Origin of the sequence: Nonomuraea sp. NPDC049480 (genome assembly GCF_044465905.1) — a bacterium.
GTDB lineage: Bacteria > Actinomycetota > Actinomycetes > Streptosporangiales > Streptosporangiaceae > Nonomuraea.
The window spans coordinates 1-56831 of the sequence record NZ_JBITMD010000011.1 but is presented as its reverse complement, the minus strand read 5'-3'; the positions used below and the strand labels follow the sequence as shown (position 1 = coordinate 56831).

General features: G+C 66.8%; 53 protein-coding genes and 2 pseudogenes. 25 read left to right on the top strand and 30 right to left on the bottom strand.

Annotated elements, in window-relative coordinates:
* Positions 1-604: 604 nt before the first annotated feature.
* The 5 genes from ACIBX3_RS29800 to ACIBX3_RS29780 form a co-directional block, all read right to left on the bottom strand.
* Positions 605-772 carry a hypothetical protein gene (locus ACIBX3_RS29800; protein WP_397122666.1) on the bottom strand — a complete coding sequence of 56 codons (168 nt, stop codon included), beginning with the start codon at positions 770-772 and terminating at the stop codon, positions 605-607.
* A gap of 21 nt (positions 773-793) precedes the next feature.
* Positions 794-1246, bottom strand: a complete 453-nt coding sequence (locus tag ACIBX3_RS29795) for a helix-turn-helix domain-containing protein (protein ID WP_397122664.1) — start codon at positions 1244-1246, stop codon at positions 794-796.
* 791 nt (positions 1247-2037) lie between these two features.
* Positions 2038-2442, bottom strand: a complete 405-nt coding sequence (locus tag ACIBX3_RS29790; protein WP_397122662.1) for a type II toxin-antitoxin system VapC family toxin — start codon at positions 2440-2442, stop codon at positions 2038-2040.
* 8 nt (positions 2443-2450) lie between these two features.
* On the bottom strand, positions 2451-2675 hold the full coding sequence (locus ACIBX3_RS29785) for a FitA-like ribbon-helix-helix domain-containing protein (RefSeq protein WP_397122660.1): 225 nt from the start codon (positions 2673-2675) through the stop codon (positions 2451-2453).
* 357 nt (positions 2676-3032) lie between these two features.
* Complete coding sequence (locus ACIBX3_RS29780; RefSeq protein ID WP_397122658.1) at positions 3033-3611, bottom strand: NUDIX hydrolase; 579 nt, start codon at positions 3609-3611, stop codon at positions 3033-3035.
* A gap of 291 nt (positions 3612-3902) precedes the next feature.
* Between ACIBX3_RS29780 and ACIBX3_RS29775 the strand changes: the two genes are divergently transcribed.
* Positions 3903-4157: a hypothetical protein gene (locus ACIBX3_RS29775; protein WP_397122656.1), complete on the top strand. Its 255-nt coding sequence runs from the start codon at positions 3903-3905 to the stop codon at positions 4155-4157.
* Positions 4154-4576 carry a hypothetical protein gene (locus ACIBX3_RS29770; RefSeq protein WP_397122654.1) on the top strand — a complete coding sequence of 141 codons (423 nt, stop codon included), beginning with the start codon at positions 4154-4156 and terminating at the stop codon, positions 4574-4576. The genes ACIBX3_RS29775 and ACIBX3_RS29770 overlap by 4 nt, the downstream gene beginning before the upstream one ends.
* A gap of 527 nt (positions 4577-5103) precedes the next feature.
* On the opposite strand, the gene ACIBX3_RS29765 is transcribed toward ACIBX3_RS29770, so the two are convergent.
* From ACIBX3_RS29765 to ACIBX3_RS29735, 7 genes are all read right to left on the bottom strand, one after another.
* Positions 5104-5292 (bottom strand): helix-turn-helix domain-containing protein, encoded by a 189-nt coding sequence (locus tag ACIBX3_RS29765; RefSeq protein ID WP_397122652.1) that lies wholly within the window; start codon positions 5290-5292, stop codon positions 5104-5106.
* The gene (locus ACIBX3_RS29760; protein ID WP_397122650.1) at positions 5271-5423 is read right to left on the bottom strand and encodes a hypothetical protein; all 153 of its coding nucleotides are present in this window, start codon (positions 5421-5423) and stop codon (positions 5271-5273) included. The genes ACIBX3_RS29765 and ACIBX3_RS29760 overlap by 22 nt, the downstream gene beginning before the upstream one ends.
* A 113-nt stretch (positions 5424-5536) precedes the next feature.
* The gene (locus tag ACIBX3_RS29755; RefSeq protein ID WP_397122648.1) at positions 5537-5878 is read right to left on the bottom strand and encodes a helix-turn-helix domain-containing protein; all 342 of its coding nucleotides are present in this window, start codon (positions 5876-5878) and stop codon (positions 5537-5539) included.
* Positions 5875-6258, bottom strand: a complete 384-nt coding sequence (locus ACIBX3_RS29750) for a type II toxin-antitoxin system RelE/ParE family toxin (RefSeq protein ID WP_397122646.1) — start codon at positions 6256-6258, stop codon at positions 5875-5877. Before ACIBX3_RS29750 ends, ACIBX3_RS29755 begins: the two co-directional genes overlap by 4 nt.
* Positions 6259-6777: 519 nt before the next feature.
* Positions 6778-7023 (bottom strand): hypothetical protein, encoded by a 246-nt coding sequence (locus tag ACIBX3_RS29745; RefSeq protein ID WP_397122644.1) that lies wholly within the window; start codon positions 7021-7023, stop codon positions 6778-6780.
* Between the two features lie 103 nt (positions 7024-7126).
* Complete coding sequence (locus tag ACIBX3_RS29740; protein ID WP_397122641.1) at positions 7127-7393, bottom strand: hypothetical protein; 267 nt, start codon at positions 7391-7393, stop codon at positions 7127-7129.
* Positions 7394-7498: 105 nt separating this feature from the next.
* Positions 7499-7993, bottom strand: coding sequence for an ATP-binding protein (locus ACIBX3_RS29735; protein ID WP_397122639.1), 495 nt, complete (start codon positions 7991-7993; stop codon positions 7499-7501).
* A gap of 262 nt (positions 7994-8255) precedes the next feature.
* Between ACIBX3_RS29735 and ACIBX3_RS29730 the strand changes: the two genes are divergently transcribed.
* Positions 8256-9824 carry a hypothetical protein gene (locus tag ACIBX3_RS29730; protein ID WP_397122637.1) on the top strand — a complete coding sequence of 523 codons (1569 nt, stop codon included), beginning with the start codon at positions 8256-8258 and terminating at the stop codon, positions 9822-9824.
* Between the two features lie 297 nt (positions 9825-10121).
* On the opposite strand, the gene ACIBX3_RS29725 is transcribed toward ACIBX3_RS29730, so the two are convergent.
* From ACIBX3_RS29725 to ACIBX3_RS29715, 3 genes and pseudogenes are all read right to left on the bottom strand, one after another.
* The gene (locus ACIBX3_RS29725; protein ID WP_397122635.1) at positions 10122-10964 is read right to left on the bottom strand and encodes a transposase; all 843 of its coding nucleotides are present in this window, start codon (positions 10962-10964) and stop codon (positions 10122-10124) included.
* Between the two features lie 112 nt (positions 10965-11076).
* Positions 11077-11295 (bottom strand): annotated as a pseudogene (locus tag ACIBX3_RS29720) (transposase family protein); the annotation flags it as partial.
* A 1726-nt stretch (positions 11296-13021) separates the two neighbouring features.
* On the bottom strand, positions 13022-20434 hold the full coding sequence (locus ACIBX3_RS29715; RefSeq protein ID WP_397122633.1) for an RHS repeat-associated core domain-containing protein: 7413 nt from the start codon (positions 20432-20434) through the stop codon (positions 13022-13024).
* A 730-nt stretch (positions 20435-21164) separates the two neighbouring features.
* Here ACIBX3_RS29715 and ACIBX3_RS29710 point away from each other — a divergent pair.
* From ACIBX3_RS29710 to ACIBX3_RS29695, 4 genes and pseudogenes are all read left to right on the top strand, one after another.
* Positions 21165-21266 (top strand): annotated as a pseudogene (locus tag ACIBX3_RS29710) (IS5/IS1182 family transposase); the annotation flags it as partial.
* 711 nt (positions 21267-21977) lie between these two features.
* Positions 21978-23513, top strand: a complete 1536-nt coding sequence (locus ACIBX3_RS29705; protein ID WP_397122631.1) for a trypsin-like serine peptidase — start codon at positions 21978-21980, stop codon at positions 23511-23513.
* Positions 23514-23946: 433 nt separating this feature from the next.
* Positions 23947-25503: a hypothetical protein gene (locus ACIBX3_RS29700; protein WP_397122629.1), complete on the top strand. Its 1557-nt coding sequence runs from the start codon at positions 23947-23949 to the stop codon at positions 25501-25503.
* A gap of 177 nt (positions 25504-25680) precedes the next feature.
* The gene (locus ACIBX3_RS29695; protein ID WP_397122627.1) at positions 25681-27168 is read left to right on the top strand and encodes a hypothetical protein; all 1488 of its coding nucleotides are present in this window, start codon (positions 25681-25683) and stop codon (positions 27166-27168) included.
* A 69-nt stretch (positions 27169-27237) separates the two neighbouring features.
* Here ACIBX3_RS29695 and ACIBX3_RS29690 read toward each other — a convergent pair whose 3' ends face one another.
* Positions 27238-28596, bottom strand: coding sequence for a hypothetical protein (locus ACIBX3_RS29690; RefSeq protein ID WP_397122625.1), 1359 nt, complete (start codon positions 28594-28596; stop codon positions 27238-27240).
* Positions 28597-28849: 253 nt separating this feature from the next.
* Positions 28850-30067, bottom strand: a complete 1218-nt coding sequence (locus ACIBX3_RS29685) for an NADP-dependent malic enzyme (protein ID WP_397122623.1) — start codon at positions 30065-30067, stop codon at positions 28850-28852.
* A 272-nt stretch (positions 30068-30339) separates the two neighbouring features.
* On the opposite strand from ACIBX3_RS29685, the gene ACIBX3_RS29680 reads away from it, so the two are divergent.
* From ACIBX3_RS29680 to ACIBX3_RS29665, 4 genes are all read left to right on the top strand, one after another.
* Entirely contained in the window at positions 30340-31188 is an 849-nt protein-coding gene (locus ACIBX3_RS29680; RefSeq protein ID WP_397122621.1) for an ABC transporter substrate-binding protein, read from the top strand.
* A 3-nt stretch (positions 31189-31191) separates the two neighbouring features.
* Positions 31192-32019 (top strand): amino acid ABC transporter permease, encoded by an 828-nt coding sequence (locus ACIBX3_RS29675; protein WP_397122619.1) that lies wholly within the window; start codon positions 31192-31194, stop codon positions 32017-32019.
* Entirely contained in the window at positions 32016-32759 is a 744-nt protein-coding gene (locus ACIBX3_RS29670) for an amino acid ABC transporter ATP-binding protein (RefSeq protein ID WP_397122617.1), read from the top strand. The genes ACIBX3_RS29675 and ACIBX3_RS29670 overlap by 4 nt, the downstream gene beginning before the upstream one ends.
* Positions 32760-32839: 80 nt before the next feature.
* Positions 32840-33265, top strand: coding sequence for a CGNR zinc finger domain-containing protein (locus ACIBX3_RS29665; RefSeq protein ID WP_397122615.1), 426 nt, complete (start codon positions 32840-32842; stop codon positions 33263-33265).
* On the opposite strand, the gene ACIBX3_RS29660 is transcribed toward ACIBX3_RS29665, so the two are convergent.
* On the bottom strand, positions 33262-33636 hold the full coding sequence (locus ACIBX3_RS29660) for a S24 family peptidase (RefSeq protein WP_397122613.1): 375 nt from the start codon (positions 33634-33636) through the stop codon (positions 33262-33264). The genes ACIBX3_RS29665 and ACIBX3_RS29660 overlap by 4 nt on opposite strands.
* 17 nt (positions 33637-33653) lie before the next feature.
* Between ACIBX3_RS29660 and sodN the strand changes: the two genes are divergently transcribed.
* The 3 genes from sodN to ACIBX3_RS29645 all read left to right on the top strand — a co-directional run bounded on the left by sodN (position 33654) and on the right by ACIBX3_RS29645 (position 35418).
* Complete coding sequence (gene sodN, locus ACIBX3_RS29655; RefSeq protein ID WP_366328640.1) at positions 33654-34055, top strand: superoxide dismutase, Ni; 402 nt, start codon at positions 33654-33656, stop codon at positions 34053-34055.
* 128 nt (positions 34056-34183) lie between these two features.
* Positions 34184-34621 (top strand): anti-sigma factor, encoded by a 438-nt coding sequence (locus ACIBX3_RS29650; RefSeq protein ID WP_397122610.1) that lies wholly within the window; start codon positions 34184-34186, stop codon positions 34619-34621.
* A 17-nt stretch (positions 34622-34638) separates the two neighbouring features.
* Positions 34639-35418: an RNA polymerase sigma factor SigF gene (locus ACIBX3_RS29645; protein WP_188197456.1), complete on the top strand. Its 780-nt coding sequence runs from the start codon at positions 34639-34641 to the stop codon at positions 35416-35418.
* Here ACIBX3_RS29645 and ACIBX3_RS29640 read toward each other — a convergent pair.
* Complete coding sequence (locus tag ACIBX3_RS29640) at positions 35415-35798, bottom strand: hypothetical protein (RefSeq protein WP_397122608.1); 384 nt, start codon at positions 35796-35798, stop codon at positions 35415-35417. The two genes, ACIBX3_RS29645 and ACIBX3_RS29640, sit on opposite strands and share 4 nt — an antisense overlap.
* A gap of 79 nt (positions 35799-35877) precedes the next feature.
* Here ACIBX3_RS29640 and ACIBX3_RS29635 point away from each other — a divergent pair, with 79 nt between their 5' ends.
* The gene (locus ACIBX3_RS29635) at positions 35878-36843 is read left to right on the top strand and encodes a diacylglycerol/lipid kinase family protein (RefSeq protein ID WP_397122606.1); all 966 of its coding nucleotides are present in this window, start codon (positions 35878-35880) and stop codon (positions 36841-36843) included.
* A gap of 272 nt (positions 36844-37115) precedes the next feature.
* Positions 37116-37370 carry a WhiB family transcriptional regulator gene (locus ACIBX3_RS29630; protein WP_138668094.1) on the top strand — a complete coding sequence of 85 codons (255 nt, stop codon included), beginning with the start codon at positions 37116-37118 and terminating at the stop codon, positions 37368-37370.
* A 4-nt stretch (positions 37371-37374) separates the two neighbouring features.
* Here ACIBX3_RS29630 and ACIBX3_RS29625 read toward each other — a convergent pair whose 3' ends face one another.
* Positions 37375-38844, bottom strand: a complete 1470-nt coding sequence (locus ACIBX3_RS29625; protein WP_397122604.1) for a histidine kinase N-terminal domain-containing protein — start codon at positions 38842-38844, stop codon at positions 37375-37377.
* A gap of 65 nt (positions 38845-38909) precedes the next feature.
* Here ACIBX3_RS29625 and ACIBX3_RS29620 point away from each other — a divergent pair, with 65 nt between their 5' ends.
* From ACIBX3_RS29620 to ACIBX3_RS29590, 7 genes are all read left to right on the top strand, one after another.
* On the top strand, positions 38910-39359 hold the full coding sequence (locus ACIBX3_RS29620) for a hypothetical protein (RefSeq protein ID WP_397122602.1): 450 nt from the start codon (positions 38910-38912) through the stop codon (positions 39357-39359).
* A gap of 10 nt (positions 39360-39369) precedes the next feature.
* A complete protein-coding gene (locus ACIBX3_RS29615) occupies positions 39370-40089 on the top strand; it encodes a GntR family transcriptional regulator (RefSeq protein ID WP_397122600.1) in 720 nt (239 codons plus the stop codon).
* A 113-nt stretch (positions 40090-40202) separates the two neighbouring features.
* A complete protein-coding gene (bioD, locus tag ACIBX3_RS29610; protein WP_397122598.1) occupies positions 40203-40916 on the top strand; it encodes a dethiobiotin synthase in 714 nt (237 codons plus the stop codon).
* Positions 40917-41018: 102 nt separating this feature from the next.
* Positions 41019-42179, top strand: coding sequence for a histidine kinase (locus tag ACIBX3_RS29605; protein ID WP_397122596.1), 1161 nt, complete (start codon positions 41019-41021; stop codon positions 42177-42179).
* Between the two features lie 25 nt (positions 42180-42204).
* Positions 42205-42861 (top strand): response regulator, encoded by a 657-nt coding sequence (locus ACIBX3_RS29600; RefSeq protein ID WP_397122594.1) that lies wholly within the window; start codon positions 42205-42207, stop codon positions 42859-42861.
* On the top strand, positions 42858-43634 hold the full coding sequence (locus ACIBX3_RS29595; RefSeq protein WP_397122592.1) for a DUF4097 family beta strand repeat-containing protein: 777 nt from the start codon (positions 42858-42860) through the stop codon (positions 43632-43634). Before ACIBX3_RS29600 ends, ACIBX3_RS29595 begins: the two co-directional genes overlap by 4 nt.
* Before the next feature lie 40 nt (positions 43635-43674).
* On the top strand, positions 43675-45321 hold the full coding sequence (locus ACIBX3_RS29590; RefSeq protein WP_397122590.1) for an acetolactate synthase: 1647 nt from the start codon (positions 43675-43677) through the stop codon (positions 45319-45321).
* A 2-nt stretch (positions 45322-45323) separates the two neighbouring features.
* Here the strand turns inward: ACIBX3_RS29590 and ACIBX3_RS29585 are convergent, their stop codons facing one another.
* Positions 45324-46910 (bottom strand): protein kinase, encoded by a 1587-nt coding sequence (locus ACIBX3_RS29585; protein ID WP_397122588.1) that lies wholly within the window; start codon positions 46908-46910, stop codon positions 45324-45326.
* A 230-nt stretch (positions 46911-47140) separates the two neighbouring features.
* Here ACIBX3_RS29585 and ACIBX3_RS29580 point away from each other — a divergent pair, with 230 nt between their 5' ends.
* Entirely contained in the window at positions 47141-47521 is a 381-nt protein-coding gene (locus tag ACIBX3_RS29580; RefSeq protein WP_397122586.1) for a thioesterase family protein, read from the top strand.
* Here ACIBX3_RS29580 and ACIBX3_RS29575 read toward each other — a convergent pair.
* The 7 genes from ACIBX3_RS29575 to ACIBX3_RS29545 form a co-directional block, all read right to left on the bottom strand.
* Positions 47511-47723: a biotin/lipoyl-binding carrier protein gene (locus ACIBX3_RS29575; protein ID WP_397122584.1), complete on the bottom strand. Its 213-nt coding sequence runs from the start codon at positions 47721-47723 to the stop codon at positions 47511-47513. The two genes, ACIBX3_RS29580 and ACIBX3_RS29575, sit on opposite strands and share 11 nt — an antisense overlap.
* A 32-nt stretch (positions 47724-47755) precedes the next feature.
* Positions 47756-49120, bottom strand: coding sequence for an acetyl/propionyl/methylcrotonyl-CoA carboxylase subunit alpha (locus ACIBX3_RS29570; protein WP_397122582.1), 1365 nt, complete (start codon positions 49118-49120; stop codon positions 47756-47758).
* A gap of 144 nt (positions 49121-49264) precedes the next feature.
* On the bottom strand, positions 49265-50557 hold the full coding sequence (locus tag ACIBX3_RS29565) for an HD-GYP domain-containing protein (protein WP_397122580.1): 1293 nt from the start codon (positions 50555-50557) through the stop codon (positions 49265-49267).
* The gene (locus ACIBX3_RS29560; protein WP_397122578.1) at positions 50554-51903 is read right to left on the bottom strand and encodes an HD-GYP domain-containing protein; all 1350 of its coding nucleotides are present in this window, start codon (positions 51901-51903) and stop codon (positions 50554-50556) included. The genes ACIBX3_RS29565 and ACIBX3_RS29560 overlap by 4 nt, the downstream gene beginning before the upstream one ends.
* 223 nt (positions 51904-52126) lie before the next feature.
* Positions 52127-53068, bottom strand: a complete 942-nt coding sequence (locus tag ACIBX3_RS29555) for an NAD-dependent epimerase/dehydratase family protein (protein ID WP_397122576.1) — start codon at positions 53066-53068, stop codon at positions 52127-52129.
* A 10-nt stretch (positions 53069-53078) separates the two neighbouring features.
* Positions 53079-53345, bottom strand: a complete 267-nt coding sequence (gene rsrA, locus ACIBX3_RS29550) for a mycothiol system anti-sigma-R factor (RefSeq protein WP_397122574.1) — start codon at positions 53343-53345, stop codon at positions 53079-53081.
* Positions 53342-53947: a sigma-70 family RNA polymerase sigma factor gene (locus tag ACIBX3_RS29545; protein WP_043624264.1), complete on the bottom strand. Its 606-nt coding sequence runs from the start codon at positions 53945-53947 to the stop codon at positions 53342-53344. The genes rsrA and ACIBX3_RS29545 overlap by 4 nt, the downstream gene beginning before the upstream one ends.
* Before the next feature lie 311 nt (positions 53948-54258).
* Between ACIBX3_RS29545 and ACIBX3_RS29540 the strand changes: the two genes are divergently transcribed.
* The gene (locus ACIBX3_RS29540) at positions 54259-54999 is read left to right on the top strand and encodes a class I SAM-dependent methyltransferase (RefSeq protein WP_397122572.1); all 741 of its coding nucleotides are present in this window, start codon (positions 54259-54261) and stop codon (positions 54997-54999) included.
* Positions 55000-55124: 125 nt separating this feature from the next.
* Here ACIBX3_RS29540 and ACIBX3_RS29535 read toward each other — a convergent pair whose 3' ends face one another.
* Together ACIBX3_RS29535 and ACIBX3_RS29530 are read right to left on the bottom strand one after the other, a co-directional pair.
* Positions 55125-55457, bottom strand: a complete 333-nt coding sequence (locus tag ACIBX3_RS29535) for a TraR/DksA family transcriptional regulator (RefSeq protein ID WP_397122570.1) — start codon at positions 55455-55457, stop codon at positions 55125-55127.
* Positions 55458-55614: 157 nt separating this feature from the next.
* On the bottom strand, positions 55615-56361 hold the full coding sequence (locus tag ACIBX3_RS29530) for an SOS response-associated peptidase (protein ID WP_397122568.1): 747 nt from the start codon (positions 56359-56361) through the stop codon (positions 55615-55617).
* Positions 56362-56831: the final 470 nt, after the last annotated feature.

Sequence of the window (56831 nt, the reverse complement as noted above, 5' to 3'; positions counted from 1 at the left end):
GCCCACCCTGAGCGGACCTCGCGTCGCTCGGGCTGTCCCTATGGGGCTTCGCCCCAGGCGAGGGGCTCCGCCCCTCGCGCTCCCCATCCTGGGCCAGCTGGAGCCCGTATCAGTTTGTCCGTTGATGCGGTCCGGCACGGCTTACTCGCTGCCGATCGCTTGCAGAGCTGAACTCCAAATGGCGTATGCCCTCGACTGCGGTGCAAGCTCCAAAGTCAACGGGCACGCTAGACGTGTGACTGTCCGATCCCGGTACGCCAGCCATCGCGTGTATCTCCTACCCGCGCTTCTCAGCGACCTGACGGGTCCGGTTGCCGGCGTCGTGGAACTCCCGACAAGGCTGGACTGGTCAGAGCAGCACGTTTACGACCTGTCGAACATTAGCCATGTGAGCCTGATGTATGAACGCGTCATCCGCGAGGCTACGCGGCTTGACGACCTACGAACATATCTGAACCACGAAACGCTGGTCCGGATCTGGCCGCGTCTCTACTTGCCACTCCAAGCGAAGCAAGCTTGGGAAACGCGCTTTCCCAAGCTTCCGCGAGCGGCAGAACTCTGATACTGCCCTTGCACGAGTTGATCATCCGGGTCGGTGTCGGACTCACGGCAATAGCCCGATCCGGTTTCCCCCTCGAAGGCGGTTACATGCCACATAGTCGTATCGTCCACTGAGCGCGCCATCGACCGCGCTGCCGCCGATCAGCCTTCGTCCCAGGTCCATCAATGAGAACGGGAACAGCACGTTGGTGTCCACGAAGACCCGCGCCATCGTCCAACCCCTCTCGGAAGGTCAGTAGGGCAGTTCCGCCTCTTCGACGACATCCATGATCCTTCGGCGACCTTCGGCGCGGCGCTCGCGACGCTCCTGGAACTCCAGGACATCCACAAGGCGAATCAGACGATGACGGCTGTCCGGCAGATGCTGTGAAGGAATCTCGCCCTCGTCGAGCAATCGTGCTACAAAAGGTCGCGAAAGTCCCAGCAGCTCGGCAACCTCGTTCGGAGTCAGCCGAGTCTCCACTGGCAATGTGAAGACAGCGTTGCCCTTAGCGAGATCGTGCGCCGCCGCCGCCAAGAGACTCACGAGCGACTGGGGCAGCACAATATCGGTGCCATCTGGCCCCCGTAGCACCAACAACGCCTTCGAGGCGGCCACAGTCGCTTCCAAGTGCTCAAGCAGCTTACGGTCACCGCTGCCCGCTTCGACACGCGTTGCGCTGGCCAGAACGCCGGTGCGAGGCATGACCACCCTCCAACTTCTTAGATATCTGAAATAACTGTAACCTGGCCTGACCGAATACGCCAACGCCAGAGCCAGCCACCGCGACCAGGCCAAGGCCTGCCGAGGAATGCACAGTTGCCAAGTCGATCAGCGCCTGCCAGACGAACGAGCGCTCCCAGCCTTGTCAGCACGGCCGCTGGCAAGATCGGCCTACAGTGTCAGGGCTACATCGGTCACGCTGAAGGCATGGACGTTAGGGGATACGGAGCACTCCGGCCATACGTCGTGCCGACGACGTTGGAAGAGCTCACCGGACCTCTCAGGGGTGTCATCACGCTTCCCCACCACCTCGACTGGGGGCCGAAGCGCAGCTACGACTTGGACCAGACCGCCGACGCGCGGTTGATGTACATGCGTGTGATCAGGGAAAGCGCCACGCTCGATGACCTGCGACGCTACCTGAATGCCTCGCTCCTACGGAAGCTCTGGCCCGAACTGGTCTTGCCGCCGCGGGTTTGCGACCTGTGGCTCGATCGATTCCCCGAACTACAGCGGCCTCCTCGCCCACGGAACGGCTGACATGCCGACACGAATATTCTCTCTACGGGCCTTGGCTGAGCCGATTTCTCACATCCGGGTTCCCACCATCCCAGCAGAGCGCGTCGAACTACTCCGACTCCGACTTCAGGTGGCTCACGTCCAGGTGAACCCGCAAAGCGGAGAGTGCCGCCGTCCGCATGCCTGGCCCACGCCGCCAGGACCGCCAGGACCGCCAGGACCGCCAGGACCGCCAGGACCGCCACACGGGAGCTCTATGCCACCGCGGGCGGCGGGTATCGGTGGATTTCCGCTCGATGCCCCGTAGAGCCCGCGAACTTGGCGTCGTCTGTAAGCAACGGCACTCCCAGCAGTTCGGCGAGCGCCACGTACATGCCGTCATATGCCGTGAGATTGTTCCGGAGCTCGAGCACCCGCGACTGCAGGGGCAGCATGGCGTGCCGCACGATCTTGAGCTGGCCATACCGCTCCAGCATGACCCTGGCCCGGGCCTCGGAGATCCGCACCTCCGGCTTGCTAGTGATCACATGCCCACGGACGACCGATGCGATCTCCACATCTATCAGCGCTGGAGCGTGCACCTTACGGGCCAGCCGTTGCCGGAGAAGGTCATCGCCTTTCACATTGGCGAGCAAGCGGAAAATGATCGAGGCGTCCACGACCAAGCTCATCGGCGACCCTCGCGCATCGTCTCCCGCACGAAGTCAGGGTCGTACGGCACCGGCTCGTCAGCAGCGATCTTGGTCATCACCTCGTCCAACGTCGGTACGGACGCCTCCTCGTTCAGCAGGTCACGCACATAAGCCGTCAGCGACTTGCCCTCGCGTTCGGCGCGGGCCTTCAGCGTCCGCTCGGTCTCATCGGGAACATCCCGGATCTGTATGACCTTCATGCCACCACATTAGCATGCAGACTGCATGCAACATTGCATGCAGTCTGCACTGTGCGGTATTCACGGGCGCTTCATCCCCGGGCGACTCCCGCCACAATGATCACGCGATTGATCACTACCGCAGCCTCTTGCGCGGCATCAGTGGCTGGAAGACAGACCTTGCTGGATCATCGTGCAACCCCTCCACGAGGTGGGTGTGGACGGCGACCTGACACTTCAGCGGTGGATGGACGCTCCTGTACACGGCCGACGGCGTGATCAGGGCGTGGATCCACCCCTTCATCTTCACCGAGCACAGGTTCGAGCACGGCGATCCAATTGTCATGTCCGGCGAGAGCAGGGTAGATACTTTCCGATTCAATATGGAATGGATCCGTTTGCCCAGATCCCGTAGGCCGAGAATGTGAAGCGAGGAGCCGGCAAGTCGAGCGGCGGCCGCCAGGCGAAGGCTGTGCCCTTCTTGACCGAAGTGAACATCTCGAATCCACCGGCCGAGAACGCGTACCGGAAGTCGGCATGCACGTGCGAAGGCTCGTTCCTGGTGCCGTCAGCAGGAACCGAATGGATGTGGACGTCCACGGGAACGACCTCATCCGGTTCCGCGGAAGCAGTGTGATGCCAGCAGGTGCCGGTCTCCGCCTCCAACTCGCGCAGCGCCGCCTCGTACATGCTCTGGTCGTGCGGCTCGACATGCCCGCCTGGCAGCCGCCACGCGCCCAGCCACCGGTGACGCACCATCAGCACGTCACCGACGGCATCGACGACAGCCGCACTACAGGTGACATGCAACGGGAAGGTGCTACGCGAGACGACATCGTCCTCCTGGCAAAGAGCCGAAAGCAGAGGGACCGCGTCGAGCCTTCGGTCGGGGGCAGCGGCGAAATAACTCGCCAGAGCAGTGCTGACCGCGTCACGGTTAACGACCACGATCACCATGGAAGTGTCCCGGGCAGCTTCCCGCAATCGATTGCCAGACATCGAAGGGAATCTCCTATACGCCCGGAACACTACATCCACCAGCAAATATGCAATCTCGAGTGCACCATGGAGTCGTCAAGGTAGATCATTATCTGCAGTCGGCAATTCTCACGAGAGCCATATGCAGGACCGATCGACACGATCCCGGACGTCACGCCTAGCGCGATCATGAACCAGGCAAAGGGCGCGTACGACTTCATTCATTCATACCGCAGGTATACTAGGTAGTCTGCTGGTATGACTTCAGACATGACAACTATCAAAGTCCCCAAGACGGTGCGCGACCGACTCAACGCCATTGCCAATGAGCGCGGCCGTGGCACCACGCTGGCCGCCGTACTGACCGACTTGCTCGACCAGCACGAAACAGAAAAGACTCGAGCTCGGCTCGCCTACCTTGAGGTCCTGGCCAAGGCGGAAGAGGACGCCGAAGCCATGGCCGGAGCCCAGCGGCAGACGGAAAAGGCCATTCAGGTCCTACAAGCACGCGAAGCCAGCCGGTGACTCCGCACGGATACGTGCTGGACGACACCGTCCTGATTGAGATGGGCCGCCGGAACCTCGGGCTGCACCGGCTCATCATCTCCTTCGATCGCGCCTCCGTGCGCACCAGCGTGCCGTTCATCACCCTCGTTGCCGCCGAGGCGGTGCTGTCGCCTGATCAGCGACTGGTCGTCCGCGGCGTCATCGACTTCCTGGAGCACGTGTACGTGGATCCGATCGCGGCGCATACCGAGGCCGTTCGGCTGACCGAGGTCGTTTCCCGGATGGAACAGCCGGCCGACATGGCCGCCGCTCATGTGGTCGCCGTCTCCCAGCACCTCGACTGGCCTGTCCTGACCGCCGACGCGAGCCGCTGGGACACCATCAAGGCGCACCTACCGTGGCAGATCGAGCTGGTCGAGATCGCCGACCTGGATTGAAGACGGCCCGACCGCCATGCATCACCCTCGTGTCCGGCACGTGCGGCCGTCGGGGGCGCACGCCGATGTGGCCCAACAACGCCTATGCCTTCGACACGTCGCAAGCCTGGGTGTTCTTCGGCGGAGAGATCGCCGAGGTGGCACCGATGGTGCGATACCGGACCGAGCACCAGGCGGTGGATCTCGCCCTGCTGCTGCCGGCCAACGGACTGCGCCCGGCTTCGCCCGCGCCTGGCGATGGATCCCGCCCGCCCGCGCGGTGCCGGTGCTCCCGCCAGGCGAGCAGTGACCCGGACGTGCTTCCTAGTCGTCCAACTGGGATATTTCGACCACAGTGAGCTGCCCCGACAACTCCTTTTCCGCCGCATCCCATCGAGCGGCGTCCGTGGTCAGGATGGGACAGTTGCGCAGCACCGCTTGCAGCGCCGTCTGCACGCGTGAGGCTACCGCGCCTCGGCCCGGTGATCGTGTCGGGCTCGCCTCTTCAATCCTGACCGGTCCGGGACTGTAGACTTTCGCAGATCCGGTCAGGCGCCCCGTTGCCAGGTGTCCCCGAAGTCAGCGATGACCTTCAGTTCTCCGCCCAGGGCATGGATGTACAGGCCGAGGGTGGCCACTTCGGCGACGGACCCGTCCTCGATCACCGAGACACGCTGCTGGGACACTCCCATCGCCTGAGCCACCTCGGCTTGGGTCAACCCGACCTTCTTGCGCATGTCGGCCAGGAACCCCCGCGCACCTGGGCCACCCGGCGCTCCCCTGCCTCCTGCAACCCCTGGCGGTCGTCGGGGTGGACGAACTCGGTGATGAACTCCTCACGCGTATAGGAGTGAAACTCGGCGCTCACGGCAACTCCTTCAGATACGCCTCATACCGTATGCCGTGGCCGCTGTCATACGTTTCGTCTATTCGAATCCCCATCACACACCGCCGAAGCACAGCGCGGAGTGCTTGGACTACTCAGGCCGCGTTGGTGCGGTGTCCGGTGAAGCTCACCTGAGTGTCGTCGTTGTCGAGGGCGATGTTAAGGGTGGCGTCAAGGGCCTCGGCCAGCTTGGCGAGAAGCGGCAGTGTGGGAACGGTGTCAGAGCCTTCGATCCGGGAGACCTTCGCCTGGGTGAGGCCTGCGCGGTCGGCCAATTCAGCCTGAGTGAGCCCGAGTTCAGTGCGCCGATCGTATACCGCCTTCGCCAGGGCCATGGACAGCCGGATCTCGCGACGGGCCTCGGCCACGTCCTCCGACTCGGTGAAACCCGCGGCGAGCTTGCGTTCGCGCAAGGTCTTCCAGCGGCTGTGGCTCATTGCTCCACCTCTCCTTCCTCAATGGTGCGGATGAACTCCTCGTGCGCTGGACCGTGTTCGGCCTCGCAGACCTTCTGAGCGAGCTTGGCGCGCCTGACTTCGGCGTCCTCCCGCATTCTCGTCTTGCGGAAGACGGTTAGCAGGACCGCGGTGCGGTTCGGCGTGAGCCAGTACGTGATGCGTATGGAAGCACCGTCGAGGGTGGGCCGCAGCTCCCGAACTCCGTCGCCCAGGTAGCGGGCATAGGGCTCGCCGAGCGCGGCAGCGTGTTCCGCGAGCAGCCCGACATACTCGTCGATCTTGAGGAAGTGCTTGGCCGGCAACGCCTCCAACCAATCCCGCACCTCGGGCTCGACCTCGATGGCAAAGAGCGCATCCACCCCACAACGCTATATGTCGCTGACGACATATTCAAGACAATGCCCCGACTGCGCCGCAGCAAGAGGTCCCGTCCTCCGGCCCGGCAGGCATCTCGATGGCCTTCGGGCCGGGGTCCCGGTTCCTGGCCATGTCCAGGGTCAGATTACCGGGAGGCGAGCGCGCCGCCGGCCCTGCGGAGCCGGGCACGGACCATGGCGCTCTTCGGAGGGGTCCGAGCTGGTAGAAGCTGGGCTGGTCTGCCTGCCCGGTGAGGTTCCGAGCAGGCAAACACGATCGACCTCATCGGCAGCCTGGGAGGGGACGCCGCCCTCAACCGCAGTCGGTGCGGGGGGCGGAAATAGCCTGGTCTACCGGCTCTGATCGCGGAGACGTGCGGTAGCTCCTGTCCGCCAGCCACGAGCAGCGCCGTGACCCCGTGTCAACGACGGCCGAATTCGAAGTATTCACGCGTCGTCGACAACTCGCAGAGGAGCTTGCCCTTGACGCACCGTCAGGCCGGATGGAGACGTCATCACATGTCACAGGAACAGCGTGACCACAATATAAACAGTAAGAAGGGCGACCCACGCAAGCCAGCCGACGAAGAAATGTTTACGATCGGATCTGACAATCCCAACCAGTCCCACGACGGCAAACAGGAAGCAACCGAACGAAAACCCGACATGTACCCCCAGGGGCAGACTCATAAAGATCAGAACAAATAGCGAGCTGACAGCCGAAACAAAGAATCCCATGACCAGCCGTATGATCGTCGACGGTGACACTTACCCATCTCTCCTCGGGTCCTGCACAGGGAGCCAAAACACGGTCATGCGGTACGGGCAGAGACACTGCTCCGGCCGCACCGCATGACCACGAACCGTGGACTCACAAGTTATAGGGCAACCATTGCCGGAGCTTTCTGGCAAGTATGACCCAGTTGTCCTTCGAGATGACGTCGGAGAGCCACTCGATCGTTATATGGTGAACGCCTTCCGCAGGGCCCCATGCCTTGACGTTCAGCCAGAGCCAGTCCCCATGACCGATGGGCTTCTTAGCGCTGCCAAGCATGATGGTGAATGCGATGAGAGCGCCAGCAGGATCGACGTGCCCCTCGAGCGCCTCGAACATAAATGATTGCGCCGTGAGTTTCACGACCTTGATTGTCCGCTTCTCGCCCCAAGGTGGGCTCCTCCCGCACGGTGCCGGGTTGCGAAGATCCAGCAGCTCAGAAGAAGCCGGTGCAACGCGATACGGCGGTCAGGTGGCTATTTTGATCCTGGCCCAGATCTTGTGACCGACCTCGTCGTTGCCTTCGTACCCGATCTGGTCGGCGACCGCGGCAACGATAGCGAGGCCCCGACCACGCTTGGCACTGGTTCGGCAGGGAAGGTCGAAGCGGGGAATGCCGCCCCAACCGCAGTCGTAGACCGCGACGGTGATGGTGGTGGTCGTGCGGGAGATCTCGACGATGAACGTGCCGTTGGAGCGGCCGCTGCCGGTGTGGAGGACCGCGTTGGTGGCGAGTTCGGCGACGATGAGCTCTGCGTCGTCTTGACAGGGGGAGTCGACCAGCAGGTAGCGGGTGAAGTGGCGGGCGTGGGGGATCTGGTCGGGGGCGCCGGGGAAGGTGCGCCGCCAGGTCAGGCCGCCGGGGTGCAGGTCGATCATCGCGTCGATGAGCTCGCGTTGGACGGTGGTCGGCTGCTCTCGTTCGCGTTGCTTGGGGACGAACACGACGGTGGTCTCGGGCATTTGGGGTTCTCCTGGGCGCGTGACAACGGGGTTCGTTCTGTGGATCGGGCGCGCGGCGGTCCGCGTATGTACGGTGCCTTGACGAGCGTGCCGTTGTGGATCTCCATCTCGCGCTCGATCACCACTCCACCCGCCGTTGGCGCTGACCTGCGGGAATATGCGCGGTTCGGACATCGACCTCCCTATGGCCGCAATCGCAGTGAGCAAAGCGTCACGATCAATGTACAATTCGTGCGCAATCCCAGGGCAAAGGGGGTCCGTGATGTCCGGTGAGGGCCGTCGAGTACTGCTGCAGGCTCGCTCCTGGAGCAAGCGTCTGCGTGCCAAGGGTCTCACGTGGGACCAGATCGCCGCCGTGCTCGAGCTCATCCATACGGTGAGCCCGTTGCGGGTGTACCGGCTGGCGCACGGCCGTACTGCCGCCCACGTGGTCGCCATGGTGAACGATGCCGATCCAGCCGGCACAGCCGCGTTGCGCGAGGCGCGACTGTATGACTTCGAGGCCTGGCCAGAGACGGGTCGTCGCCCGCCACCGCGTCTGCTGGCCGTGCTGGCCGAGATCTACCAGACCACCGGGCGGAGCCTGGTTGGCGACGAGGTCTTCGCCTCGTATCGCAGTGCCGACCGCGAACTGATCGCCGGTGCGGACTTCCGTGACCTAGACGCCAACCGGCCTCCATCCCCGAAGACCCCAAACCATGTCACCATGGAGACGAGCGCAGCAGTCACGCCCGCTGACAAGTCGCTCCCGGACGCTCCGGCGTGTGTGCGCCTGCTGCGCGCCATCGGCGCCGAGGAGACCGACGTGAAACGACGCGAGCTGCTCTTCGAACTGGCCCTGGTGCTCGGCGGTGCCCCGGCCTTGGACCTCCTACGCGTCCTCAATACGGACGAAGAAGAACGCCTAGCTAGGGTGCTACGCAGCACGTGGCGGGTGGACGAGGCGACAGCGCGCACATTCGAAAAGCTCATGCTGCACGCGCGCCGGGCGGACGACCAGTATGGGCCGGCGACGCTACTGCCTGTGGTCAATGGGCACCGGACGGCGCTTGCACAGGTCCTCGCTCGGGAATCGATGCCGCCGGCGCTGCACGACCGTCTACTCGGCGCGTATGCCCAGATGTCGCAGCTGACCGGATATCTCAGCTACGACCTGCTGGACTACGCAACGGCCGAGCATGCGATGCACGAGGGACTGAGGGCGGCACTCGACCTCGGCGACGCCACGCTGATCGCTTTCCTTCATTGCTGGATGGGGAGCATGGCCGTCTTCCAAGAACGGGCAACGGCCGCTTTGGATCATGCCCTTGCCGCTCGGGGCTGGTCCGCCCGATCCTCGAGCAAGCTTTTGCGAGCCATGCACGAGTCAATGCTGTCGGAGGCCTACGCCGTCGCAGGTGATGCCTCGGCAAGCGCCCGGGCGCGTGATGGTGCGGTCGCCTTGGCTGGTGCACCGAAGGCCGGCGAACCGACGTTCCTGTACTGGATCTCGGCTTCAATGGTGGAGTCCAAGGCCGCTCTGTCGCTCATCCATCTGAGACGGCCCGAAGCAGCGGTAACGGCGGCTCAGCGGTCGTTGGCCGGGCTCGATCAGCGATTCAAGATGGACCGCGGGTTTGCCCTGGTCCGCTACGCTGGCGCTTTGGCTCTGGCCAAGGAGATCCCAGAGGCAGCGGCGCGGCTGACGGAAGCCGCAGAAATCGCCTCACAGCACACCTCAGCCCGCCTGACCCACCAGCTCCGAGAGACACGAGCCATGCTGAACCCGTGGGCGGGCAACGCTCATGTACAGCAGCTCGACAAGACCCTCACGGCTCGTGGTTTGCGATGAGCGGTACGACGCGGATGATGATCACGCGTGGCCTTGTTGTGTTGTGTGCCTTTGCCGCGCAGAGTCGAGCGTGACACGAAGCAGGTGAGCACGGTGGCAGAACCGACCAAGGTTCGCACGCCGCCATGCATCACCCTCGTGTCCGGCACAGGCGGCGCCCGCACATGCGTCCGTCGTGGAGTTACGACGCAGCGTAGAGAGCCGGCAGCTCGCTGAGGCGTCGGCTGAGGAAGCGCTGTGGTTGGCCGAAGAGATGGCGTCGAGTTCCACCTCGACGACGATACCGGCTCTTCGAAGTTAAGCGGGGTTGAGGTATCCACGACCGCGTCGGGTGGTGGCGCATCGGGTGCGTAGACGCTGATTCTCGGGATTGCGGAAGCCGTAGGCGTCGCGGGCGGTGGTCTTGATGACCCGGTTGGTGCCTTCGGAGCCGGCGTTGGTGATGCCGGTCTGGATGAAGGCCAGGATCTCGGTCCACCAGGTCTCGATGGTGGTGGCCAGGCGTTCGAGTTCGGGCAGGCAGGAGGCGGCGCAACGGTCGTAGAAGTGAAACAGCCGCTCAGCGATGACGCTCCGGTCGGGGTGAGTGCGGGCCAGGGCGAGCAGGTCCAGAAGGTCTTCCTTGGCGTTCCACGCGGTCAGAATCGGACTGCCCAGCCGTGCGGGCAGGGCACGCAGGTCATCGACCATCGGATCCAGTTGACAGCCGTGCATCCGGGCCGCGGAGCGGGTGAGCCGGTTGCGCAGTTCCCACTCGCGGTTGCCCTTGCGCCCGCGCCGGCCGCGGATCTGGACGGTGACGCGGCGGCGGACCTCGGTGAGCGCCTGGTTGGCCAATTGCACGATGTGGAAGTGGTCGACGACCAGCGTGGCCTGCGGTAACGCGGCGCGTACGGCGGCTTTGAAGATGGTGCACATGTCGATCGCGACGAAGGCCACGTGCTGCCGCCAGGCCGGGTCACGCTGGTTGAGCCAGCCGGTCACGGCGGCGATGGTGCGGCCCTCGACCTGGCCGAGCAGGCCCTGCTCGCCGGACAGATCCACGAACCCGGTGTGCCAGCGATCCACCGCTGTCGTCCACGTGCCGGTGGCCTCGTCCAGTATCCAGCGCGGCCGGCCGCGGGCCGCGGCGGGCTTCATCGATCCCCAGCACGGTGACGAGCTCGGGCTGGGCGGGCAGTACCCGATGAGCGTGCTCGGTGAAAGCGGCCGAGACGATCGGCCAGGACACCCCGTGATCTCGCGTTGATTGGATCACCGTTCGCCCGCCATCTCCCACGGCGGCGCCTGTGGCTTGGCGTAATCGCCGGGTCAGCCGGGAGCGCGCGGGGATCTGCGGCACCTGCTCGGTGAACGTCTGACGCGGGCAGGACGCCTGGTCACAGCACCAGCGACGCTTACGCCAGCGCAACGCACACCGCCGCCCGCCGACTGGCAGGTCACGCGGGCGGGTAGTCACCCATTCCTTCATCCGGACTGCGGCGACCCCGCACTGTGGGCAGCATCTGGCCCGTTCATCCGCGGTGGCCAGGTGCACCACCGGGCCGTCCTGCACTCCGTCACCTGCGGCGACGACCTTTGTGACGGTCACCCCGTCCAGACCCAGCAGCAGCGTCGTATCGTTGACCATGCTCGTGGCTTCTCTGATGTGATCTTCTTGCCTCGACAACAAGAAGGATCACCGAGAGCCACGAGCCCTCTCAAGCCTCCTGAGCCCGGCAGGCCCTCAAACCCCGATCAAGTTCGAAGAGCCACGATACCTCGCCGGTGGTCACGGTCGGCCGGCTTCCTAGGAGAGATCGCCGAGGTTGTCGCTTGCCAGGGAGAAGGGACCACCTGGTTACCACGAGGAAGGGACCACCTGGTCGTGTAGTCGATCATAGTGTTCTCCCTTGGTTCGTCCCCGCCGACACCCCGGTGACCGGCGCGTTCGCGGGCTGGATGGTGGGTCGTTGACGGGTCCGGTAGGACTCGCCTTCGACGATGAGGACGTGTGCGGCCGACACCAGCCGGTCGACGGCGGACTGGGCCAGCAGCGGAGCTGCTGATCTTCGTCAATCGCAGCCTTGCGGGGAGCCCGCCCACCAGCGGACAACCACCACCGGTAGGTCGGTTACCTGGGGAAATTCACAGAGCAAAGCGATCCAACTTCAGAGAGCGGCATCAAATCACCCCGCCGGTCAGCGGCAGTTGAACCAAGGCGCTGAAATTGGTACCGGTGGATACCCGCGCCACGATAGAAGCGACGATCATAGTCATCCCAACTATATTGAACGCCAGTATCGCACACCTTAGCTTCCAGTTTAGTTCCACATTAAGGCTCTCCGCTGATGGGCGATGTAGCCGAATGGTATGCCATTCACGTCACCGAAAATTTCACGCCTTCGTCTTCGGCGCTACCCAATGCAGCCCGGAGAGCCCATTTGCCTAGTTAAGCAAGTACTCCACCCTGAGCGCACATTTCCCTCGACGAAGACGTAGTCGGCCAGGAAGCGCAAACCCTCGAGGGCTTCTTGCGTCGCCCGCTAATGCAGGCCAACATTGGCTTTACGCCTAGACAAGACAACCTTCCCACCCGACTTGTAAGGAGTAACTTCAAGCATATCACGTTCACTCCTTCGCGGCTCCCAATCAACATATGGATAGAACGCAACTCTCCAACACAACCTGATAAGCAATATCTCCCCATATACGGGAATCGCACCAAAGGCCATGTCTTGCAACCGATATGAAGACCATCGCGACAATACGCCTATTTCGATAATTACAGGGAATCGCAGAACGAGAAACTGGACTGTATCCGCCATGTAAGGAACCTCCCCAGCGGATGTTTCCGCGTAGAGCGCGTCAACAAGCCAGTCTTCAAGCGAGCGAGAGAACATATGGCCAACTATCAACATGCCTACAGCAGCCATCACCGCTATAGCTGCTCGCAATACACCTCGCCTCGGCATAACTAGCCTTTCCGACGAATCCACCCCGGACGGTTCGGCAATGCGTATGATCACACATCGGGCATCGAGGTGATCTACCACATCGTCGGTCACGCTGTCGAGGTTCATGATCATTCGCGTCAACCGGTACTGGACTAGGATGATCTTCGAAAGCACGAGAGTCTCGCACCGTGAGGGTACGGGCCTGTCGTTTCATGACTAACCCCCTTCCGTCTGCGAAAGAGAGCAGGCACCTGCCGTAGTTCACCTCGTCGAGCACATGTGACCCATACTCGGAGACTCATTCACCCCTTTACATAGATCGAGGTATGCCTGATCCGGGGTCCCGTACCATGTCTTATAGGTGTAGTGAGGGCGTCCTGCATATGCGTGCCCCTGCCAGGCGATGATCCATTCGCCCGTCCATCTCACCCTGGTCTCGATCTGCACCCAAGCCCTCCATCCGGTTTGCACCGTGGTGCGCCATTGCGTATAGTACAGCATTTTATAGCGACTACAGCCATTATTGAGGCATATTTGCAACGAGTTAACCTTCCTCCATATGAACATCGTGTCTCGCTGATGAACATCAAAGCGATATCTATATTCGGCAATTATCCCTAGCAGTTTAATCTTGTCCATTATCCAACTCACGGTGTCCGATATCCACAGAGGCGGCGAATCTTTCATACCAGTAAGCTGCCAGACCCCAACGATTTTGAGGTAAAGCCTCCAATCGCCTTGCCTCCAATTCTTCTCCGCGCACTGCGCCTTGGAGTATCCCTGCTTCACGCACGCTGCCGCAGCTTGAGCTGCTGTGCAGTGCCGCCCACCACACACATCCCCATCGCGGGTCCCGGGAGGAGTTTTGCCGCTGCCACGCCCATTACCTGTGCCGTTGGCGGCGGCCGACATGACACCGTAACCCCCCATGGCGAACCACATTTCACGGAGATATTCATTGGATTCTTTGGGGGTGTATACCGCCAAGAACGCCTCTTGAATATCTGTGGGGGACCCATAGAAGTCCATTCCCACAATTATCGGCCTTCCGTTCGGCATGATCTTTCTGCCGAGTCTGTCGAGCTCCTCTTCTGAGAATCCGGGGCCGTAGAGATAGTCATAGCCGGGCGAGGTGATGAACTCGCTCCACCATTGCTGGTGGGCAAAGGTTTCGACGCAGGTCCCTCCGCCGCAAAGATGCCCGGCCATACCCGTGTACGGATTATTGGAGTAGTCGTCATCTGGCGCGCTGATGAGGTTGGCAGCCTCAGGTGTCCCGACCACCGGCTGTCCCGGCTTAGGGCCGAGTAGATTGTCATTCCCATCGGCGCCTACATATTTTCCGCTACTGTCCGGCACGTAAAAGGTCGCGTGTCCGGTGGGGTCGATGCCGGTCAGGGGGGAGGAGTTGGCGTAGGCGTATCGGTTGGCCTGTACTGAAGGGTTGGGAGCGAGGGTGGCGGTGTCGCGGCTGGTGAAGGTGCCGGTGCCGGGCTGGTACCAGCGGGCGTGCATGTTGACCTTGCCGGTGTCAGGGTCGGTGTATTCGCCCTGGTAGCCGAGCTGGGCCTTGGTGCCGGTCTGGGCGATGGCGGTGCCGAAGGGGTCGTAGGCGGTAGAGGTCTGCAGGCTGGTGGTGTAGGTGGCCACTAGGTCGCCGTGCAGGTCGGACAGTGCTGCGGCTGCTGCGGCGGTGCCTTCTTTCAGCCCGAGCAGGGCGCCGCCGGGGTCGCGGGCGTAGGTGGCTTGGACGGCGCCCCCGCTCTCGCGCAGGGCAGCCAGATCGTTGCCCAGGCCGGCGTAGGCGAAGGTCTGATGGGCGGTGCCGCGGATGCGGGAGGTGACCCGGTCGAGCGCGTCGTAGGCATACAGGCTGTCGCCGTCGGCGATCATCCGGTCGAAGGCGTCGAAGGTGTAGCTGGTGGTGGCGCCCGCCTTGGTGCTGGTGGCCAGAGTGCCGCGCGGCGTGTAGGTGTAGTCGGTGCCATCGCCGCCGGTCAGGCGGTTGCGTTCGTCGTAGGTGAAGGTGGCGTTCCCAGCTTTGGTGCGGTTGCCGGCGGCGTCCCATTCGTAGGCGGTGGTGGCGCCGCCGGGTGCGGTCCAGGAGGTGAGCCGGCCGGCGTGGTCGTAGCCGTAGGTGTTGGTGCCCGCCCCGGCGGTGCCGGCGGTGGTCTTGGTGGTGAGGTTGTCGTCCTTGTCCCACCCGTAGGTGATCTTCGCGAGCTGGGTGCCCGAGCCGTTCTTCAGCGTTTGCCCTGTCGGGCGGTCCATGGCGTCGTAGTCGAAGCTCTGCGTGCTGGCCTGGCCGCTGGTGGCGGTGATGGTCTTCAAACGGCTGCCCGGGTCGTAGCCATAGGTGAGGGTACGGCCGGTGACCGGATCGGTGGCGGTAGCGAGCCGGTTGGCGTTGTCCCAGATGAAGGCGGCAGTTCCGGCGGCGTCGATGCGCTGGGTGGGATTGCCGAGCGCGTCGTAGGCGTAGGCGCTCTCCTGCGCGGCACCGCGGGAGACCTTCAGCGGCAGGCCGCGGTCGTTGTAGTCCACCGCCAGGTCACCGGCGGCAGTGGGGCGGGCGGCCAAGTCGTAGCCGAAGGTACGTTCGGCGCTGGCGGCGCCACCGCCTGAGCCGGTCTCCTTGGTGAGACGGTTCAGGTGGTCGAAGGTGCGGTCGATGCGCACCCCGCCGGGCTGGACAGTGGCCACCTGGTTGCCGCCCGCGTCGTAGACGTGGGTCCAGGTGCGGTCGGCCAGGTTCGGATGCGCGGCAGTGGATGGCTCAGTCACCGTCTCGGCCAGGCCTAGGCTGTTGTAGCTGGTCCAGGTGGCGTAGCCGCGGCCGTCGGTGAGCCGGGTGCGGGCGCCGGTGGCATCGTAACCAAAACTCGTCGTGATCGACTCGCTGCCGGAGACCGGCTCGATGAGCGAGGTGGGCCGGTTGAGCGCGTCGAAGGTCTGCTTGGTGACGTGTCCCTCGGGGGAGGTAGCGCTGACCGGGTTGCCCGCGGGGTCGTGGCCGTAGCGGAAGGTGCGCAGCACCGTGCCGGTGCCGGAGGCGTCCAGGTCCTTTGCGGCGATCTGGCGTCCGGCCAGATCGTATTCAGCGACGGTGGCGTTGCCGTTCGGGTCGGTCGTCTTGACCAGGCGTCCGGCCAGGTCGTAGTCCATGGTGGTCTTGTTGGTCAGCGGATCGGTGGTGGAGGTGACCTCACCGGCCGCGTTGACGGTGAAGGTGGTGACCTTGTTGCCCGGGGCCGTCTGCTTGACCAGTCGGCCGGCGTCGTCGTACTCCATCGTGGCGGTGTAGGCGGCGTTGGCGGGCTTGCGCTCGATCTGCGTGGCGGTGATCTGCCGGCCCAGGTCGTCGTAGGTGACCTGGGTGCGGGCGCCGGTCGGATCAACGCTGGCCAGCTTCTCCCCGGCCAGGTCGTACTCGGTCACCCACCTACCGGCGGTCTGCCCGGTCGGCGCGGGGTCGGTGACGCGGACCTGGCGGCCGAGCTGGTCGTAGTCGAAAGCCGTGACGTAGCCGCGCTCGTCCGTGGTGCGAATGAGCTGACCGGCGGCATCGTAGGCGTGTGAGACGGTGGGGGTGACCGCCGTACCACCCGGCGGGGTGTACTCGGGTGAGCTGGCGCTGACCAGCCGGCCCGCCTTGTCGAAGACCGAGGTCGACGTGCGGCCTTCGGCATCGCGCTGGTGCGTCTTGTTGCCGACCGCGTTGTAACCGATCTTGCCGGATGGCCGGCCCTGGCTGGTGGTGCCTGCCTTGTCGATCTGGACCTGTGGGGCGATCGTCTCCACCAGGCGATCGAGCGGGTCGTAGCGCATGGTGGCGGTGTAGTCGGCGGCGTTGGCCCCGCTGGCGTTCCCTCGCGGATCGGTGATCGAGGTGACCAGGCCGCGATCGTCGTAGCCGATGGTGGAGACCAGGTCCTGGTCGCCATTCTCGATCGTTTCCCGGGTGGGCTGATTGAGCTTGTTGTAGGCGTACTCCTTGGTCTCCGTGCGGGTACCGCTGCCCGCGCCGGTGGAGGTTGCCTTGGTGATGTTGTCGTTGGCGTCGTAAGTGAAGGACGTCTTGCGGTTGAGACCTGACGGGGCCAGCGTCTTCGACGACAGGCGGCTCGCGCCGTCATAGACGAACTCGGTGGTGACCTTGCCGCCGCCGGTGACCTGCTTGGTGAGGTTGCCTGCCGCATCGTAGGTGTTCGCCTCAAGGGTCACGTCCTTGGGCGTCGTGGAGCCATTGAGCTTGACGTCGTCACCAATGGTCTGCGACAGCCGGTCATCGGCGTAGTAGGTGTAGGACGTCTTGCGTCCCATCGCGTCCACCCGCGCGGCCAAGCGCCCGGCCGGGTCGTAGGAGAGGGACTCCAGCACCACGTCCTGGGCCGGCTGGGGATTGACCGGGCTTTCGATCCAGCCTTTGAGGGTGGTGGAAATCAGCTCACCCCGCTTGCTGTACGCATACGCCATAACGGTTCCGCGAGCGTCGGTCGAGCTGACCTTCTGGCCGAGCGTGTTCCAGCCCTGGCGGGTCACACCGCCCTCGGGGTCGGTGACCGACTCCAGCCGTCCAAAGGTGTCGTAGCCGTATATGATCTTGCGTTCGACGTCACCGCCGGTCAGGTCCGAGACGGCCTCGGATAATTTGTTGCTGTCCGGGTCGTAGCCGTAGGTGGTGCGGGCCGTATGCGTGACATCGGTGATGTCGTTCTTGGCCCCCGCACCGGTCGCCGTGGCCACTCTGCCGAGCGCGTCGTAGGTGAACGTGGTCGTGACCCCGTCCGGATACGCCCCCGAGATCTTAGATGAAGAGGTCAGACGGCCGAGCGCGTCGTACGCGAGCTTGGTCACCAGGCCTTCGGGGTCGGTCTGCTCGGCCAGGTCACCGGCAGTGGTGTAGGCGTAGGACCAGTTGTTGCCTTTGGGGTCGGTGCGGGTCTCCACCAGCCCCCCCGGGGTGGTGCCGCCGCCCACGGCCGGCTCACTGCCATCGGTGTAGGTGACCGAGGCCGAGCGGCCGTTGGGGAAGTCGGGGGTGGCCGGGGTGGTCTGTTTGGTCTGCTCGCCGTAGACGTTGTACTCGAACGTGGTGGCGTAGGTGTTGTCGGTGGCGGAAGTGGAACGGCCGTCGCGCACCTTGATCACGCGGTCGTTGCGCGGGTCGAACTCGTTGTCATCGTTGACGTGGTAGCTGAGCCACCGCTGGCTGACCGGTGGGTCTGTGAGCGATTCGTCGAAGCAGGAAAAGAACGGGTCCGGTGTGGCTGGTTTCTGGCATTGGGCGGTGGCCAGCATGTTGCCGCGCTTGTCGAAGCTGCGGTTGGTGATGACGCCGTTCGGGTCCTCCACGGATGAGAGATATCCACCGGAGTCATACCCATAGGTGGTCTTACGTTCCAGCTGGTCCGTGCGCGCGATGGTCCGGTAGCCGCGCCAGGCGTCATACCGAGTGATGATCTTGTTGTCGTTGGGGTCACGGACGTCCACCGTCGACTCGCCGATGGTCACGTCAACCGGCGTGGGCTCGCCCAGCTTCCAGGTACCGCCGTGCTGATCGGTGTGGTTGCGCAGCCCGTCCTTGGCCATGTCGTAGGTGTTCTGCGCCCAGATACGCCCCGACGGCAGAGTGATCTTGGATAGCAGGTGGGGCGCGGCGGCAGTGCGGGCCTGGATGTGCTCGGTGACCTCGCCTGCCGTGAGCGGGCGATCGTAAAGGGCGAGTTCGTCGATCTGGCCCATGAACCCCCAGTAGGTGAAGAGCTCGTCGGGGTCTTCTGGCTTGGTCGCCGGCCACTCGTCGGAGGTGAAACCATTGCCGATGGTCGTGGACGTCACCTCGTTGCGGTTGATGGTGCCGGTGCGCGTGCCGAGTGCGACGCCGTCCAGGTAGAGCTTCTGGCTGCTGCCCGAGCCACTGAGCACCACGTGATGCCACTGGCCGTTGGTGACGGCGGAAGGCGAGGTGATCGGCGAAATGACTTTGGTTCCGTTCGAGGCGACGATGGGGAACTGGCCGCGCAGTTTGCCGTCGGTGCCCACGTACAGCAGCGGTGTTCCGTTGAGAATCCCGCTGTCACCGAGGGCGTGGGCCAAGATGCCCGAGTTCGTCGTCTTGAACCACAACTCCACCGATAACTGGTCGATCAACCGGGCAATGGCCATGTTCGGCAGCACCAGCTCTGAATCGCCGGTGAAGCCGGCTGCCGTATCCGTCGACCCGGCCAGCACACCCAGTTGCTCCAGCGTGACGTACCTGTAGGTGGCCGGTCCCGCGCCCCATCCCAGACTGCGCGCCTCTGTCGTCGGTTCCGGCTCACAGTCGTCTGGGTAGATCGTGCAATAGCCAGGCTCTTGGCCCGGCGGCGGAGCCAGTTGGGTAGCGGGTTCGCCCAGCCGCCAATACCCCACCGGCTCGTCATCCTCGACCAAACCCCGATACAGGGAACCGGTGGTGTAGCCGTACGTCGTGCAATTTGGCGCGACCCCAGGATTGCAGGCTTGTGTGAGCGTGTCCCCGTTGTAGGTGTAAGTCCAGGTCTGCGCTGTGCCGTTGACCGGATCGGTCGAGACGCCGGCCACATGCGCGCCGTTCCAGGTGAAGGTCAAGGATCGGCCGCCCACGGCGGTGACCTTGGCGAGCTTGCCGTCGGTGCCGTAGGTGAGCTCTTGTGCGCGGCCCCGCGCGTCCACGACCCGTGTCAGCCGGCCTTGCGCGTTGAAGTGATAGACGGTCGACGATTTGTCCATCAGCTTCCACCCGCCGCCGGAAACCGTCGCCAGCGTGGCGTGCGTGCCGGGTGGTGGCTGGAAGCTGCCGTCGCCCTTGGGCGCGAACCGCAGCCGCTGCCCATCGGGGTAGGTCACTAGCAGCGACCCGCTCGGCTCGGCCTCGACCTTCATGTCGAATCGGGTCGACCAGCCCGCCCCGAACAAGCCGTTCCGGCGAGCGTCCTTGCTGTTGTAGGACCGCGTTATCGACAGCGCGGGCCCCGCCGTCGCCACCGAGGCGTCCACCACCGTGGTGGTGTAGTTGCCCGACAGCGCGTGGAATTCCTGCCCGTTCTCATCCCGGGACGCCAGATGCGCACCGATGGCGGGCTGGCGCGCGCCCGTCACGAACGTCCGGTACGGTGACGTTTTGAATATCCCTGACTCGGTGCGGACGTCCACCTTCCAGGCGTAGGTCGTGCCCCACTTGAGCACGTCCGCCGGTACCTTCCAGCTGTTGACCTCGGCAGGGAGATCCCCCGATTCCACCGGCCAGTCGATCGTTCCGTTGTCTTCGCTCAGCGAGCACCAGTAGTCAACGGACACAACCTGTCCGTCCTCCGGCTCCGGGCAGACGGTGAACTCATAATGCAGCGCCGAACCGTCCACTCCATTCGCGTGCGCCCCCAACGTCGGCGTCGTCGACCCCACCTGCGCCCCATTCAGCGGCCACATGTCGTCGATCTCCAACGCCGCTGACGTATCCAACGCCTCGGCACGCGCCGTGCCGGAAGGCAACCGCCGGTCAGCGGCTTTCCGCGTGCCCTGGACACGTGGGAAGACGTCGGGTCGCAGAGCGCCCTTGGGCGGCTTGATCTTGGTTTTCGTTCCCGCCGCGGCCGGGGCGCGTGTCGCGGCCGCATCGATCAGCGACGGGTGACCGGCCGCCGTACCCGCCATCTGCTGAGGGACATCGACCGGCCTAGTGGCAGCCGACGGACCGGCGTCCATGCCGTCCCGAGCCTGAGCCGACCCGACAGCAAGCCCCAGCAACCCGGGCAGTGTGGCGGCGAGAATCAAGCCAGCCCGAAAAGGCGATCGAGCCCATGCCAAAGACCGGCGCATACGCCGTCACACTCCGACCCACAACGAGGGGCATCTACTGATGCCAGACGTCGCTCCACCCCACCCGACGGAGAACAGACGTCCCGGCTCGTGCGGCTCAGAGCACCTACCAAACGGACAGAGCGTAACTTCGCCAAGATCGGGCAACAAGGGCCATTACGGCCATCAGACAGGCACGGAATGTTACTTACCGAACTAAACGCACAAAGCGCCTATATATCGATATATGTGCCCGCGGTCGGGCTCGCACGCGCAGGTAGCATCAACCCGTCCGTGTCCGTACAGCCTCACCGAGCGAATACCCGACATACGCTGGAAGCCGGGCAGTGCATCATGCTCAACAGCTGACATGCAGTTGACTTCGGCAAGCCCGGGATGGCTGGTTCGGAGCCAGACTTATGTGATGGCGGCAGGCGAAGGTGGCCACCGGAATCACGACCGTGACCTCGTCATGGCGAGCCTTAACGCCCCCACCCGCATAGAAGAGCTACGACGCTCGCACCGATCAGGATCGCGGCGAACCCTACCTGCCGGCAGGGGCAGGCGAGTTTATGCACGTCGCGGGAAGGTACTCAGCAAGCTGCACTGCTGCCCGCACCGCGCCGCCGCGATCGTGCAGGCCATCTTGGTCCTGCGGCTCATCGAAGAGGACCGCTACGCGGGATGAAGGGCTCACCCTGCAGGCAACTTCGATCACGCCGAGACCAGTGTCTCTGCCGCGGCCTGGTCAGCACCTACACCTGCGGACAAGACCCGGAGCGAGCGCTGCCCTGGCTCACGTCTCGTCCGCGTCATCAGGCAAGGACGCCTGAGGCGAATGCCTGGGCACCCGCTTAACCTGCAGCGCGCGAACAGGCCCCAGGCAAGAACGGTGCCGCTGTCAGGGCGGCGCACGCCCGCGGACCATGATCACTACTTCTTGGCCGGCGACCATGCCGGGAGCGGATCAAGTGCACTGGAGGCGCCGTGCACACGATCTTCCATCGTCACAAAACCGGCAAATCGGACCGATACCGAACGCCCACACACCGACCCTGAAGATTGCCTGTGAAGATCAGAGAATTTTAGACGGATGCCACCCAAAAACGGTTCCTGTGATCTGGGACACATTCAAGCGGTTACACTCTGCAACATCCCGCTAACGGAACTTCCGTCCCGTACGCCATAACCCCCCGACACCCTGGAATAACATCTCTTTCCGGTAACAACACGGCAAGGCCTCTGACAGATAACGACAAGGTAACGCAGGTAACGGCGCCTACCGGATCACTCAAACCGGGTTTCACCTGCGGAGATCACCACGCTATGTTCCTTGCAATCCCTTTACTGACGCATGGGACGCATGTTGCGACCCACGACAGAGCAAGGAGCAGTTCCCTTGAAGCGCATCCTCATCCCCGCCGGTGGCGCCCTCATGGCCACCGGCCTTCTGGCCGCCGGCCTGGTCGGCTCCGCTCAGGCTCAGGCCGACCCGACGACGGCCAAGGACCCGATGGCCACGAGCGCGGCCAACGCCAAGGCCATCGCCGAGTTCTGGATGGACAACAACGGTGCTGCCCTGAAGGGCGCGACCGAGTCCAACATCTGGGACAAGGCCGACGTCGCCAAGCTGCAGAGCAAGGGCGGCTACAGCTCGGACACCAAGCCGGGCTCGACCGCTCCGATCGGCCAGGAGAAGAAGACCACCGCCAAGGTCCAGAACGTCAACATGCCGAAGACCATCGGCAAGGTGTTCTTCGTCAACAAGAAGGGTGAGAAGAAGTGGTGCTCCGCTTCTTCGATCCAGTCGAAGTACCGCAACCTGGTCGCCACGGCCGGCCACTGCGTGTACGACACGGCCAACAACACCGAGGTCGTGTCCAAGTGGGTCTTCGTCCCGGGTTACTACCAGGGCAAGGCTCCTTGGGGCGTGTACGTGGGTAAGCAGGCCTTCACCCACTACGACTTCGACGTCTACGAGGACTACGACCGCGACTACGCGTTCGTGACCGTGTACAACGGTGTCCACATCGGTGGCGGTACCCCCAAGCAGGTCTCCAAGGCTGAATGGGACAAGTACCAGGGCATCAAGGACGCCAAGGACGTCGAGATCACCCGCGAGGAGTTCCGCAAGGGCAAGCTCGACCCCACGCGGACCGAGGCGTACTGGGTGAAGAGGGGCACGGCGCCCGAGGCGACCGGCCCCGACTACCCGGGTGCCGCGGTGGGCAAGGTCGAGGTCGACCAGGCCACCTACAAGGCGGCCAAGGTCGGCAAGGGCAACGGGTTCAAGTTCGGTGAGCCCGTCACCGAGATCGTGACCGACAGCGAGGCCGCGAAGTACCTCGAGAACCAGAAGAAGGACGCGAAGAAGTACCCGGCCAAGGTCGTCAAGGACGCCCGCGGCAACTGGACCATCACGCACTACTTCGTGCAGCAGTGGTACCGCCCGGGTTCGGACACCAAGTTCTACAAGACCGTCTTCTTCATCGTCGAGGGCTTCGTCAAGGACGCGGGCCGTCTTGGTGACAACGTCGGTGGTCAGGGCTTCGCCTGGAACCAGCCCACCGGCAAGTACGTCCGCGTCTTCGGTTACCCGGCCGCCCCGCACCCCGACGGCAACAAGGCCTACACGGGCGTTACGCCGAAGTGGTGCTACAACAAGACCAGCAAGAAGCTGGTGGGTTCGGCCGCGAAGAAGATCGAGGAGCACATCGCCCTCAAGTGCGCCATGACCGAGGGCGCCGACGGTGGTCCGTGGCTGTACAAGTACAGCAACGCCAAGCGCCTCGGCTACGTCAACGGCGTGACCAGCACCTTCAACGACCAGGACGGCAACGGCCGCGTGGACTACATCTCCTCGCCGTACTTCGACGGTGAGACGAACACGGTCTACAAGGCTGCGGCCAACGTCTGGTCCGGCAAGATCATCTAGGTGACGGACAGCGACCGGCCCTGAGCCGTTCGTCAACCGTTCACAGCGAAGGGCCCGGCATCTGCCGGGCCCTTCGGCTTTTCCGGCCCGAAAGTGAGGGCGCTTGGACGCATGTCGCGCTCATACGGTGCCATTGATCCGATGTGATGTGCGTCACACTCATCGATCGAGGCGGATCATGAGGACGCCTCCGCCCCGGGAGTCACATTAACAACTTCCTTATGTTGATCAGGGCAAACAGCCGCAAGGCGAGCCTCTCTCACCTTCTACGCATCCGCCCCTTAAACATCACAGAACGATCACGCCCGGCTTGTCGCACCTTTTCCTCTCAAAGCGACTACCCGAGTTCAAGATCCACACTGTATGTTCCTGGCTATCCCTTTACTGACGCATGGGACGCAAGAGGCGTTCCACGACAGCGCAAGGAGTTACCTTGAAGCGCATCCTCCTCCCTGCCAGTGGCGCGATTCTCGCCACCGGCCTGCTGGCTGCTGGTCTGGCCGGCACGGCTTCCGCGTCGGGCGTCGTCGATGACGCTCCGCTGACGCCGAACAACAAGGTCGCCGAAACCGTCGACTTCTGGTTCAAGGCGAACGGCGCCGCGCTCCGCGCTGCCGAGGTCTATCGCTACGACTACAAGGAAGTCGACAAGCTCGTCCAGAAGGGCGGGTGGAACAACGACACTAAGCCGGGGTCCACCGCTCCGATTGGCGAGGAGAAGAAGACCACCGTCAAGTACCAGAACATCAACATCCCGAAGACCATCGGTAAGGTGTTCTTCGAGGGTGCTGACGGCAAGCTGTACTGGTGCTCCGCCACCTCCATCCAGGCGAAGTACCGCAACCTGGTCGCCACCGCTGGTCACTGTGTCTACCAGCCCGGCAAGAACAGCCACGTCCTCAACAAGTGGGTCTTCGTCCCCGGTTACTACCAGGGCAAGGCTCCGTGGGGCATCTACGTGGGTAAGCAGGCCTTCACCCACTACGACTTCTCCACCTACGAGGACTACGACCGCGACTACGCGTTCGTGACCGTTTACAACGGCATCTCGCTGGGCGGCGGCACGGCCAAGCAGGTCTCCAAGAAGGACTTCGAGGCGTACAAGGGCATCAAGGATGCCAAGGACGTCGAGATCTCCGAGGAGGAGTACAAGAAGTGCAAGCTGGACCCGGCGAGCACCGACGACTGCTGGTCCGACCCCGGTAAGTCCGACGAGGGCGCTGGCCCGGACCACCCCGGTGCCGTCGTGGAGAAGCGCGAAGTCACCGCGGGCGAGTACGAGGACGCCAAGGTCGGCAAGGGCCAGGGTTACAAGTTCGGCGAGCCCATCGTCGAGAACGTGACCTACGACCAGGCCGTTGCTTACATCCTCAAGCAGCGTCCGAGCTGGAAGCCGGGTCAGCCGCTCCCGCGTCCGACCCGGGACTACCCGGCGACCGTTTCGCTGGACCGGGCGGGCAACGCCACCCTCACGCACTACTACGTGCAGAAGTGGTTCGTCCCCGGCAAGACCACGAAGTACTACGTGACCAAGTACTTCATCATCGAGGGCTTCGTCAAGGACGCCGGCCGTCTCGGTGACAACGTCGGCGGTCAGGGCTTCGCCTGGAACCAGCCGACTGGCAAGTACGTCCGTACCTTCGGGTACCCGGGTGGCGAGCACCCCGACGGCAACAAGCCCTACACCGGTGTCACGCCGAAGTGGTGCTACAACAAGACGTCGGGCAAGGCGAACGTGGTCGCGGCTCTCAAGGCCGAGGAGCTCGTCTCGCTGAAGTGCGCCGTCACCCCGGGCTACAACGGCTCGCCGTGGCTGCTCAAGTACAGCAACGCCAAGCGTCTCGGCTACGTCAACGGTGTCACCACCGCTGCGTTCGGCGACGTGGACGGCAACAACCGCTACGACACGATCTTCTCGTCGTACTTCGACGGCGAGACGGCCGCTGTCTACAAGGCTGCTGCCGCTCTGTGGTCCGGCAAGATGTCCTAATTCAGGACATCCCGGAGCTGGGGGTCCAAACCTCAGACCACTGCTTTACCCGAAGGGCTCGGCTTCTGCCGGGCCCTTCGGCCTGTCTGCCGAAAATCTGAGAAGAACCCTTACCAGAGTGACTAATGGGTCGATAGGGTCTTTACGCTGTTCTTGACAACTTCCGTGGAGCCTCCGTTGAAGCGCCTGCTCATCCCCCTCGCCGCCGCCGGCCTGAGCGCCGCCACCCTCACCCTTCCCGCCAGCGCAGAACCCCATTGGGCGACCGACCCTCTCACGCCGAAACCCGCTGACGCCTACAGCAGCGCCTACTTCTGGCTCGACGCCAACGGAGCCGCCCTGCGCAAGGCCACGCAGTACTACTGGGACTTCAAGGAAGTGCCCAAGCTGGTGGGCACCCAGAGCAAGGCCCCTGACGACGGCAAGCCCGGCATGACCGCCCCGACGGGCACGGTCAAGGCGGCCACCAAGGTCAAGAACATCAACCTGCCGAGGACGATCGGCAAGGTCTTCTTCCTCGACCGGGCCGGCAAGTACCGCTGGTGCTCGGCCACGTCGATCCAGTCGCGCCACCGCAACCTCGTCGTCACCGCGGGCCACTGCGTATACGAAAAGGGCAAGGACGTCTTCCGCAAGTGGGTCTTCGTCCCCGGCTACTACCAGGGCAAGGCTCCTTGGGGCGTCTACGCGGGCGCGTACGCCTTCACCGCCTACGACCTCGACACCTACGACGACTACGACGGCGACTACGCCTTCGTGGCCGTCCACAACGGCTTCTCCCTGGCCGGCGAGAAGGAGGTGTCCCACGACGAGTTCAAGGCATGGGCCGGCGACAAGTGGATCAAGCCTCGCGAGATCGACGCCAAGGAATTCCTGAAATGCCAGCTGAACCTCGGTGAATGCTGGTCCGAGGGTGAGGACAAGCCCGCCGACCTCGTCGGCCCGGACTACCCCGGAGCCGCCCTGGAGAAGGTGGAGGTCCCCAAGGAGACCTACGACGACGCCAAGATCGGCAAGGGCCAGGGCTTCAAGTTCGGCGAGCCGGTCGTCGAGCAGGTGACCAAGCCTGCGTGGGACGCCTACAAGGGTCCCGGCATCAAGGGCACTGACGCGGTCGGCAACTACACCATCACCCACTACTACACCCAAAAGTGGGTCAAGCCCGGCACGTCCCGTAAGTACTACGAAGCCCACTACATCATCGGCATCGCCAAGGACATGGGCCGTCTCGGTGACGTCGTCGGTGGTCAGGGCTTCGCCTGGAACCAGCCGATGGGCCAGCAGGTGGCGGCCTTCGGCTACCCGAGCGCCCCCCACCCCGACGGCGACAAGCCGTACACCGGCCTCACCCCCAAGTACTGCCTGGGCAAGACCGGCACCAAGACCTACCAGGTCAACACGTTCAGGGTGGAGAGGCACCAGGTGCTCAAGTGCTCCATGACGCCCGGCGCCGACGGCGGCCCCTGGCTGATGAAGTACGACAACAACAAGCGCACCGGCTACGTCAACGGCGTGACGAGCATGTTCCACGACCAGGACGGCAACAGCCGGATCGACTACATCAGCTCGGCGTACTTCGACGGCGAGGTGGCCGCGGTCTACGACAAGGCCAGCTACGCGGAGACCAAGGTGATCGTCGGCCCCAAGGGCGAGCTGCTCCGGTAAGTCCAGCAAGACGAAGAACGGCCCGGAGCGGGGAGATGCTCCGGGCCGTTCCCGTTCGGGGCAGCCGATTCACGCCGACGTGAGCTCCCGCGTACGTTCGCGCAGCACCAGCACCGGCCGCTCGTTCCTGTAGGGCTCCAGCCGCCGCCGCAGATCCGCCGCGTACGACCGTGACCGCGCGGAGTGCAGCTCACCGGCCAAGGTGAGCGCGCTCGCCGCGGTGGAGCAGGCCTCCTCCAGTTCCCCGCACTGCAACAGCCCGGCGGCCAGCAGCGACAGGTTGAACATCCGCCCCCGTACGTACCGGGAGTCCATGTCGAGCGACCGCCGCGCATGGCGGACGGCGCGCTCCCCCACTCCCAGGTCGCGGAAGCAGTGGGCGAACTTGGCGGAGAGGTACGCCTCGTCGAAGTAGCTCAGCCACCGGGGCTCCTCGGCGGGCTTGCGGGCGTCGAAGGCGCGTTCGGCCGCGTGGAGTGAGGCACCGCAGGCGCGGGCGTCGCCGCGGCCGGCGTGGGCGTGTGCCTCCAGGACGTGGGCGGAGGCGAGCAGCGTGTTGACGCGCGCGCTGCGCGCCGCGACCTGGGCCGCCCGGGCCAGGTCGAGGGCGTGGGCCGGCTGGCCCATGTAGACGGCCTGGTGGGCCATGCCGGCCAGGATCTCGCCGCCCAGGGTCTGGTCGCCGGCGCCCCTGGCCAGGCGGAGTGCCTGGATGAGGTAGCGCTGGGCCAGGCCGTGCTGCTCCATGTCGTAGGCCATCCAACCGGCCAGGCGGGTCAGCTCGGCGGCCGCGGCGGCCAGCGAGCGGCCGGTGGACTCGCCGTAGGAGCCGTCTTTGAGCAGGGGTGAGACGGCGGTGTCGAGATATTTGATGACGGACGACCGGACCCGGCCGCTTCCGAAGCGGTTGTCGAGCTCCCCGAAGGATCGGGTGACCTCGTGGATGGCGGCGATGTCGGCGCGGCCCACGCGCCGCGTTCCCATGCCGCCCAGGTGTCCCTCAGCCGGGGACGTCAACCAGCGCATGGCCCCTATGGAGCCTGCTCCTATCGCGAACGTCGAGTCGATCAGAAACCTCCGTCTCTCTACATCGGCCCGCCACAGCGCGGTCACAGTCGCGACCCCCTCCTGCCACGTGTGCGTGAACTCCTGCCCGAGATCGAGGGGTGTAATGATGGCCGGCATGCCCAGATCCTCCGAGGTGACCGGCCTGCCCAGCCGCATCGCGAATATCTCCATGAGCAGGCAGGGCACGGGATCCCTCGGACGCTGGCCACCGATCCAGCGCAGCACAGAGCTGTGGTCGTACTTCAGGCCTGGGGTCCCGCGTGCGGCTCCCAGGTCGTTGAGGCGCCTGGCCAATCCCTTGTGGGAGAAACCCGCCTCCGCGATGAGCTGCTGCAGCAGTCGGTTTGGCTCGCGTTCCATCGCTCTCCTCGTCACAGGAGTGGGCGCCCACATCATTACAGAGAGCTACTGTTATAGCACCTTGAGTAAATGATTTATGACAGTTCCCAAAGGTTGTCCGAACTCCGTGCTGCTTTCGCCGCCAGCGCTGTGCGCGGGCAGGCAGGCGGCGACTCCATCCCGGCGGGTACCTCACGTACCCACGGAAGCGCCAAGCAATCGGAAAATGTCCTTGACCTGCGGCGGGGGCCGAAGCGCCCCCGCCTGCCGAGGGTCAGGCGCGGGCGACGCCGTCGGCGCGGGCCTGCGCGGCCACCGCGGCCGTGACGGCGGGCGCGACGCGATCGTCGAACGGGCTCGGGATGACGTACGCGGGCGCGACGTCGTCACCGACGACGCCGGCGAGCGCGTTGGCCGCGGCCACCTTCATGCTCTCGGTGATCGTCGAGGCGCGGACGTCCAGGGCGCCCCTGAACACGCCGGGGAACGCCAGCACGTTGTTGATCTGGTTGGGGAAGTCGGAGCGCCCGGTGGCGACGACCGCGGCGTGCCTGGCGGCCACCTCGGGATGGACTTCCGGGGTCGGGTTGGACAGGGCGAACACGATCGAGTCCGTCGCCATGGAGGCGATGGCCTGCTCGGACACGGTCGAGCCGGACAGCCCCACGAACACGTCGGCGCCCGCCAGGGCCTCCTCCGTCGAGCCGGCGTGGCGGGCCCGGTTGGTGTCGCGGGCCAGCGCCTCCTTGACCGGGTTGAGGCCCTCCCTGCCCTCGTAGATCATGCCCTTGGAGTCCGCGACCGCGATGTCGCCGATGCCGGCCTCCAGGAGGATGCGGGTGACCGCGACGCCGGAGGCGCCGGCGCCGGCCACGACCGCGCGCAGGTCGCCGAGCGCGCGGCCGGTCAGGCGGGCGGCGTTCTGCAGCGCGGCGAGCACCACGATGGCGGTGCCGTGCTGGTCGTCGTGGAAGACCGGGATGTCGAGCAGGTCGCGCAGGCGGGCCTCGACCTCGAAGCAGCGGGGCGCGCTGATGTCCTCGAGGTTGATGCCGCCGAACGACGGCGCCAGGCGCACGACGGTCTCGACGAGGGCGTCCACGTCGGTGCAGTCCAGGCAGATCGGGACGGCGTCGACGTTCGCGAACTCCTTGAACAGCAGCGCCTTGCCCTCCATGACCGGCATGGCGGCCGAAGGGCCTATGTCGCCCAGGCCGAGCACGGCGGTGCCGTCGGAGACGACGGCGACGACCCTGGAGACCCAGGTGTAGTCGTTGACCAGCGCGGGATTCTCGGCGATCGCGGTGCAGACCCGGGCCACCCCGGGCGTGTAGGCGAGCGAGAGGTCGTCCGCGTCGCGGACGGGAACGGTGGAGCGGACCTCGAGCTTGCCTCCGCGGTGCAGCGCGAAGGCCGGATCGAGGTCAAGAGAATCGACGGATGCAGAAGATGCAGAAGCGGGCGTGGCAGCCACAGCGACCCCTGTAGTCATGGAAGTCATCGGAAGCGTGAGGACCTTCGGCGGACGAGCGCGAGCGGGCTGGCTTCGGTAGCTGCCAGGGTCCCCTCGTCGATCATCCCGTGAGGGGGGTTCGGGGGTCACCCGTGACCCCATAGTGCCACATGGTGAGATGGTGTTCGGTGTCGGCGCCGACGCCGTTCCGTTGACGCATCGTTAAACGGTGGATGACGGACTGCAGCAAAACCCCATTTAAACTGCACAAAACGCAAGCTTCTTAGCTTTTCACTCATAGGAGGCCGTACATGGCCCTCAGTCTTAAGGGCCGCCGTGGCTACGCCGCCGGCGCGCTCGCCTTGACCGCTGCGCTCGCGCTGACCGCGTGCGGCAGCGACACCGGCTCGAGCTCCGGCACCACCAGCGCGACCGCCGCCGGCGGCGCCAAGCTGGTCCAGCCCGGCAAGCTCACGGTCTGCACGAACATCCCGTACGAGCCGTTCCAGTTCAAGGACTCGAGCGGCAAGATCGTCGGGTTCGACGTGGACATCGTCGACCTCGCCGCGAAGAAGCTGGGCGTGACCCAGGAGATCGTGGACATCGACTTCGCGGTGATCAAGAGCGGCGCCGCCATGGCGGCGAACAAGTGCGACGTGGCGGCCGCAGGCATGACCATCACCCCCGATCGCCAGAAGAACATCGACTTCTCCGTCCCCTATTTCGACGCCACGCAGGCGCTGCTGGCCAAGAAGGGCACGGGCGCGACGTCGCTGGCCGACGTGAAGGCGAAGAACCTCAAGCTCGGCGCCCAGGCCAGCACCACCGGCCTCGACTACGTCAAGAAGGAGGGCTTCGACCCCACCGAGTATGCCGACTCCGCCAAAGAACTGCTGGCCCTGCAGTCCGGTCAGGCCGACGTGATCGTCCAGGACCTGCCCGTGGTGCTCACCTGGCTGAAGAAGCCGGACGTCGCCGCGAAGTTCGAGATGATCGGCAGCCTCGACACCGGTGAGCAGTACGGCATCGGCCTGAAGAAGGGCGCCGACCCGGTCCTGCTCAAGACGATCAACGACGAGATCGCCAAGGCCAAGCAGGACGGCACCTACGAGAAGATCTTCGTGAAGTGGTTCGGCAAGAAGCCCGGCGAGCTGGGCTGATCCATGGCCGACCAGCCGAAGGCGGCTGAGCCTGCCCGCGCCAGGCTCAGCCCTCGGAAGAAACAGCAGATCAGCCGGGGCGTCCAGTACGCCATTCTGGTCATGGCGCTTGTCGGCCTCGTCCTGTGGGCCGACTGGGGCAGCCTCGCGCAGAACTTCGCCAAGGCGGACGTGGCGCGGGAGGCACTCCCCGAGCTGTTCACCATCGCCCTGCGGAACACGATCATCTACTCGGTCAGCGGTTTCGTCTTCGCGTTCGTGGTCGGCCTGCTGCTCGCGCTCATGCGGATCTCCCCGGTCGGGCCCTATCGCTGGATCGCGCTCGTCTACATCGAGATCTTCCGCGGCCTGCCCGCCCTGCTGATCTTCTTGATGATCACGTTCCTGCCCCTGGCGCTCCCCGGCTTCGAGGTGCCCGGCGGGACGTACGGCCAGGCCGCCCTGGGGCTCGGCCTGGTCGGCGCGGCGTACCAGGCAGAGGTCTTCCGCGCGGGACTGCAGGCCGTGCCCAAGGGGCAGACCGAGGCGGCCAGGTCGCTGGGCATGTCCGCCACCCGGGCACAAGTCACCGTGGTGATCCCGCAGGCTGTCCGGATGGTCATCCCGCCGACCACCAATCAGTTCGTGGCCCTGCTCAAGGACTCGTCGCTGGTGCTGTTCCTCGGGGTGTCGGGCGAGTACGTGGAGCTGGCCAAGTTCGGCAACGACCTGGCCTCCCAGTTCGCCAACGCCACGCCGATCATGGTCTCGGGCGTCACGTACCTGATCGTCACCATCCCGCTGGGATACCTCGCGTCCCGGCTCGAGGGACGTAAGGGGAGGACCGTATGACGCACGCCATCGAGATCGCGGACCTGCACAAGTACTTCGGGCAGAACGAGGTGCTCAAGGGCATCGACATGACCGTCGAGCCGGGGCAGGTCGTCTGCGTCATCGGACCTTCCGGGTCGGGCAAGTCGACCCTGCTGCGCTGCGTGAACCTGCTGGAGGTCCCCACCAAGGGCAAGGTCTTCGTGGAGGGCGTCGAGGTCACCGACCCCGACGTGGACATCGACGCCGTACGACGCCGCATCGGCATGGTCTTCCAGCAGTTCAACCTGTTCCCGCACATGACCGCGCTGCAGAACGTGATGATCTCCCAGCAGCGGGTGCTGAAGCGGAGCAGGAAGGAGGCCGAGATCGTCGCCAGGGAGAACCTGGAGAAGGTCGGCGTCGGCGAGAAACGCGACGCCTATCCGGCACAGTTGTCGGGCGGGCAGCAGCAGCGGGTGGCGATCGCCAGGGCGCTGGCCATGAACCCGGACCTGATGCTGTTCGACGAGCCCACCTCGGCGCTCGACCCGGAGCTCGTCGGCGACGTGCTCACCGTCATGCGGAAGCTGGCGGAGGAGGGGATGACCATGCTCGTGGTCACCCACGAGATGGGGTTCGCGCGGGAGGTGGCCGATCGGGTGGTGTTCATGGACGGCGGCGTGATCGTCGAGGACGGTGCGCCCGCCCAGGTGATCGGCGACCCGAGTCAGGAGCGCACCCGTTCATTCCTCCGCCGCGTCCTGCACCCGGAGGAGTAGCGACGCACAGGGCGGCCGCCGGGGACACCGCATGCGGCCGCCCCACCACAGCCGCGTGCTGGGCTGTGTAATACTCCGGCATGGACCTGACCTCTTACGCCGAGTGGGCGGTCCGCCTGGCCAACGACCCCGCCCCGCCGCCTGACCTGGTGCGGCTCCGGGACGAGCTGGCGGCGGTCTTCGACGCGGCCGGCGACGATCGGGCCGTGGCGGAGCTGCTCAACGCCCTGCTCGTGCGCTATCCCGTACGCCCGCAGCTGACCGACCACGACGGCGGGCACTGGCACCTCCACCTGGCCGAGGACCCGGCCGCCACCGCCGTGATGGGCCTGGCCGCGGTCGTGGCCGAGCTGGGCGCGGACCGGCTGGGCCGCTGCCTGGAGCCGCGCTGCGGCCGGGCCTTCCTGGACACCTCCTCCAACCGCTCCCGCCGCTACTGCTCGGCCCGCTGCGCCAGCCGCGCCAACGTCGCCGCCTTCCGCGCCCGCCGCAGGAACGCCTCCTAGCGTCGCCGCCGCCTGCGCACCAGAGGCCAGTAACGCAGCACCACGCGCCCGACGATGTCGTGGACCGGCCCGAAGTCCCAGCTGTCGCGCCGCCCGCCGGCCCGCTGGTTGTCGCTCTCCAGCCACCACCCGTCGGCCCCGTGCCACTGCGCCCGTTTCACGATCAGCCGATCCGGGTCGCCGGGGAGCCTGGCCACCACGAGATCGCCCGGGTGGACGGTGGCGTTCCGGCGTACCAGAAGCCAGTCCCCCGGAACGAGCCCTGGGCGCATGGAATCGCCCTCGACACGCACTCTCATGGGCTGAGACCCCCCACTCCGCAGGCATTGGGACACGAGTAAGGTCGGTTGTGGACCAAGCTGATTCAGCATCCAGGAAGGACTTTCTGATGCTCGCACGACTGCTACGACCCAAGCATGTCGCTTCCGCACACTGCGACCTGCCCTGTGGGGTCTACGACCCCGCTCAGGCCCGCATCGAGGCCGAGTCGGTCAAGGCGATCATGGAGAAGTACGCGGCCAACGAGGACGCGGTCTTCCGCGCCCGCGCGCTGACCATCAAGGAAGAGCGCGCCGAGCTCGTCAAGCACCACCTGTGGGTGCTGTGGACGGACTACTTCAAGCCGCCGCACCTTGAGCAGTACCCCCAGCTTCACCAGCTCTTCTGGGACGCCACGAAGCTCGCCGGCGCCGCCGGTGCCAAGGGGACGGTCGACGTCGCCAAGGCCGAGGACCTGCTGGGGAAGATCGACGAAATCTCCAAGATCTTCTGGGAGACCAAGGCCGCCTAAAACGGCACATAAGGCTCTGTGCGGTCGCAGGCCGCACAGAGCCTTTTCCGTTGATGGCGAGTCTGATTCGTCCAAGCACCTCTCCGGGGCGGTAAGTTGCAGTTGGCGTCGGATATGCGAGGAGGACCGTGACCAAGGAAACCGAGACGCGCGCGGAAGGCGTGGCCGGCATCCGCGACGTGGTGAGCATCAGGCTCCCCGCCGCGAGCGCCTACCTGTCTGTGCTGCGTACGGCCACCGCTGGGCTGGCGGCGCGGCTGGACTTCACGCTGGACGAGATCGAGGATCTGCGGATCGCGGTCGACGAGGCGTGCGCCATGCTGCTGAGTGAGGCGGTGCCCGGCACCGACCTGACCGCCGAGTTCGAACTGACCGGGCACGAGATGCAGGTCAGGGTCGAGGTGGCCACGGTCGGGAGCTCCGCTCCCAAGCGCGACGACTTCGCTTGGATGGTGCTGACCGCCCTGGCCGATGACGTCGACGCGGTGACTGACTCCCCCGATCGCATGGCGATCGTCCTGCGCAAGCGCCGAGGCGCGGCCCAAAGAACGGCGGGGCCGGCGTGACGGAAAGGACTGGAGCCATGGCCACCAGCGAACACGCCGTGCCCGACAGGGTGCGCGCCCGTCAGCTCTTCGCCGAGCTGGCCGAGCTGGGCCCCGAGGAGCCGCGCCGCCAGCGCATCAGGGACGAGCTGGTCGAGCTTCACCTTCCCTTGGTCGAATATCTGGCTCGCCGCTTCCGCAACAGGGGCGAGTGGCTCGACGACCTCACTCAGGTCGCCACCATCGGCCTGATCAAGTCCATCGACCGCTTCGACCTCAACCGCGGCGTGGAGTTCTCCACATACGCCACGCCCACCATCGTCGGTGAGATCAAGCGGCACTTCCGGGACAAGGGCTGGGCGGTCCGCGTGCCGCGCCGCCTGCAGGAGCTCAAACTCTCGCTGACCAAGGCCATAAGCGATCTGTCGCAGCGGGAGGGACGCGCCCCGACGGTGGCCGAGCTGGCCTCCTACCTGAAGATGACCGAGGAGGAGGTGCTCGAGGGCCTGGAGTCGGCGAACGCCTACTCGACCGTGTCGCTCGACGCGCCCGACTCCGGCGACGACGACGCCCCCGCGGTGTCCGACTCGCTCGGCATCGTGGACGAGTCGCTCGAGGGCGTCGAATACCGCGAGTCGCTCAAACCGCTGCTCGAACGGCTGCCGCCGCGCGAGAAGCGCATTCTGCTGCTGCGGTTCTTCGGCAACATGACGCAGTCGCAGATCGCCACCGAGCTGGGCATCTCGCAGATGCACGTTTCGCGCCTGCTCGCCCGCACGCTGGCGCAGCTGCGCGAAGGGCTGACGGCCGACGACTAACCGTCGCCGTAGAGCGCGTGGGTGGTGGGAGGCGCCAGCAGCGTCGCCAGCCCGGCCAGGGCGACCACGATCAGCGGGATCCCGAGCTGCGCCTGGCCGGACTGGATCAGCGTGACGGCGACGGGCACCATGAAGATCTGGGTCAGCACGCCCGGCGACCTCCCCCACCGCTCCATCCTGAACAGCCCGCCCCACGCCACCCAGAGCAGCCCGGCCCCGACCAGCAGGCCGAACGCCGCCTCGGCCAGGGCGGTGGTCATGTTGTCAGGCGTCCCGATCAGGCTCTCCACTGCGACGAAGACGCCGAGCCCGACGGCGACGAGGCCTTCCAGGGCGACGATGGCGGCGGCGATCACGAGGGTGAGCGGGCGACGGTTCACGCCCGTACACTACCCCGCGACTCCCCCGGTGGCCCTTCCGACCTGCGACGCGGCGGCGAACGCGGGCTACCCTGGCGATATGCGCGCGATGCTGCTGGTGAACCCCAAGGCCACGACCACCAACGCCCGCACCAGGGACGTGCTGATCCGCGCGCTCGGCGCGGCTGTGCAGCTCACGGTCGAGGAGACAGGCTACCGGGGGCACGCGGCGACGCTGGCCGCCACCGCCCGCGCCAAGGGATACGACGTGGTGGCGGTGCTCGGCGGCGACGGGACGATCAACGAGACCGTCAACGGCCTGCTCAACCCGGTCAACGGCGATGACGCCCCGCCCCTCGCCGACCCGAGCGCCGGCCGGCCCGCGCTCATCGTGATCCCCGGCGGCAGCGCGAACGTCTTCGCCCGCGCGCTCGGCCTGCCCAACGATCCGATCGAGTCGACAGGTGCGGCGCTGGAGGCGCTCAGGGAGGGCCGGCGCAGGACCGTGGGCCTGGGCCAGGCCCTCTGGGAGGGGCAGAGCCGGTACTTCACGTTCTGCTCGGGCATGGGGTACGACGCCGAGGTTGTACGGGCCGTGGAGGGCCTGAGAGGCACCGGCAGGAAAGCTACCCCAGCACGGTATGTGAACACGGCTCTGAGGCACTATCTGGCCACGGACAAGCGGCATCCAGCGATGACGCTGACCGGTCCAGGGATCCCGACCGCCGAGGGCGTCTTCATGGCGATCATTTCCAACACCTCACCGTGGACGTACGTCGGCAGCAGGCCCGTGCGCCCGACCCCGTGGGCCAGCTTCGAGACCGGGCTGGACCTGCTCGGATTGCGCCGGATGGGGCTGGTCTCGCTCACGCCGGTGATCCGTCATATCCTTACGGAGAGTGACGTCCTTCCATCCGGACGACACCTCGTGCAGCTGCACGACGAGGCCGAGTTCACGCTCACCGCGGAGCGCCCCGTGGCCTTCCAGCTGGACGGCGACTACCTGGGCGAACGCGAAAACGTAACATTCCGGTCTACACCGAACGCGTTACAAGTTCTGGTCTAGCTGGTTACATTCGGTCATTGTGTGACGCATCCGACATCCATAACAGCCAAAACTTCGTCCGTACCCCCTTGCGTGCACTCTCCGTGGCTGACAGTCTCAAGATTGACGTCGGAACGTAGGACCTTTAACAACCCCAGGGCCCTCCGCCGTCAACGGACGACCCCGGTCCTCAAAAGGATTCGGGTACTCGTTCGCGCGAGTTAGTGAAACTCTTCACAAAGTAGTGGCCGCACGGAGCCGACCAACGGCTTCATCTACTAAGGAGTGGACGCATGGACTGGCGCCACCGAGCTGCCTGCCGTGACGTGGACCCCGAGCTGTTCTTCCCGATCGGCAACACCGGCCCCGCCCTCATGCAGATCGAGGAGGCCAAGCAGGTGTGCAGGTCCTGCTCGGCCGTTGACGCGTGCCTGAAGTGGGCGCTGGAGTCCGGGCAGGACGCCGGTGTCTGGGGCGGTCTGAGCGAGGACGAGCGTCGCGCGTTCAAGCGCCGCAGCGCCCGCGCCCGCGCCCGCGCCAGCGCCTGAACGTCTAGCCGGCAGGCAGCGGGATCGACAGCACGGCCTCCGTGCCGCCCTCCGGGCGCGGCCGGATGGAGATTTTGCCCGACAGCTCGCCCTCGACCAGCGTGCGGACGATCTGCAGGCCGAGGCTGGTGGAGCTGTCGAGGTCGAAGCCCCCGGGCAGTCCCCGCCCGTCGTCCCACACGGTGACGTTGAGCCGGTCGAGCGCCGGCTCCACCACCACCTCCAGCCGTTTGGGCCGCCCATGCTGCAACGCGTTCTGCAACAGCTCGGTCAGCGCCATGGCCAGCGGTGTGGCGATCAGCGACGGCAGCACGCCGAACGCGCCGACGCGCCGCGGTGTGACCGCAGCCTCCGCCGCCCCCACTTCCCCGGCCATCGCGATCACCCGGTCGGCGATCTCGTCGAAGTTCACGAACTCCTCGGGCGCGTGAGACAACGTCTCGTGCACGATCGCGATCGACCCGACCCGGCGTACCGCCTCCTCCAGCGCCTCCCGGCCCTCCGGGACCCGCAGCCGCCGTGCCTGGAGCCGCAGCAGCGCGGCCACGGTCTGCAGATTGTTCTTCACCCGGTGGTGGATCTCTCGGATCGTGGCGTCCTTGGTCATCAGCTCTCGCTCGCGCCGCCGCAGCTCGGTCACGTCCCTGATGAGCACCAGCGCGCCGATGCGGCCGCCGCCGACGATCAGCGGGATGGCCCTGAGCTGCACGATCGTGCCGCCCGACTCGACCTCCGTCTCCTTGGCCGCGCGCCCGCTGGCCACGATCATGAGGTCCTCGTTGATCGGCTCATCGGAGTAGCACAGCGTCGCGGTGACCCGGCCCAGCTCGGCGCCTACCAGGTCGGCGTGCAGGCCGAGCCGGCGGTAGGCGGACAGGGCGTTCGGGGAGGCGTACGTGACGCGCCCGGCCCGATCCAGCCTGAGCAGCCCGTCGCCGACACGCGGCGAGCGGACCAGGATCGGCTCCTCGCCGGAGAACGGGAAGCGGCCCTCGGCCACCATCTGCGCCAGGTCGGAGGCGCTCTGCAGGTAGGTCAGCTCCAGACGGGAGGGCGTACGCGCCGACGACAGGTTCGTGGAGCGCTGGATCACCGCCAGGAAGCGGCCCTCGCCACCCTCGACCGCGCGCCGGACCGGGATCGTCTCCTCCCTGACCGGGACGCCCGTGGACCAGTCGGGATCGCCCTCGCGGCAGATGCGGCGCTCGTTCCACGCGGTGTCGATGAGCTGGCGCTCGCCCTTGGCCGCCACTGTGCCGACGATGTCGTCGTGGTAGACGGTGGGGCCGGTCGTGGGGCGCATCTGGGCGATCGCGATCCAGCCGTTCTCCCCCAGCAGGGGCGCCCACAGGATGAGGTCGGCGAACGACAGATCGGCCAGCAGCTGCCAGTCGGAGACCAGCGAGTGCAGCCAATCGAGGTCCGCCTCGTCGAGAGCGGTGTGGCGGGCGACCAGGTCGCTGAGAGTCGGCACGACTGCATCATGCGTGCTTTCCCCGCCGAGAACCAAACCGACTCCCTTGAGGAATGCGCAGCGTCATGAGCGGGCAGGACTCCGCAGTAGGCCACCGCACGCCCACGCGTTCGCACAGTGAACACGAATACGGCATCGTTCACCCGGCTGGTCCCTTGGCGAAAACTCTTATTGTGAAAACCGTCACACTGCCGAAGTCGCCCGGGGCCGGGGACGGGGTTGTGCGGGGCAAGCCGGAGGTGATCTCCACGGGCACGTGGTACGCCCGCGACACGCGTCGCGTGGGTGCGGAGAGCTGCGGCGGGCCGCTCGACGCGGCCACCGTGCGGACCTCGGTTGCGATCGCGCGCACTGCTGTGGATATCCTTCACCATCAGCCTGAGCAGCCCGGATTCGCGACTGACAGGCGCTCGGCGTCGGCCGGCCGCGGGGGCCCGCGGTTGACCGCCCGGGCCAATGTGAGTTCCGATGATCCCGCGGTGATCAAACACGCCTCACCGCCGTGGCAGAAGTGAAGGTGAGCGCGTGACAGACGACAGCCCCCGTGTACCGAAGTACTACGACGTCAAACGCAGCCTGCTCGAGCTCACCAAGAGTCTTCCGCCTGGCACGGCGCTGCCGCCCGAGCGGACGCTGGCGGTGCGGTTCGAGACCTCCCGCACCACGGTGCGTCAGGCGCTCACCGAGCTCGTGGTCGAGGGGCGGCTGCTGCGCATCCAGGGCAAGGGCACGTTCGTGGCGCAGCCGAAGGTGGCGCAGGTGCTGCAGCTGACCTCGTACATCGGGGACCTGCGCACCGCCGGCCTGGAGCCGGACACCAAGATCCTCGAGATGGGCTACATCACCGCTGACGAGCCACTGGCCCGCCGGCTGGCCATCAACCCGGGCGGCCGCGTGCTGCGCATCCACCGCCTCAGGCTGGCCAACGGGGAGCCGGTCTCGATCGACACCACGCACCTGTCGGCGCGCCGCTTCCCACGGCTGCGGCGGGAGCTGGAGGCGCACTCGTCGCTGTACGAGACGCTGCACAACGCCTACAACGTACGGCTCACGGACGCCGAGGAGATCATCGAGACCGTCCTGGCCACCCCGTACGACGCCAAGGCCCTCGGCGTCGACGTCGGCCTCCCGATGCTCCTGCTCACCCGCCACGCCTTCGACGCCGACGGCAACCCGGTCGAATGGGCGCAGTCCCTCTACCGCGGCGACCGCTACAAGTTCGTCACCCGCCTCCGCCGGCCGTAGCGCCCCTTTCTCCGCCATACCGGCGGGATCGTTCCGGTGGCCGGCTCATGGAGCGCCATCGCTTCCCTCAGACCTTCGCCGGCGTGCGGGAAGGACGGGCCTACGCTGGGACCATGAGCATTCTCGTCGTCACAGGCACCGGCGCCGGCGTGGGCAAGACCGTCGTGACGGCCGCCGTGGCGGCGCTGGCCAGAGGGCGGGGTTCCGCCGTTGCCGTGGTCAAGCCCGCTCAGACCGGCGTCGCGCCAGGGCATCCGGGGGACCTCGACGCGGTCATCCGGCTTGCCGGGGTCACCACCACCTTCGAGCTGTGCCGGTTCGCCGAGCCGCTGTCACCGGCCGCGGCGGCGAGGGCCGCCGGGATGCCACCGGTGCCGATGGCGGGGGCCGCGCGGCTGGTGCGGGAGCTGGCCGAGAGCAACCGGCTGGTGGTCGTGGAAGGGACAGGGGGGCTGCTCGACCGGTACGACGAGGACGGCGCGACCATCGCCGATCTGGCGAGATCACTGAGCGCGCAGGTGCTCGTCGTGGCCGGGACCGGCCGCGGGGCGGTCAATCAGGCGGCGCTCACCCTGGAGGCCCTCGCCCACCGCGGGCTCGACCTGGCCGGGCTGGTCATAGGGCGGTGGCCGGACGAGCCCGGGATCGTGGCGCGGAGCAACGTGGCCGATCTGGAGATGCTGGCCGCCCGGCCGTTGGCGGGTGCGCTGCCGGAGGGGGCGGGGGCTCTCGGACGGGAGGCGTTCGCGGAGGTGGCGCGCCATGGGCTGGCCCCCACGCTCGGTGGCACATTCGATCCCGCCGCCTTCCGGCACCAGGTCCGCTAGCCGGCCGCCTGCGGTTCGGCTCGGGGGGTGGTGCTAGCCCCACCATCCACCCGCACACCAGACCCATTTCGCGTCCTCCGCCGGGCTCAATACCGTGGGGTCATGAAGGTCCCCCGTCCGTGGTCGGCACGGGCCTGGCTCGACACGGCCCACGTGATGATCGGCTTGCCGGTCGCCGTGGTGCTCGGCGGGCTGACGCTCGTCGTGATCGCGGTGCCGCCGCTGCTGCGGCGCGGGCTGCCGTTGTTCACGCGGGTGCAGCGCTCCAGGTTCGCGGCGTTCCTCGATGTGCGCATCCCGCCTGTGCCGACGCCGAGCGGGTGGCGCAGCCCGGCCACGTGGCGGCAGATCGCCTATCACCTGCTGTCGCCGTTCGTGGGGGGCGCGGCCGCGTTCGTGATAGCGGTGGCGTGGGGCGGAGCGGTCGTGGGGCTGCTGTCGTTCCTGCCGGCGAAACTGGAGGACCCGCCACTGGAGTTCGTGTTCGATCTCAGGGACAACCGGGTGGTGATGGTCTTCGTGGTCATCGGGTTCGTGTCGCTGGTGCTCGCGCCGATCCTGGCGCGCGCGCTGGCGATACTGGACCTGTCGGTGGCGCGTACGCTGCTCGGGCCCAGCCGGGCCGAGCTGGGGCAGCGGATCGAGACGCTGACCGAGAGCCGGGCGGGCGTGATCGACGCGGCCGACGCCGAGCGCCGCAGGATCGAGCGGGACCTGCACGACGGCGCCCAGCAGCGCCTCGTCTCCCTCGCCATGAACCTGGGCCTGGCCAGGGCCACGCTGACCGACCTGCCCGAGTCGGCCAAGGAGGCCATCGCGCAGGCGCACGAGGAGGCCAAGCAGGCGCTGAAGGAGCTGCGCGACTTCGTCCGCGGTCTGCACCCGGCCGTGCTCAACGACCAGGGCCTGGACGCGGCGCTGTCCGGCGTCGCCGCCCGCGCCCCCTTCCCCGTGAAGCTGCACGTCGATATGGAACGGCGTGCCAGTCCGACCATCGAGGCGGTGGCCTTCTTCATCGTGTCCGAAGCACTGACCAACATCGCCAAGCACGCCGCGGCCACCAAGGCCGAGGTGAGCGTGCGGCGCGAGCGCGACCGGCTGCACGTGCTCGTGTACGACGACGGCTGCGGCGGCGCCCGGCTGGACGGCGGCACCGGCCTTCGCGGCCTGGCCCAGCGCATCGACTCCGTCGACGGGGCGCTCCGGCTGTCCAGCCCGCTCGGCGGCCCGACCACGATCGAAGTGGAGCTACCGTGCGAGTGAGCCCGACGATCGAGGTGGAGCTGCCGTGCGAGTAGTGCTCGCTGAGGATTCCGTGCTGCTGCGCGAAGGGCTGATCCGGCTGCTGGACGCCTCCGGCATGGAGGTCGTGGCGGCCGTGGACGAGGCCGAGGGGCTGCTGCGGGCGGCCGAGGAGCACCGGCCGGAGCTGGTCATCACCGACGTCCGGATGCCGCCCACGCACACCGACGAGGGCCTGCGGGCCGCGCTCGTGCTGCGCCGCCAGCAGCCCGGCCTGCCGGTGCTTGTGCTCTCGCAGTACGTCGAGGAGCGCTACGCCGCCCAGCTGCTGGCCTCCGCCGCGAACGGCGGCGTCGGATACCTGCTGAAGGACCGGGTGGCGGACGTGGCCGAGTTCATCGACGCGCTGCGCAGGGTGGCCTCCGGCGGCACCGCCCTCGACCCCGAAGTGGTCGCCCAGCTCATCCTGCGCGGCAACAGCGACCCGCTGGAACGGCTGACGCCCAGGGAGCACGAGGTGCTCAAGCTGATGGCGGAGGGCCGTTCCAACGCCGGCATCGGCCAGGCGCTGGTGCTCAGCGAAGGCGCGGTGGGCAAGCACATCGGCAACATCTTCACCAAGCTCGACCTGTCCCCGGCGGAGGGCGACCACCGGCGGGTCCTCGCCGTGCTGCAGTTCTTGAAGATCAGGAGCCTGCCGTGAGAGCGGCCTGGCTGGCCGCCGGCACCGTGGCGACCGTGATCGCGCTGCTCGTCTCCACGGTGTCGTTGTGGCGCGGGTTCGCCAGGGCCAAGATGCCGATGGAGACCACGGAGCGGTCCATCTCGTTCACGAAGGACAAGGTCGAGATCAAGGCGACCGCCGGTCAGGTGAACCTGATCATCGTGGCGGGCCGGGCGGGCGAGCTGATGATCAGCAGAACGCTGCGCTGGTCCAGGAACCGGCCGGACGTCACCGAGGACTGGGACGCCGGCACCTCGACGCTGCGGCTGGAGGCGGTCTGTCCCGGCGCCGACCAGCCGGACGGCCCACTGTGCCACGCCGACTACATGGTCTCCGTACCGCCGGAGACCGACGTCGTGGCCGGTACCACCAGCGGTGAGCTGGCCGTGCACTACACCTTCGGCGACCTGCGCCTGACGTCGGTCTCCGGCAATGTCCGCATCGGTGACGTCTCCGGAGCCCTCTGGGCCAGGACCGGCACCGGGAACATCGACGCCAACCGGCTCGACGTCGAGAAGGCCGACGTGGAGACCGGCGCGGGCGACGTGGAGCTGTGGTTCGCGAACCCGCCGACGTCCGTTCGGGCAATCGTCAGGACCAGGGGCGACGTCGACGTGAGAGTGCCCGAGGGCGCCTACGACGTGACGGCGGAGGCCACCAACATCACCCTCGACATCAAGAAGGACAGGGAATCGCCACGGAAGATCATCGCCACTGCGAGGAACGGGTCGGTGTCGCTGTGCTGTCGTTGAAGATCTGTTTACCCGTGTGACTGATTGGTAAGTTCCGGGCATGGAGTCTGCGAAGCACGCCGGTGACGCCGCCGTCGCCGTGTCCAAGGCCTATGGCGTCGAGACCATGTTCACCCTCTCCGGAGGACACGTCTTCCCGATCTACGATGGCGCGGTGCACGAGGACATGCGCATCCTCGACGTACGCCACGAGCAGAGCGCGGTGTTCGCCGCCGAGGCGACGGCCAGGCTGACCAGGAGGCCGGGGCTGGCCGTGCTGACCGCCGGTCCCGGCATCACCAACGGCGTCAGCGGCATCGCGACCGCGCACTTCAACGGCTCCCCGGTGGTCGTCATGGGCGGACGGGCGCCCAAGTCGCGCTGGGGCAGCGGCGCGCTGCAGGAGATGGACCACCCGCCGCTGCTCGGCCCGATCACCAAGTTGTCGTTCACCGCCACCGACGCCGAGTCGGTCGGCCAGGAGGTCGAGTCGGCCTTCCGCACGGCCGTCGCGCCCCACCGCGGCCCGGTCTTCCTCGACTTCTACATGGACCACCTGTTCGCCCCCTCGCCGGTGCATGAGGTGCGGACGCAGACGCCTTCCCCCCTGGAGCCCGACCCCGACGACCTGGCCGCCATCGCCGGGCTCCTGGCCGAGGCCGAGCGCCCGGTGCTGGTGTACGGCTCGGACGTGTGGATGGACCGGGCCGAGGAGGCCGCGCGCGACTTCGCCGAGACGTGGCGGCTGCCGGTCATCCCCAACGGCCAGGGCCGCGGCATCCTGCCCTCGGGGCACGAGCTGCTCGTCACGCGCGCCCGCGGGCTCGCCTTCTCCCAGGCCGATCTGGTCATCGTGATCGGCACCCCACTCGACTTCCGCCTGGGCTATGGGTGGTTCGGCGGCAAGGACGGCGCTCCGCTGGCCCGTGTGGTGCACATCGCGGACGCGCCGTCGCAGCTGGCCACGCACATGCAGCCGGTCGCGTCGGCCGCCGGCGACCTTTCGGTGGTGTTCTGGAGCCTCGGCACGGCCTGCGCCGACGCGGGGGTCAAGCCGGACGCCTACGCGTCGTGGGTGTCGAAGCTGTCGGACGCGGCCGCCGCCGCCATCGCGGGCGACGCCGAGCTGCTGGCCTCGGACTCCGACCCGATCCACCCCATGCGGGTCTACGGCGAGCTGGGCAAGGTGCTGGCCGAGGACGCCGTGGTGATCGGCGACGGCGGCGACTTCGTCTCCTACGCGGGCAAATACGTCGAGCCCAAGCAGCCGGGCAACTGGCTCGACCCGGGCCCGTACGGCTGCCTCGGCACCGGCCTCGGCTACTCCATCGCCGCCCGCCTGGCCAGGCCCTCCTCGCAGGTGGTGCTGCTGCTCGGCGACGGCGCGGCCGGCTTCTCGCTGATGGACGTCGACACCCTCGTACGCCACCGGCTGCCGGTCGTCATGATCTGCGGCAACAACGGCATCTGGGGCCTGGAGAAGCACCCCATGCAGCTCCTGTACGGCTACGACGTGGCGGCCGAGCTGCAGCCGCAGTGCCGCTACGACCAGGTCGTGACCGCGCTCGGCGGAGGCGGGGAGCTGGTCACCAAGCCGTCGGAGATCGCCCCGGCGCTGCGCAGGGCGTTCGACTCCGGGATCCCGTACATGGTCAACATCGCGACCGACCCGCAGATCGCCTACCCGCGCAACACGACGGGCGTGTGACCCTACTGCTTGACCGAGCCGGTCGGGCTGGGACTCGGCGACATCTCCGGGCAGACTCCGTCGATGACGATCAGCTTGACCGGCTTGGTGATCTCGAACGGTGTTCCGCCGACCGGCTGGGTCTGCTGGATCTTGCCGCAGCGCAGTCCGTTGGTGGTGACGGTCTGGTTGTCGACGCGCACGTCGAAGCCGGCCGCCTGAACGCGTTCCTGGCCCTCCAGGTACGGCATCCCGGCGACCTTGGGCACGAGCACCTTCTTGACGGTCGACGAAGGCGTCGGCGACGGCGTCTTCGACGGTGTCGCGGTGGGCGTCTTCGACGGGGTGGGGGTCGGGGTCTCGGCTTTCTCGGTCTGCGTCACCCTCGGCTTGGTGATGGTCGGCTTGGGGTCCGGCGTCGGGGCCTTCGTGGGGGGCTTGGTCCTCTTGGACGGCTTGGTCGACGGCTTGGGCGAACTGTCCGAATCGTCGGCGAGGCTGGGAGTCGCGGTCACCGTCGGCTCGACATTGGGAAAGCCGGTCAGCGCGACGGCGGTGGCGCCCGCGCCCAGCACCACCACGGCCGCGATGCCCGCGATCAGCCCGGTCCTGCGCGGGGCCTTCGCGGCGCGGCGCCCGCGCCGCTCGGCGATCGTCGTGTCGTCGCGGCGGGACATGCGGACGCCGGTCTGGTACGGTCCGCCGTCGAACTGGCCTGTCTGCTGCACCGGGTAGTCCGGCGGCGGCGCCATCGTCGCCCCGGTGACCACGGGCTCGGGAGGGGGCGCCGGCGTCTGGCCGGTGGCGATCGCGCGCGCGGCATCGCTCATGGCCTTGGCCGTCGGGAACCGCCTGGCCGGGTCCTTCGACAGGGCGATCTCGACCAGCTGGCGCACGGCGTACGGGATGTCGGGCGGCAGCGGCGGCGGGGCCTCGCGGATGTGCTTGAGCGCGATCGTGACCGCGCTGTCGCCGTCGAACGGCCGCTGCCCCACCAGGCACTCGTACGCGACCACGCCGAGCGCGTAGATGTCGACGGCGGGCGTGACGGGAGCGCCCTCGGCCTGCTCAGGCGCGCAGTAGGCGGCCGTGCCCAGCACCATGCCGACGTCGGTGAGCCGGTTGGCCAGGTCGGAGCGGGCGATGCCGAAGTCGGTGAGCACCAGCGTGCCGTCACGCTGCACGAGCAGGTTGCCCGGCTTGACGTCGCGGTGCACGATGCCCTGGTCGTGCACGGCCTGCAGCGCCGACGCGGCCTGCGCGATCAGCTCCATGGCCGCCTGCGGCGGGATCCTGCCCAGCCGGGCCAGCAGCCGGTCGAGCGGCTCGCCGTCGACGAACTTCATCACCAGGTAGACGGTGTCGCCGCTGACGCCGTAGTCGTAGACGTCGACGACGCCGGAGTGATTGATCGTGGCCATCGCCCGCGCTTCCCCCTGAAAGCGGGCGACGAACCCCGGGTCCTCCATGCGGCCGGGAAGCAACACTTTGACGGCGACGGTGCGAGCGAGCACGATGTCCTCGCCTCGCCACACCTCGCCCATGCCACCGGCGCCGATGCGGGTATCGAGCCGATACCGCCCCGCCAGTGTCGTCCCTTGGGCCACCATGATCCCCCCGCTACCCCCTACCTCTGTAACCTCTCGACCCCGCGGTCCCAACAAAGCGAACCTTTGTCGCGGTGAGGTAACACAGTGGTCACGGAACTCAGAGAGTGTACGACTCACCTGTCCCACATGCCACTCAAACGTCTCAAGTCGTACAAACCCTATCCTGCGACCTCATGACGGTACTTGTCCGCGTTTCCGGGAAGTCGACGCGTCATGAGTAGTGTGATCCCATGACGCTCGTTCCAGGGCTTCGCGCCCAGTCGCTCATCATGGTCGAGATGGAGGACACCGCGAAGAGGCTGGGCAGCGGCGACGTGCCCGTACTGGCCACGCCCCGGCTGCTCGCGCTGGCCGAGGCGGCGACCGTACGCGCCGTCGAGGAGCACCTCGCGCCCGGTCAGACCTCCGTCGGCACCCGGGTCGAGCTCGAGCACCTGGCGGCCAGCCCGCTGGGCACGCATGTCCAGATCGGCGTCGAGCTCGTCGAGGTGGACGGCCGCCGGCTGGCCTTCGCCTTCGAGGCCCACGACAAGCGCACCGTCGTGGGCCGGGGCACGATCGAACGCGTGGTGGTCGATCGCGCGAAGTTCATGGCCCGCGCTACTCGATGACGGCGATCAGGTCGCCTTCCTGGATGACGTCGCCCTCGGAAACCTTCAGCTGGGCCACCACGCCGTCTTCCTCGGCCAGCACCGGGATCTCCATCTTCATGGACTCGAGGATGACCAGCGTGTCCCCTTCCGAGACGGTGTCGCCCTCGCTGACGAGGACCTTCCACACGTTGGCCACCATCTCAGCGCGTACCTCAGCCACCGGGGCTCCCCTCTTTCATCATGAAATTAACCTTAAGCCCGCATCCGTGAGACCAGGCCCGTGTCGTAATCGCCGGTGACGAACTCGGCGTTATCCAGCAGTTCAGCACAGAACGCCAGATTGTTCTTGGGCCCCTCGACGACGAACGCCTCGACCGCCTTGCGGCCCTTCTCCAGCGCGTCGGTGCGGTTTTCCCCGTGAACGCAGAGCTTGGCCATCAGCGGGTCGTAGAACGGGGTGACCATGGTGCCCGCCTCGTAGCCCGAGTCCACGCGTACGCCGTCGCCGACCGGCTCCTCCCATGCCGTGATCATGCCAGGTCCGGGGAAGAACCGCTTGGGGTCCTCCGCGTACACGCGGAACTCGATCGCGTGCCCGCCGGGCTCGACCCGCACGTCGGGGCTCTCACCCGCGGCGACGCGCAGCTGCAGCTCGACCAGGTCGAGGCCGGTGACCAGCTCGGTGACCGGGTGCTCCACCTGCAGCCGGGTGTTCATCTCCAGGAACACGAAGTCCTGCTTGTCGGCGTCGACCAGGCACTCGACGGTGCCCGCGCCGAGGTAACCGACCGTCTCGCCGGCCCGCACGGCCGCGGCCAGCATGCGCTCGCGCAGCTCGGGGGTGATGCCGGGGGACGGTGACTCCTCCACGACCTTCTGGTGGCGGCGCTGCACCGAGCAGTCGCGCTCGCCCAGCGCCACGACGCGGCCGTCGGGCAGACCGAGGATCTGCACCTCGACATGGCGTGCCCGCTCGATGTAGCGCTCCAGCAGCACGGCCGGACCGTCCAGCGCGTCGGAGCTCACGCCCGCGAACCTGGACGCCGCCCGCGCCGCCTGCTCGTACGCCTTGGCCAGGGCCTCGTCGTCGTGGGCCACGCTCATGCCGATGCCACCGCCGCCGCCGGCGGTCTTGGCCATGACCGGGTAGCCGATGGCCTCGGCCGCCCGCAACGCCTGGGACAGGTCGGTGACCGGCTCGCGGGTGCCCGCGGCTACCGGCACGCCCGCGGCCTCCATCAGGTTCCTGGCGTTGATCTTGTCGCCCATGCGCTCGATGGACTCCGGCGTGGGGCCGATCCACACCATCCCGGCGTCGATCACGGCCCTGGCGAACGCGGCGTTCTCGGAGAGGAACCCGTAGCCCGGGTGGATCGCCCGCGCTCCCGTCGCGCGGGCCGCCTCCAGCACCTTCCCGGTGTCCAGGTAGCTCTGCGCGGGGTTGGCCGGGCCGATCAGCACAGCCTCGTCGGCCTCGCGGACGAAGGGCAGGCCGGCGTCGGCCTCCGAGTGCACGGCGACGGCGCGCAGGCCCATCCGCTTGACCGTGCGGATGATCCGCCGCGCGATCTCCCCTCGGTTGGCGATCAGAACGGGTCCGAGCGTCTCAGTAAACACGCCGACCACCCTATGGCCGCCGACGGCTTGCCCCCTTTCCCCCGAAACCACCGATCCGGCGAGCACGATCTGTAGGAACCCCACAATGGTGAGCCGCCCGAAACGGGACACGCAGGCGCCGGACTGCGGGAACGCTACAACAGCTTAGACACGGCCCCGGTCGATCACGCGCGCCAGCGCCTCCAGTGCGTGCGGATCATACGCGCCGCCGGGCGCGAGGCGGATGCGCTCCAGCGCCGCGCCCGCGCGGTCGCGGTCCGTCGAGGGGCCCACCAGGTCGTCGTAGGCGTTGGCGACCTTGATGATGCGGCTCGACAGCGGCGGGTCGTCGGCGATCGGGTCGCACTGGCGCCTGACCACCTCGGCCACCCGGTCGAGCACGCCCGTCTGCCTGATCACCTCGGCGCCCAGTTCGGCGATGCGGCGGGCCTGCTCGGGCTCGGTGAGCACGGTCGCGCCGCCGGGGATGGGGTCACGCAGCGAGAGCTGGCCGATGTCGTGCATCAGCGCGGCGTACTCCAGCTCCAGCAGCTCGGGCTCGGCCATGCCCAGCTCCCTGCCGATCGCCACCGCCAGGCGGCTCACCCTGCGCGAGTGTCCCGGCTCGACGTAGCCGCCGACCTCCGTGACCCGCGACAGCGCGCGCACGGTCTGCAGGTAGGTGGCGCGGATCCCGGCGTACTTGCGGAAGGCGACCTGCGTGACCAGCAGCGGGGCCGCGAACACCAGCAGCGCCACCAGGTCCATGCTGTGCGTGGCCAGCGCGAGCAGCACCCCGGACGAGGCCACGGCGGCGCCGAGCGGGAAGGCCATGTTGATCTCGTCGCGCACGGCCACCCGGAACGCGGTGCGCACCTGTTCGGCCCTGAGCCAGGCGGCGATCAGCACGTCGATGAGCAGGCTGACGGCGATGAGCGTGACCATCACGGCGAGCGCCGGCCACCAGGTGCTGGTGGGATCCTTGGTCAGCTCGTAGAGCGGGTCGGCCAGCGGGCGGAAGGCGAAGGCCAGCAGCGCGCCGGTGAGCAGGCGGCGGGCCATCGCGTCCAGCCGCGGCGGACGACCCACCGCCAGATGCGGGAGCGCCCCGGCCAGCATGCCGACCGCGATCACCGCCACGACCTGCAGCGCGGAGTGGCGCAGCGGGTTCTGGCTGAGGTCGAGCAGCAGCGTGTAGCCGAGCGCGGCGGCGGCGCCGATCGGCGCGACCTCTCGGTTGCCCGGCATGGTGAGCCTGGCCAGCTCGCCCACCGCGATCAGCGCGCCGAACCCGACGGCGATCTCCGGCCGGTCGAGCCCCACCGTGGCCGTGTGCGCGACGCCCGCGACCGCGACCAGCCCGGCCGCGCAGATGAGCAGCAGCTGGCCGGAGTCGAGCCTGCGCAGGACCGTGTTCATCGACGTTTCCGCGCGCCTGGCGCGCTCTGTGGTGGTCATTGTCCGGTCACGACCTGGATCGGCATGGTGGGGTCGTCGTGGTCCTTGATCGGGGCCTCGGCGGCGTCGGGCGGCGGGTCGACGCGGCGCGGCGGCTGCCACGGCTCGCGTTCGAGCGCGCGGATGAAGGCCGTGACCATGACCGGGTCGAAGTGGGTGCCTGCGCTCTTGCGCAGCTCCTCGATGGCCTCGGGCACGGGCCTGGCGCCGCGGTAGGAGCGGTCGGAGGTCATCGAGTCGAACGCGTCGGCCACCGCGATGACCTTGGCGAACTCGGGGATCTCGTCGCCGGCCAGCCCCATCGGGTAACCGGTGCCGTCGTGTTTCTCGTGGTGGTGCATGATCCCGGCGTACGCCTCGTCGAGGAAGCCGATGCCGCGCACGATCTCCAGCCCGCGCATCGGATGCAGCTGGATCGCGGCGAACTCCTCCTCGGTGAGCGGCCCGTCCTTCTGCAGCACCTTGGTGGGCACGCCGAGCTTGCCGACGTCGTGCAGCATGCCCGCGTAGCGGATGGCCCGCACGCGTTCCAGCCCCATGCCGATCTCCTGGGCGATCATGGAGGAGGCGTGCGAGACGCGCGTGCAGTGGCCCCTGGTGTAGTAGTCCTTGGTCTCGACGGCCTGGCAGAGTGCGGCGATGGTGGCGTCGTACGAGCGCTGCTGCGCGTGGTATTGACCGAACGCCCACCGCGCCACGAACAGCGGCAGCAGCACCAGCACCGCCGAGATCGACTGCACGGTCGCCCAGAGCCCTGCCACGAGCAGCCCGAACGTGCCGTAGCCGAGATAGGACAGCAGGAACTGGGCCATGCCGCGCATCGGCACCTCGGCCCGCACCCGGGTGGCCAGCCCGATCATGGTGAGCGTGAGGGCGATGTTGAGGGGCACGAAGACGGCGGTGGCGGCGGCGTAGGGGCCGATGAGGTCGTCGAACGCGTCGACCTTGGGGAGGCCGACCTTGCCGTCGAGCGTGTAGTAGACGTGCCCGGCGGCGTAGCCGCAGATGGCGAACTGCGCGCCGTTGAACAGTCGTTTGATCAGCGGCAGCCCGGGCCGGACGCTCAGGATGGCGGTGAGGCCCACCAGCGCCGCGCCGTCCGGGCCGATCAGCACCACGGCGGCCAGCGAGGCGGAGAAGCTGACCGACACCGCGAACTGGTCCACGTTGAGCAGCGTCGGCATCGACTCGCACACCAGGAAGAGCAGGGCGAGCACGAGCAGGACGTCGAGATCCTCCGCGGCCACCGGGGCGTCGGAGGTGATCACGCTGCGTACGATGAGAGCGGCCGCCGCCCCGATCACGACGACCAAATAGACCCTCGCGGCCCATGGCAGGTCACGCATTGCGGCCCCCTACGGTGTCGTCAGGTCCAGGACACCCCGGGAGGCAACGCTCCGCCGATCACCGCGATCACCGGGGCGATCAGCACGATGGCCATGAGCAGCCGGGCTACCGCAACCTTCAACATCCAGATGCCTCCACGTCGACTTCTGGGGTTCACGCTACAGAAGACGAGGTGGCCACACGGGCAGAGTCGGAAATCGCAAGCAAAGCGTAATCAAGCCACTACGCCTGGCGACGTCCCCTGGCCCATTCGACGGTGTTCTTGATCCCGGTGCCGAGGTCGGTGCGCGGCTCCCAGCCGAGTTCGTCGTGGGCCGGCACCGGGTCGACCGCCATCGCCGGCAGGTCGCCCAGCCGCGGCGGCGCGAACCCCGGCTTGTCGGCGGCGCCCGCCGCGTCGGCGATCAGCGAGTGCAGGCGCCGGTCGGTGGTCTGGATGCCGGTGCCCAGGTTGAATCTGCGGCCGTCGCCGTCCTTGCCGCACGCGCGGACGAAGCCGTCGACCACGTCCTCGACGTAGACGTAGTCGCGGGTCTGGGTGCCGTCGCCGTAGACGACCGTGGGCGTGCCGCCGAGCAGGGCGTCGGTGAAGATCGATACGACCCCGGCCTCGCCTTCGGGCGACTGGCGCGGGCCGTAGACGTTGGAGAGCACCAGCGTGGTGTATTCGAGGCCGTACAGGGCGCGGAACGTGGCGAGGTAGATCTCGCCGCTCAGCTTCGAGGCGGCGTACGGCGAGCGCGGGTCGGTCGGCGCGTCGCCGGGCACCGGGATCGTGCTCGGCCGGCCGTAGACGGCCACGGACGAGGCGAACACCACCTTGCGCGTGCGCCCTTCGCGGGCCGCGGTCAGCACGCCGGCCGTGCCCTGGACGTTGACGGCGGCGTCGTGGACGGGGTCGGCGACGCTCTTGCGCACGCTGATCTGCGCGGCCAGGTGGCAGATGACCTCGGGCTGCAGCTCGGCCGCGAGATCCGCCAGGGCGGGGTCGCGGACGTCGAGCTCGTGCAGCCGGAACCGCTCGTCGGCCTCCGCTCCGGCCAGGTTGTCCCTGCTCCCGGACGACAGGTCGTCCACCGCGACGACCTCGTGACCGTCGGCGAGCAGGCGATCGACGAGATTCGAGCCGATGAACCCGGCGCCTCCGGTGACCAAAACACGCATGCGGTGCATCCTAGTCAGCCAGCTCTGACCTCACCTGTGCGATCCGCGCCAGCACCTTGGAGCGCAGATCGCCCGGGATCGGGTCGCAGCCGCAGTGCTTGGCCACGAGCGCCTTGATCGCCTTGTCCAGGTCGTATTCCTTCAGGCACGGGTCGCACTCGTCCAGGTGCACGCGGATGTCCACGCAGTCACCCTCGGCCAGCTCGCCGTCGAGGTAGGCGTAGACCTTGTCGAGCACCTCGCGACAGTCGGTCTCGTGCGGCTTGCCACAGCTCATTTCGATCCCTCCGCCGGGACCAGGCCACGCTCGCGGGCATAGTCCTCAAGGAGGCCCCGCAGCTGCCTGCGTCCCCTGTGCAGCCTCGACATCACGGTGCCGATCGGCGTGCCCATGATGTCGGCGATCTCCTTATAGGGGAAGCCTTCGACATCGGCCAGATAGACCGCGATCCTGAACTCCTCCGGCAGCGCCGCCAGCGCCTGCTTGATGTCGCCGTCGGGCAGGTGCTCCAGCGCCTCGACCTCGGCCGACTTCAGCCCGCTCGAGGTGTGGGACTCCGCCCGGGCGAGCTGCCAGTCCTCGATCTCCTCGGTGCCGGATTGCTTGGGCTCGCGCTGCTTCTTGCGGTAGCTGTTGATGAACGTGTTCGTCAGGATCCGGTAGAGCCACGCCTTGAGGTTTGTGCCCTGCTGGAACTGGTGGAACGAGGCGAACGCCTTGGCGAAGGTCTCCTGCAGGAGGTCCTCCGCGTCCGCGGGATTTCGGGTCATCCGGAGCGCGGCGGAATAGAGCTGTTCGAGATACGGCATGACGTCGCGTTCGAACCGCTCACTTCGCTGCTCCAGCGTCTCCGCGCCTGTCGCGGGCACCGGACCCACCCCCCTAAGATCACCGGTGACCGGCTGTGGCGGGACACCGTACTCAGGGGAGGATACCCGTTGGACCGAAGCCTGTCGGGCATCGGGGAGGGGATCTGCAAACGGGGCGAAGGAGCTCGGGGGGAGAGCGCGAGAGTAATAATGCCAACGAGCCCCGAAGCGATCGCGACCATCAACAAGAGCGAGCATGCTCGTCGCAACACCCCCGTGTCCCCGTCTGTTCCCGCAAGATAGAAGGTACGAACGACCCGGTGCGGGGAACGTCATACGTACCGGCTGGTAGCCCTTTTTCCGGAACCCAGGAGTCGCGTGTGCTGCCCATTCCGGCCGAGGAACTGAACGGCTCAGGGACGCTCGGGCCGTACTGGACGTTCTACCGCGCCGTCGCCGCCGAACAACTGAACCGATGGCTTCCCGCCGAGCCCTCCGTGATCCTCGATCTCTCGGGCGGTCGCGGGCGCTGGTCCGGCCAGGCGGCCAGGGCCGGCCACCGGGTCGTCGAGGTGCTGGACTTCCGCCGCACCGTCGACGCGCAGTCCCGATTGCGGGACGCCGACCGGGTCCGCCACATACGCGCCGACGATCTGGCGTTCCTTCCCGACGCGAGCGTTGACGCGGTGCTCGCCGAGGAGCGCGTGATGTCGATCGAGCTCATGGCGGAGTCGGCCATGAGCGACGTGGCCAGGGTGCTGCGGCCCGGCGGCCGGGCGCTGGTGTGCGTCGACTCGCTGGTGCTGGGCATGGCGATCCTGGCCGAGCAGGAGCACTGGCAGCACCTGCGGCAGACCGGCGAGGTCATGCTCGTGCCCTGGCCGGACGGCAGCATCACGCGCTGCTTCAGCAGCGGGCAGCTGCGCGAGCTGCTGATCGGCGCCGGCCTCGAGGTGGAGTGGATGCGGCCGCGCACGGTGCTGTCGCCTTCCACGGTGGACCACGTGCTCGGCTCCGACGCGCGCTCCCTGAACTGGCTCGTGCGCACCGAGCTCGAGGCCCACCCGGACGACGACGACACGGTCGGCATCCACCTGGTGGCCAGCGCCCGCAAGCGCTGAACTCACCCGACGGCCCGGCGCTCGCAGGCGCTGAACCCCGCCTGAGACCCGGCGCCCCCGCCGAAAGCCGGCCCGCCGTTCTTCGTGTCCGGCGGCGCGCTCCCGGTGACGTGGGAACGCGGCCTCTAGCGGCGGCGCTCCTGCTTGCCCTGGCACTGCACACAGCGCGCCGCCTCGGGCCGTGCCTCCAGCCGGCCTTCCGGCACCGGCTTGTCGCAGTCGACGCACCTGCCGTACACGCCTTCCTCCAGGCGCTTGAGCGCCTCGATCACCGCGCGCCGCTGTGCGGTGGCCACGGTCAGCATGGCCTGGGCGCGGTCCGCGTCGGTCAGGTCCGAGCCTGCGTCCGCCGCAGAGTGCTCGCGCACCGCGACGGGATCGCCCTGCAGGACGCCGATCGAGCGATCCAATTCGGCGAGCATGTCTTCCAGCCGCTCACGAGCGGTCGTGACGTCCACGAATCCGCACCTCCGGGTAAACGAGGGCAACCCGCGGCGAGAACTCCCCGGATGTCCCGCCCGGCGCAATTAAAGGGGGCATTTATGGCGGTGACACCGAGTAAACGGATGCATCGCTTTCCTCACCGGATGCCCACTTACCGCGCTTCTTACACCTTTAGAAAAGCGCCGTTTCCTCCTCTTCAGGAAGCGGTTTGATGAGGTCGGGCCCGTTGTTTCTGACGTTGTTGACGTCCGTCGAGACCGCGTACGCCGTCAGCCGTCCCTGATCAGCCGGAACCAGCAGCCCCGACGCCTGCTGGACGTCGGTGAGCTTGGGGTCGAGCCACTCCTCCCAGCGCTCCCGCTCGATCATCATGGGCATCCTGTCATGAATGCGGCCCAAGTGGTCCTCGGCGTCGGTGGTGATGACGGTGCAGGTGACCAGCCATTTGAGCGGGTCGTCGTCATCGCGTGTCGGGTCTTTCCAGAACTCGTACAGGCCGGCCATGGCGAGCACCCCGCCATCGGCCGGATGGATGAAGTACGGCTGTTTCTTCTTCTTTTCGCCTTCGACCGGCATCCATTCGAAGTAGCCGTCGGCGGGAAGCAGGCACCTGCGCTTGGCGAACGCCCGGCGGAACGACGGCTTCTCGGTCACCGTCTCGACCCTGGCGTTGATCAGCCGCGACCCGATCGAGGGATCCTTGGCCCAAGGGGGCACCAGGCCCCACTTCACCACCCTGAGCTGCCGCACCGCCCGATCGGCCGCCTCGGGCACCCGGCTCATGACGGCGTAGACGTTCTTGGTGGGCGCGACGTTGAAGTCGGCGTTGAGCTCCTTCTCGGGCTCCGCGTCGAGCTCGACCTGGAATTCCTCCAGCAGCTCGTGCTTCTTGCGCGCAGAGGCGTATCTACCGCACATGACCCCACACTGCCACGTACGGCTTTCGATCGCATGTTTGTCTCTCCTAATGAGTTCTGGGAGTAAGCCATCCGGCAGACTCCGTGGTGGATAGTGGCCGCCGGTAGGTGAGCACTCTGCTCTCCTGGACGTTGAGTCCTGACGAAAGAGCGTGCCCCTGCCGGTTGGTCGGGAGAGTTGATCGCTGATGGGATGTCGTGCCCGCCCGTATGCGGCGTGAGCACTGCTTCATTAGGTCGCTGATGGTTCTCCTGCGGGCCGCTGACCAGCAAAGACAAACGCAGGAGGACGGGTGCGACTGTTCGTGGGAGACGACTGGGCCGAAGACCACCACGATGTGGAGCTGATGGACGCCACTGGCAAGCGGCTGGCCAGGGCTCGGCTGCCGGAGGGGGTGGCGGGCATGGCCCGGCTTCACGCGATGCTTGCTGAGCACCTCGGCGCCGCGGTCGAGGACGAGCAGGCCGCGG

What these genes read in the sequence shown, in the direction of transcription:
- ACIBX3_RS29660 (WP_397122613.1), bottom strand. Translation starts at nt 33,636, where the DNA reads ATGCTGAATCAGCTTGGTCCACAACCGACCTTACTCGTGTCCCAATGC.
- ACIBX3_RS29635 (WP_397122606.1), top strand. Translation starts at nt 35,878, where the DNA reads ATGCGCGCGATGCTGCTGGTGAACCCCAAGGCCACGACCACCAACGCC.
- ACIBX3_RS29725 (WP_397122635.1), bottom strand. Translation starts at nt 10,964, where the DNA reads ATGAAGCCCGCCGCGGCCCGCGGCCGGCCGCGCTGGATACTGGACGAG.
- ACIBX3_RS29675 (WP_397122619.1), top strand. Translation starts at nt 31,192, where the DNA reads ATGGCCGACCAGCCGAAGGCGGCTGAGCCTGCCCGCGCCAGGCTCAGC.
- ACIBX3_RS29665 (WP_397122615.1), top strand. Translation starts at nt 32,840, where the DNA reads ATGGACCTGACCTCTTACGCCGAGTGGGCGGTCCGCCTGGCCAACGAC.
- ACIBX3_RS29730 (WP_397122637.1), top strand. Translation starts at nt 8,256, where the DNA reads ATGTCCGGTGAGGGCCGTCGAGTACTGCTGCAGGCTCGCTCCTGGAGC.
- ACIBX3_RS29585 (WP_397122588.1), bottom strand. Translation starts at nt 46,910, where the DNA reads ATGGTGGCCCAAGGGACGACACTGGCGGGGCGGTATCGGCTCGATACC.
- ACIBX3_RS29555 (WP_397122576.1), bottom strand. Translation starts at nt 53,068, where the DNA reads ATGCGTGTTTTGGTCACCGGAGGCGCCGGGTTCATCGGCTCGAATCTC.
- ACIBX3_RS29685 (WP_397122623.1), bottom strand. Translation starts at nt 30,067, where the DNA reads ATGACTACAGGGGTCGCTGTGGCTGCCACGCCCGCTTCTGCATCTTCT.
- ACIBX3_RS29795 (WP_397122664.1), bottom strand. Translation starts at nt 1,246, where the DNA reads ATGCCTCGCACCGGCGTTCTGGCCAGCGCAACGCGTGTCGAAGCGGGC.
- ACIBX3_RS29680 (WP_397122621.1), top strand. Translation starts at nt 30,340, where the DNA reads ATGGCCCTCAGTCTTAAGGGCCGCCGTGGCTACGCCGCCGGCGCGCTC.
- ACIBX3_RS29620 (WP_397122602.1), top strand. Translation starts at nt 38,910, where the DNA reads ATGAGCGGGCAGGACTCCGCAGTAGGCCACCGCACGCCCACGCGTTCG.
- ACIBX3_RS29780 (WP_397122658.1), bottom strand. Translation starts at nt 3,611, where the DNA reads ATGGTGATCGTGGTCGTTAACCGTGACGCGGTCAGCACTGCTCTGGCG.
- ACIBX3_RS29630 (WP_138668094.1), top strand. Translation starts at nt 37,116, where the DNA reads ATGGACTGGCGCCACCGAGCTGCCTGCCGTGACGTGGACCCCGAGCTG.
- ACIBX3_RS29670 (WP_397122617.1), top strand. Translation starts at nt 32,016, where the DNA reads ATGACGCACGCCATCGAGATCGCGGACCTGCACAAGTACTTCGGGCAG.
- sodN (WP_366328640.1), top strand. Translation starts at nt 33,654, where the DNA reads ATGCTCGCACGACTGCTACGACCCAAGCATGTCGCTTCCGCACACTGC.
- ACIBX3_RS29690 (WP_397122625.1), bottom strand. Translation starts at nt 28,596, where the DNA reads ATGGAACGCGAGCCAAACCGACTGCTGCAGCAGCTCATCGCGGAGGCG.
- ACIBX3_RS29785 (WP_397122660.1), bottom strand. Translation starts at nt 2,675, where the DNA reads ATGAAGGTCATACAGATCCGGGATGTTCCCGATGAGACCGAGCGGACG.
- ACIBX3_RS29605 (WP_397122596.1), top strand. Translation starts at nt 41,019, where the DNA reads ATGAAGGTCCCCCGTCCGTGGTCGGCACGGGCCTGGCTCGACACGGCC.
- ACIBX3_RS29565 (WP_397122580.1), bottom strand. Translation starts at nt 50,557, where the DNA reads ATGACCACCACAGAGCGCGCCAGGCGCGCGGAAACGTCGATGAACACG.
- ACIBX3_RS29560 (WP_397122578.1), bottom strand. Translation starts at nt 51,903, where the DNA reads ATGCGTGACCTGCCATGGGCCGCGAGGGTCTATTTGGTCGTCGTGATC.
- bioD (WP_397122598.1), top strand. Translation starts at nt 40,203, where the DNA reads ATGAGCATTCTCGTCGTCACAGGCACCGGCGCCGGCGTGGGCAAGACC.
- ACIBX3_RS29715 (WP_397122633.1), bottom strand. Translation starts at nt 20,434, where the DNA reads ATGGCGGGTACGGCGGCCGGTCACCCGTCGCTGATCGATGCGGCCGCG.
- ACIBX3_RS29530 (WP_397122568.1), bottom strand. Translation starts at nt 56,361, where the DNA reads ATGTGCGGTAGATACGCCTCTGCGCGCAAGAAGCACGAGCTGCTGGAG.
- rsrA (WP_397122574.1), bottom strand. Translation starts at nt 53,345, where the DNA reads ATGAGCTGTGGCAAGCCGCACGAGACCGACTGTCGCGAGGTGCTCGAC.
- ACIBX3_RS29755 (WP_397122648.1), bottom strand. Translation starts at nt 5,878, where the DNA reads ATGAGCCACAGCCGCTGGAAGACCTTGCGCGAACGCAAGCTCGCCGCG.
- ACIBX3_RS29775 (WP_397122656.1), top strand. Translation starts at nt 3,903, where the DNA reads ATGACAACTATCAAAGTCCCCAAGACGGTGCGCGACCGACTCAACGCC.
- ACIBX3_RS29765 (WP_397122652.1), bottom strand. Translation starts at nt 5,292, where the DNA reads ATGCGCAAGAAGGTCGGGTTGACCCAAGCCGAGGTGGCTCAGGCGATG.
- ACIBX3_RS29800 (WP_397122666.1), bottom strand. Translation starts at nt 772, where the DNA reads ATGGCGCGGGTCTTCGTGGACACCAACGTGCTGTTCCCGTTCTCATTG.
- ACIBX3_RS29590 (WP_397122590.1), top strand. Translation starts at nt 43,675, where the DNA reads ATGGAGTCTGCGAAGCACGCCGGTGACGCCGCCGTCGCCGTGTCCAAG.
- ACIBX3_RS29735 (WP_397122639.1), bottom strand. Translation starts at nt 7,993, where the DNA reads ATGCCCGAGACCACCGTCGTGTTCGTCCCCAAGCAACGCGAACGAGAG.
- ACIBX3_RS29580 (WP_397122586.1), top strand. Translation starts at nt 47,141, where the DNA reads ATGACGCTCGTTCCAGGGCTTCGCGCCCAGTCGCTCATCATGGTCGAG.
- ACIBX3_RS29645 (WP_188197456.1), top strand. Translation starts at nt 34,639, where the DNA reads ATGGCCACCAGCGAACACGCCGTGCCCGACAGGGTGCGCGCCCGTCAG.